The sequence below is a fragment of the Streptomyces sp. NBC_00986 genome (assembly GCF_045162565.1).
Lineage (GTDB): Bacteria > Actinomycetota > Actinomycetes > Streptomycetales > Streptomycetaceae > Streptomyces.
This window is the reverse complement of sequence record NZ_CP108733.1, coordinates 7862336-7917971: the sequence shown is the minus strand read 5'-3', so window position 1 is coordinate 7917971 and position 55636 is coordinate 7862336. Positions and strand designations below refer to the sequence as shown.

57 protein-coding genes (2 of these 57 cut by a window edge) are annotated in these 55636 nt (G+C 69.4%); 24 read left to right on the top strand and 33 right to left on the bottom strand.

Translation table 11 applies throughout. The annotated features are described in order from the left end of the window. On the bottom strand, positions 1 to 78 hold the start of the coding sequence (locus tag OG504_RS35430; protein ID WP_405993438.1) for an aldo/keto reductase. The gene continues 933 nt to the left of window position 1, outside the view; only the first 78 of its 1011 coding nucleotides appear in the window; it begins with the start codon at positions 76 to 78; its stop codon lies beyond the left edge, outside the window. A gap of 155 nt (positions 79 to 233) precedes the next feature. Between OG504_RS35430 and OG504_RS35425 the strand changes: the two genes are divergently transcribed. After that, positions 234 to 1280, top strand: coding sequence for a chitinase (locus tag OG504_RS35425; RefSeq protein WP_405993437.1), 1047 nt, complete (start codon positions 234 to 236; stop codon positions 1278 to 1280). 66 nt (positions 1281 to 1346) lie between these two features. On the opposite strand, the gene OG504_RS35420 is transcribed toward OG504_RS35425, so the two are convergent. Next, positions 1347 to 2729: a glycine--tRNA ligase gene (locus tag OG504_RS35420; protein WP_405993436.1), complete on the bottom strand. Its 1383-nt coding sequence runs from the start codon at positions 2727 to 2729 to the stop codon at positions 1347 to 1349. A gap of 132 nt (positions 2730 to 2861) precedes the next feature. On the opposite strand from OG504_RS35420, the gene OG504_RS35415 reads away from it, so the two are divergent. Genes OG504_RS35415 through OG504_RS35400 form a run of 4 tightly spaced genes read left to right on the top strand, consistent with a single transcriptional unit; the run spans position 2862 to position 5993 of the window. Next, positions 2862 to 3818 carry a metal ABC transporter substrate-binding protein gene (locus tag OG504_RS35415; protein WP_405993435.1) on the top strand — a complete coding sequence of 319 codons (957 nt, stop codon included), beginning with the start codon at positions 2862 to 2864 and terminating at the stop codon, positions 3816 to 3818. 29 nt (positions 3819 to 3847) lie between these two features. Beyond that, a complete protein-coding gene (locus OG504_RS35410; RefSeq protein ID WP_405996517.1) occupies positions 3848 to 4615 on the top strand; it encodes a metal ABC transporter ATP-binding protein in 768 nt (255 codons plus the stop codon). Next, positions 4615 to 5517, top strand: a complete 903-nt coding sequence (locus tag OG504_RS35405; protein ID WP_405993434.1) for a metal ABC transporter permease — start codon at positions 4615 to 4617, stop codon at positions 5515 to 5517. Before OG504_RS35410 ends, OG504_RS35405 begins: the two co-directional genes overlap by 1 nt. A gap of 59 nt (positions 5518 to 5576) precedes the next feature. Further along, positions 5577 to 5993 (top strand): Fur family transcriptional regulator, encoded by a 417-nt coding sequence (locus OG504_RS35400; protein ID WP_405993433.1) that lies wholly within the window; start codon positions 5577 to 5579, stop codon positions 5991 to 5993. Between the two features lie 3 nt (positions 5994 to 5996). Here OG504_RS35400 and OG504_RS35395 read toward each other — a convergent pair whose 3' ends face one another. The 4 genes from OG504_RS35395 to OG504_RS35380 form a co-directional block, all read right to left on the bottom strand. After that, a complete protein-coding gene (locus tag OG504_RS35395) occupies positions 5997 to 6539 on the bottom strand; it encodes a YcxB family protein (RefSeq protein ID WP_405993432.1) in 543 nt (180 codons plus the stop codon). Positions 6540 to 6603: 64 nt separating this feature from the next. Next, positions 6604 to 7446, bottom strand: a complete 843-nt coding sequence (locus tag OG504_RS35390; protein ID WP_405993431.1) for an isoprenyl transferase — start codon at positions 7444 to 7446, stop codon at positions 6604 to 6606. Between the two features lie 79 nt (positions 7447 to 7525). After that, a complete protein-coding gene (gene recO / locus OG504_RS35385; RefSeq protein ID WP_393755358.1) occupies positions 7526 to 8275 on the bottom strand; it encodes a DNA repair protein RecO in 750 nt (249 codons plus the stop codon). Between the two features lie 57 nt (positions 8276 to 8332). Beyond that, positions 8333 to 8548 (bottom strand): hypothetical protein, encoded by a 216-nt coding sequence (locus tag OG504_RS35380; protein WP_043676597.1) that lies wholly within the window; start codon positions 8546 to 8548, stop codon positions 8333 to 8335. A gap of 392 nt (positions 8549 to 8940) precedes the next feature. Between OG504_RS35380 and OG504_RS35375 the strand changes: the two genes are divergently transcribed. After that, positions 8941 to 9078, top strand: coding sequence for a hypothetical protein (locus OG504_RS35375; protein WP_405993430.1), 138 nt, complete (start codon positions 8941 to 8943; stop codon positions 9076 to 9078). Between the two features lie 33 nt (positions 9079 to 9111). Then, entirely contained in the window at positions 9112 to 9324 is a 213-nt protein-coding gene (locus OG504_RS35370; RefSeq protein ID WP_405993429.1) for a hypothetical protein, read from the top strand. A 404-nt stretch (positions 9325 to 9728) separates the two neighbouring features. On the opposite strand, the gene OG504_RS35365 is transcribed toward OG504_RS35370, so the two are convergent. The 7 genes from OG504_RS35365 to OG504_RS35335 form a co-directional block, all read right to left on the bottom strand. Further along, a complete protein-coding gene (locus tag OG504_RS35365) occupies positions 9729 to 10118 on the bottom strand; it encodes a VOC family protein (RefSeq protein ID WP_405993428.1) in 390 nt (129 codons plus the stop codon). 415 nt (positions 10119 to 10533) lie between these two features. Then, positions 10534 to 11463 (bottom strand): hypothetical protein, encoded by a 930-nt coding sequence (locus OG504_RS35360; RefSeq protein ID WP_405993427.1) that lies wholly within the window; start codon positions 11461 to 11463, stop codon positions 10534 to 10536. A gap of 171 nt (positions 11464 to 11634) precedes the next feature. Beyond that, a complete protein-coding gene (locus OG504_RS35355; RefSeq protein WP_405993426.1) occupies positions 11635 to 12603 on the bottom strand; it encodes an SCO2521 family protein in 969 nt (322 codons plus the stop codon). A gap of 1 nt (position 12604) precedes the next feature. After that, positions 12605 to 13588, bottom strand: a complete 984-nt coding sequence (locus OG504_RS35350; RefSeq protein WP_405993425.1) for an SCO2522 family protein — start codon at positions 13586 to 13588, stop codon at positions 12605 to 12607. Continuing rightward, on the bottom strand, positions 13585 to 14502 hold the full coding sequence (locus OG504_RS35345; RefSeq protein ID WP_405993424.1) for an SCO2523 family variant P-loop protein: 918 nt from the start codon (positions 14500 to 14502) through the stop codon (positions 13585 to 13587). The genes OG504_RS35350 and OG504_RS35345 overlap by 4 nt, the downstream gene beginning before the upstream one ends. Before the next feature lie 3 nt (positions 14503 to 14505). After that, the gene (locus OG504_RS35340; protein ID WP_405993423.1) at positions 14506 to 16347 is read right to left on the bottom strand and encodes an SCO2524 family protein; all 1842 of its coding nucleotides are present in this window, start codon (positions 16345 to 16347) and stop codon (positions 14506 to 14508) included. Positions 16348 to 16431: 84 nt separating this feature from the next. Further along, a complete protein-coding gene (locus tag OG504_RS35335) occupies positions 16432 to 17196 on the bottom strand; it encodes an SCO2525 family SAM-dependent methyltransferase (protein ID WP_405993422.1) in 765 nt (254 codons plus the stop codon). Positions 17197 to 17482: 286 nt separating this feature from the next. Here OG504_RS35335 and OG504_RS35330 point away from each other — a divergent pair, with 286 nt between their 5' ends. Further along, entirely contained in the window at positions 17483 to 18010 is a 528-nt protein-coding gene (locus OG504_RS35330) for a GNAT family N-acetyltransferase (RefSeq protein WP_405993421.1), read from the top strand. On the opposite strand, the gene OG504_RS35325 is transcribed toward OG504_RS35330, so the two are convergent. Further along, a complete protein-coding gene (locus OG504_RS35325; RefSeq protein ID WP_405993420.1) occupies positions 17991 to 19148 on the bottom strand; it encodes an abortive phage infection protein in 1158 nt (385 codons plus the stop codon). The genes OG504_RS35330 and OG504_RS35325 overlap by 20 nt on opposite strands. Positions 19149 to 19298: 150 nt before the next feature. Here OG504_RS35325 and bla point away from each other — a divergent pair, with 150 nt between their 5' ends. After that, positions 19299 to 20231, top strand: coding sequence for a class A beta-lactamase (gene bla, locus OG504_RS35320; protein ID WP_405996516.1), 933 nt, complete (start codon positions 19299 to 19301; stop codon positions 20229 to 20231). 19 nt (positions 20232 to 20250) lie between these two features. Here the strand turns inward: bla and OG504_RS35315 are convergent, their stop codons facing one another. Further along, positions 20251 to 21012 carry an AraC family transcriptional regulator gene (locus OG504_RS35315; RefSeq protein WP_405993419.1) on the bottom strand — a complete coding sequence of 254 codons (762 nt, stop codon included), beginning with the start codon at positions 21010 to 21012 and terminating at the stop codon, positions 20251 to 20253. A gap of 55 nt (positions 21013 to 21067) precedes the next feature. On the opposite strand from OG504_RS35315, the gene OG504_RS35310 reads away from it, so the two are divergent. After that, positions 21068 to 21640 carry a class I SAM-dependent methyltransferase gene (locus OG504_RS35310; RefSeq protein ID WP_405993418.1) on the top strand — a complete coding sequence of 191 codons (573 nt, stop codon included), beginning with the start codon at positions 21068 to 21070 and terminating at the stop codon, positions 21638 to 21640. 3 nt (positions 21641 to 21643) lie between these two features. Here OG504_RS35310 and OG504_RS35305 read toward each other — a convergent pair whose 3' ends face one another. Further along, positions 21644 to 22081 carry a protein phosphatase gene (locus OG504_RS35305; protein WP_405993417.1) on the bottom strand — a complete coding sequence of 146 codons (438 nt, stop codon included), beginning with the start codon at positions 22079 to 22081 and terminating at the stop codon, positions 21644 to 21646. Between the two features lie 43 nt (positions 22082 to 22124). Beyond that, positions 22125 to 22838: a FadR/GntR family transcriptional regulator gene (locus OG504_RS35300; protein WP_399394831.1), complete on the bottom strand. Its 714-nt coding sequence runs from the start codon at positions 22836 to 22838 to the stop codon at positions 22125 to 22127. A 212-nt stretch (positions 22839 to 23050) separates the two neighbouring features. Between OG504_RS35300 and OG504_RS35295 the strand changes: the two genes are divergently transcribed. The 5 genes from OG504_RS35295 (at position 23051) to OG504_RS35275 (ending at position 29936) form a co-directional block, all read left to right on the top strand. Continuing rightward, complete coding sequence (locus OG504_RS35295) at positions 23051 to 24685, top strand: ABC transporter substrate-binding protein (RefSeq protein ID WP_405993416.1); 1635 nt, start codon at positions 23051 to 23053, stop codon at positions 24683 to 24685. Positions 24686 to 24703: 18 nt separating this feature from the next. Beyond that, positions 24704 to 25663: an ABC transporter permease gene (locus OG504_RS35290; protein WP_405993415.1), complete on the top strand. Its 960-nt coding sequence runs from the start codon at positions 24704 to 24706 to the stop codon at positions 25661 to 25663. After that, on the top strand, positions 25663 to 27639 hold the full coding sequence (locus OG504_RS35285; protein ID WP_405993414.1) for a dipeptide/oligopeptide/nickel ABC transporter permease/ATP-binding protein: 1977 nt from the start codon (positions 25663 to 25665) through the stop codon (positions 27637 to 27639). Before OG504_RS35290 ends, OG504_RS35285 begins: the two co-directional genes overlap by 1 nt. A gap of 222 nt (positions 27640 to 27861) precedes the next feature. Further along, positions 27862 to 28884 (top strand): oligopeptide/dipeptide ABC transporter ATP-binding protein, encoded by a 1023-nt coding sequence (locus OG504_RS35280; RefSeq protein WP_405993413.1) that lies wholly within the window; start codon positions 27862 to 27864, stop codon positions 28882 to 28884. Continuing rightward, positions 28881 to 29936, top strand: coding sequence for a dihydrodipicolinate synthase family protein (locus OG504_RS35275; protein WP_405993412.1), 1056 nt, complete (start codon positions 28881 to 28883; stop codon positions 29934 to 29936). The genes OG504_RS35280 and OG504_RS35275 overlap by 4 nt, the downstream gene beginning before the upstream one ends. A 74-nt stretch (positions 29937 to 30010) precedes the next feature. On the opposite strand, the gene OG504_RS35270 is transcribed toward OG504_RS35275, so the two are convergent. From OG504_RS35270 to leuA, 3 genes are all read right to left on the bottom strand, one after another. Next, positions 30011 to 31207 carry an exo-alpha-sialidase gene (locus tag OG504_RS35270; RefSeq protein ID WP_405993411.1) on the bottom strand — a complete coding sequence of 399 codons (1197 nt, stop codon included), beginning with the start codon at positions 31205 to 31207 and terminating at the stop codon, positions 30011 to 30013. A 297-nt stretch (positions 31208 to 31504) separates the two neighbouring features. Then, positions 31505 to 32209: a TerB family tellurite resistance protein gene (locus tag OG504_RS35265; protein WP_033285974.1), complete on the bottom strand. Its 705-nt coding sequence runs from the start codon at positions 32207 to 32209 to the stop codon at positions 31505 to 31507. Positions 32210 to 32405: 196 nt separating this feature from the next. Next, positions 32406 to 34145, bottom strand: a complete 1740-nt coding sequence (leuA, locus tag OG504_RS35260) for a 2-isopropylmalate synthase (RefSeq protein ID WP_405993410.1) — start codon at positions 34143 to 34145, stop codon at positions 32406 to 32408. A 302-nt stretch (positions 34146 to 34447) separates the two neighbouring features. On the opposite strand from leuA, the gene OG504_RS35255 reads away from it, so the two are divergent. The 4 genes from OG504_RS35255 to OG504_RS35240 all read left to right on the top strand — a co-directional run bounded on the left by OG504_RS35255 (position 34448) and on the right by OG504_RS35240 (position 38517). Then, positions 34448 to 35515, top strand: a complete 1068-nt coding sequence (locus tag OG504_RS35255) for a M4 family metallopeptidase (RefSeq protein WP_405993409.1) — start codon at positions 34448 to 34450, stop codon at positions 35513 to 35515. Positions 35516 to 35562: 47 nt separating this feature from the next. After that, positions 35563 to 35829 (top strand): protealysin inhibitor emfourin, encoded by a 267-nt coding sequence (locus tag OG504_RS35250; protein WP_405993408.1) that lies wholly within the window; start codon positions 35563 to 35565, stop codon positions 35827 to 35829. 70 nt (positions 35830 to 35899) lie between these two features. Beyond that, a complete protein-coding gene (locus OG504_RS35245; RefSeq protein WP_405993407.1) occupies positions 35900 to 37225 on the top strand; it encodes a GH1 family beta-glucosidase in 1326 nt (441 codons plus the stop codon). Beyond that, on the top strand, positions 37222 to 38517 hold the full coding sequence (locus OG504_RS35240) for an MFS transporter (protein WP_405993406.1): 1296 nt from the start codon (positions 37222 to 37224) through the stop codon (positions 38515 to 38517). Before OG504_RS35245 ends, OG504_RS35240 begins: the two co-directional genes overlap by 4 nt. 18 nt (positions 38518 to 38535) lie before the next feature. Here OG504_RS35240 and OG504_RS35235 read toward each other — a convergent pair whose 3' ends face one another. After that, positions 38536 to 39390: an NAD-dependent epimerase/dehydratase family protein gene (locus OG504_RS35235; RefSeq protein ID WP_405996515.1), complete on the bottom strand. Its 855-nt coding sequence runs from the start codon at positions 39388 to 39390 to the stop codon at positions 38536 to 38538. Positions 39391 to 39521: 131 nt separating this feature from the next. On the opposite strand from OG504_RS35235, the gene OG504_RS35230 reads away from it, so the two are divergent. Beyond that, on the top strand, positions 39522 to 40400 hold the full coding sequence (locus tag OG504_RS35230) for a helix-turn-helix transcriptional regulator (protein ID WP_405993405.1): 879 nt from the start codon (positions 39522 to 39524) through the stop codon (positions 40398 to 40400). A 222-nt stretch (positions 40401 to 40622) separates the two neighbouring features. On the opposite strand, the gene era is transcribed toward OG504_RS35230, so the two are convergent. Continuing rightward, entirely contained in the window at positions 40623 to 41582 is a 960-nt protein-coding gene (era, locus tag OG504_RS35225; RefSeq protein WP_405993404.1) for a GTPase Era, read from the bottom strand. Positions 41583 to 41756: 174 nt separating this feature from the next. Here era and OG504_RS35220 point away from each other — a divergent pair, with 174 nt between their 5' ends. Both OG504_RS35220 and OG504_RS35215 read left to right on the top strand, forming a co-directional pair. After that, positions 41757 to 43094 (top strand): ammonium transporter, encoded by a 1338-nt coding sequence (locus tag OG504_RS35220; RefSeq protein WP_405993403.1) that lies wholly within the window; start codon positions 41757 to 41759, stop codon positions 43092 to 43094. Continuing rightward, a complete protein-coding gene (locus OG504_RS35215; RefSeq protein ID WP_200682139.1) occupies positions 43091 to 43429 on the top strand; it encodes a P-II family nitrogen regulator in 339 nt (112 codons plus the stop codon). Before OG504_RS35220 ends, OG504_RS35215 begins: the two co-directional genes overlap by 4 nt. Here the strand turns inward: OG504_RS35215 and OG504_RS35210 are convergent. The 5 genes from OG504_RS35210 to OG504_RS35190 form a co-directional block, all read right to left on the bottom strand. Further along, positions 43323 to 44348, bottom strand: coding sequence for a WxL protein peptidoglycan domain-containing protein (locus OG504_RS35210; RefSeq protein ID WP_405993402.1), 1026 nt, complete (start codon positions 44346 to 44348; stop codon positions 43323 to 43325). The genes OG504_RS35215 and OG504_RS35210 overlap by 107 nt on opposite strands. Before the next feature lie 78 nt (positions 44349 to 44426). After that, positions 44427 to 45743, bottom strand: coding sequence for a beta-xylosidase (locus OG504_RS35205; protein WP_405993401.1), 1317 nt, complete (start codon positions 45741 to 45743; stop codon positions 44427 to 44429). A gap of 183 nt (positions 45744 to 45926) precedes the next feature. Continuing rightward, a complete protein-coding gene (locus OG504_RS35200) occupies positions 45927 to 46412 on the bottom strand; it encodes a hypothetical protein (protein ID WP_033285965.1) in 486 nt (161 codons plus the stop codon). A 224-nt stretch (positions 46413 to 46636) separates the two neighbouring features. Further along, positions 46637 to 46990, bottom strand: coding sequence for a cytidine deaminase (locus tag OG504_RS35195; RefSeq protein ID WP_405993400.1), 354 nt, complete (start codon positions 46988 to 46990; stop codon positions 46637 to 46639). 44 nt (positions 46991 to 47034) lie between these two features. Further along, positions 47035 to 47850, bottom strand: a complete 816-nt coding sequence (locus OG504_RS35190) for a helix-turn-helix transcriptional regulator (protein WP_405996514.1) — start codon at positions 47848 to 47850, stop codon at positions 47035 to 47037. A 144-nt stretch (positions 47851 to 47994) separates the two neighbouring features. Here OG504_RS35190 and OG504_RS35185 point away from each other — a divergent pair, with 144 nt between their 5' ends. Further along, positions 47995 to 49419 (top strand): MFS transporter, encoded by a 1425-nt coding sequence (locus tag OG504_RS35185; protein WP_405993399.1) that lies wholly within the window; start codon positions 47995 to 47997, stop codon positions 49417 to 49419. Positions 49420 to 49423: 4 nt separating this feature from the next. Here OG504_RS35185 and OG504_RS35180 read toward each other — a convergent pair whose 3' ends face one another. Genes OG504_RS35180 through OG504_RS35160 form a run of 5 tightly spaced genes read right to left on the bottom strand, consistent with a single transcriptional unit; the run spans position 49424 to position 53751 of the window. Then, entirely contained in the window at positions 49424 to 50458 is a 1035-nt protein-coding gene (locus OG504_RS35180) for a S66 peptidase family protein (RefSeq protein WP_405993398.1), read from the bottom strand. Positions 50459 to 50500: 42 nt separating this feature from the next. Further along, positions 50501 to 50860 (bottom strand): MmcQ/YjbR family DNA-binding protein, encoded by a 360-nt coding sequence (locus tag OG504_RS35175; RefSeq protein ID WP_405993397.1) that lies wholly within the window; start codon positions 50858 to 50860, stop codon positions 50501 to 50503. Continuing rightward, positions 50857 to 52164: a hemolysin family protein gene (locus OG504_RS35170; protein WP_328683422.1), complete on the bottom strand. Its 1308-nt coding sequence runs from the start codon at positions 52162 to 52164 to the stop codon at positions 50857 to 50859. Before OG504_RS35170 ends, OG504_RS35175 begins: the two co-directional genes overlap by 4 nt. Positions 52165 to 52185: 21 nt before the next feature. Next, a complete protein-coding gene (ybeY, locus tag OG504_RS35165; RefSeq protein WP_405839883.1) occupies positions 52186 to 52683 on the bottom strand; it encodes an rRNA maturation RNase YbeY in 498 nt (165 codons plus the stop codon). Positions 52684 to 52695: 12 nt separating this feature from the next. Continuing rightward, entirely contained in the window at positions 52696 to 53751 is a 1056-nt protein-coding gene (locus tag OG504_RS35160; RefSeq protein WP_019064209.1) for a PhoH family protein, read from the bottom strand. A 303-nt stretch (positions 53752 to 54054) separates the two neighbouring features. Here OG504_RS35160 and OG504_RS35155 point away from each other — a divergent pair, with 303 nt between their 5' ends. Further along, positions 54055 to 54783 (top strand): FAD binding domain-containing protein, encoded by a 729-nt coding sequence (locus OG504_RS35155; protein WP_405993396.1) that lies wholly within the window; start codon positions 54055 to 54057, stop codon positions 54781 to 54783. A 106-nt stretch (positions 54784 to 54889) separates the two neighbouring features. Here the strand turns inward: OG504_RS35155 and OG504_RS35150 are convergent, their stop codons facing one another. Then, positions 54890 to 55636: the 3' portion of a carbohydrate kinase family protein gene (locus OG504_RS35150; RefSeq protein WP_405993395.1), read on the bottom strand. 414 nt of this gene lie beyond the right edge of the window; only the last 747 of its 1161 coding nucleotides appear in the window; its start codon lies beyond the right edge, outside the window; its stop codon occupies positions 54890 to 54892.

Genomic DNA, 55636 nt, shown 5'->3' with positions numbered 1-55636 from the left:
GGACATGCCCATGCAGCCGAGGCCGAGGGCGGAGACCTGGGGGCCGGTGGTTCCGAGAGTGCGCGTGGGGATCGTCATGCATGCCACCTTGGCATGACAGATGACAGATTTCAATATCTGTCATTCCATACTTGTCAGCGCGGTCGGCCGGTACGGACCTCTTGACGAAAGGTCTGGACCACGCGCACTGTCATGCCTACGACACCTCACCGCACCCCCACCGGGAGGCCCGTATGCTCCGCCGCGCCCTGCGCCTGCTCGCCGCCGCCCTGACGACGGCCTGTCTCGCCCAACTCCCCGTCGCCGGGGCCGCGTCCGCGGCCGACACCTGCGCCGTGAAGTCCCGCCCCGCCGGCAAGGTCCTCCAGGGCTACTGGGAGAACTGGGACGGCTCCTCCAACGGCGTTCATCCGCCCTTCGGTTGGACCCCGATCACCAACTCCGCGATCGCCACCCACGGCTACAACGTGATCAACGCGGCCTTCCCGGTGATCCGTTCAGACGGCACCGCCCTCTGGGAGGACGGCATGGACGCCGGTGTGAAGGTGGCCACGCCCGCCGAGATGTGCGCGGCGAAGGCCTCCGGCCAGACGATCCTGATGTCGATCGGCGGCGCGGCCGCGGGCATCGACCTCAGCTCGTCCACGGTCGCCGACAAGTTCGTCTCGACGATCGTGCCGATCCTGAAGAAGTACAACTTCGACGGCATCGACATCGACATCGAGACGGGCCTGGTCGGCAGCGGAAACATCGGCCAACTCTCCACGTCCCAGGCCAACTTGATCCGCATCATCGACGGCATCCTCGCCCAGATGCCCTCCAACTTCGGCCTGACGATGGCCCCGGAGACGGCATACGTCACCGGCGGCAGCATCACGTACGGCTCGATCTGGGGCGCGTATCTCCCGATCGTGAAGAAGTACGCGGACAACGGCCGCCTGTGGTGGCTCAACATGCAGTACTACAACGGCAGCATGTACGGCTGCTCCGGCGACTCGTACTCGGCCGGCACGGTCGCGGGCTTCACCGCCCAGACCGACTGCCTCAACAAGGGCCTGGTCGTGCAGGGTACGACGATCAAGGTGCCGTACGACAAGCAAGTACCGGGCCTGCCCGCCCAGTCGGGCGCGGGCGGCGGCTACATGTCACCGTCCCTGGTCTCCCAGGCGTGGAAGCACTACGGCACGAGCCTCAAGGGCCTGATGACCTGGTCCATCAACTGGGACGGCTCGAAGAACTGGACGTTCGGCGACAACGTGAAGTCCCTGCAAGGGCGTTGAGAGCAGCGCACAAAAAAACTGCGGGCGGGCTGATCAACTCAGCCCGCCCGCAGTCCCGTTCAGACCCTACGCGCCGACGAGACGCGCAGCCAGGTAGCCCTCGATCTGGTCGAGGGACACCCGCTCCTGCTTCATCGAGTCGCGCTCGCGCACCGTCACCGCGTTGTCCTCGAGCGTGTCGAAGTCGACCGTCACGCAGAACGGCGTGCCGATCTCGTCCTGACGGCGGTAGCGGCGGCCGATCGCACCCGCGTCGTCGAACTCGATGTTCCAGTTCTGACGCAGCGCGGCGGCAAGGCCCTTGGCCTTCGGGGACAGCTCGGGGTTGCGGGACAGCGGGAGCACCGCGACCTTCACCGGGGCGAGGCGGTGGTCGAGGCGCAGCACCGTGCGCTTCTCCAACTTGCCCTTGGCGTTGGGCGCTTCGTCCTCGACGTACGCGTCCAGCAGGAACGCCAGCATCGCGCGGCCGACACCGGCCGCGGGCTCGATGACGTACGGCGTCCAGCGCTCGCCGGCCTCCTGGTCGAAGAAGAACAGGTCCTGGCCGGAAGCCTTGGAGTGGGCGTTCAGGTCGTAGTCGGTGCGGTTGGCGACACCCTCCAGCTCGCCCCACTCGTTGCCGCCGAACTGGAAGCGGTACTCGATGTCAGCGGTGCGCTTGGAGTAGTGGGAGAGCTTCTCCTTGGGGTGGTCGTACCACCGCATGTTCTCCTCGCGCAGGCCCAGGCCGGTGTACCAGTTCCAGCGCTGCTCCATCCAGTACTCCTGCCACTTCTCGTCCTCGCCCGGCTTGACGAAGAACTCCATCTCCATCTGCTCGAACTCGCGGGTCCGGAAGATGAAGTTGCCGGGCGTGATCTCGTTGCGGAAGGACTTGCCCATCTGCGCGATGCCGAACGGCGGCTTCTTGCGCGAAGTGGTCTGCACCTGGCCGAAGTTGGTGAAGATGCCCTGAGCGGTCTCGGGGCGCAGATAGGCGACGGAGCCGGTGTCCTGCGTCGGGCCCAGGTGGGTGGAGAGCAGGCCCGAGAACTCCTTGGGCTCGGTGAACTGGCCCTTGTTGCCGCAGTTGGGGCAGTTGATGTCGGCGAGGCCCTTCTCGGGGGCGCGGCCGTGCTTGGCCTCGTACGCCTCCTCCAGGTGGTCCGCGCGGAACCGCTTGTGGCACGAGGTGCACTCGGTCAGCGGGTCCGAGAAAGTGGCGACATGGCCGGAGGCGACCCACACCTCGGGGGCCAGGATCACGGACGAGTCGATACCGACCACGTCCTCGCGCGACGTCACCATGTAGCGCCACCACTGGCGCTTCAGGTTCTCCTTGAGCTCGACACCCAGCGGCCCGTAGTCCCAGGCGGCGCGCTGGCCGCCGTAGATCTCACTACTGGGGAATACGAAGCCACGGCGCTTGCTCAGGCTGACGATGGTGTCGATCTTGTCGGCGGCCACGGTGCTCTCTTCATGACGAATGGACAGGCAGCGAATGCTTCAGGTTACCGGCGCCTCCCTCCCTCGTATCAAATCGGTTCCCTACCCAGGGCTTGTTGACAACGGTTTCCATGCCAGTTGAAAATGACTGTCATGAACGTACGACGACGCCACATATCCGGGATCGCCATAGCCGCGGCCACCACCCTCGGTCTCGGGACCCTCTCCGCCTGCTCCGACAGCGCGGCCGCGGCCAACACGGACAAGTTCGACGTCGTCGCGTCGTTCTACCCGCTGCAGTACCTCGCCGAGCAGATCGGCGGCAGTCACGTCCACGTCACCAGTCTGACCACGCCCGGCCAGGAACCGCACGACCTCGAGATCAGCGCGCAGCAGACCGCCGCGATCGGGAGGTCCGACGCGGTGCTCTACCTCAAGAACCTCCAGCCCTCCGTCGACGCGGTGGTGAGCCAGTCCGAGGTCAAGACGAAGATCGACGCCGCCTCCCTGACCACCGAGGAGAAGCACGGCAACGAGGTCGGCGGCCACGCGGCGACGCACGACACCTCGAAGAACGACGAACTGGCCGGCCTCGACCCCCACATCTGGCTCGACCCGGTGCGCTACGCCCAGGTCGCCGAGGGCGTCGGCAAGGCCTTCGAGAAGGCCGACCCGAAGAACGCGGCCGACTACAGGACGCGCACCGCGGCCCTGGTCAAGAGGCTGGACGCGCTCAACACGGAGTTCAGGACGGGCCTCGCGAACACCAGGACCAAGGTGTTCATCACCACACACGCCGCCTTCGGCTACCTCGCCGAGCGCTACGGCCTGACCGAGGAGGCCATCAACGGCCTGGACCCCGAGTCGGAGCCGAGTGCCAAGCGCGTGAAGGACCTTGAGAAGATGGCCAAGGCCGACGGCGTCACCACCGTGTTCTACGAGACGCTCGTCAGCGACAAGACCGCGAAGACCATCGCCGCCGACGCGAACCTGAAGACGGACGTCCTCGACCCGATCGAGGGCATCACCAAGAAGTCCCGCGGCACGGACTACTTCTCGGTCCAGCAGGCCAACCTCAAGGCCCTGCAGAAGGCCCTGGGAAGTAAATGACCACCCCGATGAACAGTGCGGAGGACGACTTGATGAGCGAGCCCGTCATATCGCTGCGCGGAGTCCGCGCCGAGCTGGGCTCGCGCCCCGTCCTGCGCGGCATCGACCTCACCGTGCGCCGCGGTGAGGTGGTCGCGCTGCTCGGCGCCAACGGCTCCGGCAAGTCGACCGCGATCCGCACGATCATCGGCCAAGTCCCGCTCAGCGGGGGCGAGATCGAGCTGTTCGGCACCTCGCGCCGCGCCTTCCGCGACTGGCGGCGCGTGGGGTACGTACCGCAGCGCACGACGGCGGGGGGCGGGGTGCCCGCGACGGTCACCGAGATCGTCGCGTCCGGCCGCCTCTCCCGCGCCCGCTTCGGACTGCTGCGCAAGGCGGACCACGAGGCCGTACGGCACGCCCTGGAGCTGGTCGGGATGGCGGACCGCGCCAAGGACTCCGTCGACGCGCTCTCCGGCGGCCAGCACCAGCGGGTGCTGATCGCCCGCGCGCTCGCCGCCGAACCCGAACTCCTCATCATGGACGAGCCGATGGCGGGCGTGGACCTGGCCAGCCAGAAGGTGCTGGCGGACACCCTGACCCGTCAAGTGGCCGAAGGCACAACGGTGTTGCTCGTCCTGCACGAACTCGGCCCGCTGGAACCGCTGATCGACCGCGCGGTCGTCCTGCGCGACGGCTGCGTCCAGCACGACGGTCCGCCCCCGCGCGCGCTCGGCCAGCACGCGCTGCCCGGCCACGACCACGTACACCCGCACTCGGCGGACGCCGAACCGATCCGCACGGGACTGCTGAGCTGATGGACATCCTCGACTACGCCTTCATGCAGCGGGCGCTCATCGCCGCCGTGCTCGTCGGCATCACCGCCCCCGCGATCGGCATCTACCTGGTCCAGCGCCGCCAGCCCCTCATGGGCGACGGCATCGGCCACGTCGCGATGACCGGCGTGGGCCTCGGCTTCCTGCTGAACGCCTCCCCGGTCTGGATGGCCACCGCCGTCTCCGTCCTCGGCTCGGTCCTCATGGAACTGATCCGCTGGTACGGCAAGACCCGCGGCGACATCGCCCTCGCGATGCTCTTCTACGGCGGTATGGCGGGCGGCGTGATGTTCGTCAACCTCGCGCCGGGCGGCTCGAACGCCAACCTGAGCTCGTACCTCTTCGGCTCGCTCTCGACGGTCTCGCCGTCCGACGTGACGGCGATCGGCATCCTGGCCGCCTTCGTGATCGTGGTCACGCTGGGGCTGCGGCGGCAGCTGTTCGCCGTGAACCACGACGAGGAGTTCGCCCGGGTCACCGGCCTGCCCGTGCGTGCCCTGAATCTGCTGACGGCGGTCACCGCGGCCGTCACGGTCACCGTCGCGATGCGGGTCGTGGGCCTGATCCTGGTGTCCGCGCTGATGGTGGTGCCGGTCGCCGCCGCGCAGCAGCTCACCCGCAGTTTCGGGGCGACCCTCGCGATCGCGGGCGTGATCGGGGTGACCGTGACGGTCAGCGGCACCGTCACCTCGTACTACCAGAACGTCCCGCCCGGTGCGACGATCGTGCTCCTGACGATCGCCGCGTTCATCGCCCTCACCGCGCTGGCGACTCCGCTGGCGAGGCGCCGGGCCCGGGCCGCGGCCGCCGCGCGACCGGCCGGGGACCCGGCGGAGTGCGCGATTCCGGCCACCCGGGGGGCCGCCGACGAGGTCGGCGTCTGACCACGCACAGCCCGGGCTGGCACAATGGCTCGGCAAAGTGCAGACGTGAGGAGGCAACGGTGACGACGGCCGGCCCGCCCGTAAAGGGACGCTCCACCCGCCAGCGTGCCGCCGTGTCGGCGGCGCTCAACGAGGTCGACGAGTTCCGCAGCGCCCAGGAACTCCACGACATGCTCAAGCACAAGGGTGACTCGGTCGGCCTGACCACGGTCTACCGCACCCTCCAGAACCTCGCCGACGCCGGCGAGGTCGACGTCCTGCGCACGGACGAGGGCGAGTCCGTGTACCGCCGCTGCTCCACGGGCGATCACCATCACCACCTGGTGTGCCGGGTCTGCGGCAAGGCGGTGGAGGTGGAGGGCCCGGCTGTGGAGAAGTGGGCTGAGGCGATCGCGGCGGAGCACGGGTACGTGAACGTGGCGCACACGGTGGAGATCTTCGGCACGTGCGCGGAGTGCGCGGCGGCCGCTGCTTAGGCCCTAGACGCGGGGCAGTTCGGTGTTCAGCAGGGCTCGTAGGCGGTCCACGTCCTGCGGGCTGTGTGCGCCCTGCTTGACGATCACCATCGCGCAGGCGCCGATCCTGTCCGGGCTGCGGAGTACGAAGCAGTGGTCCGTCTCGGCGTAACTGCCGTAGTTGGCCCAGGACATGCGCGAGTCCATGTGTGCGCTGACCGTCCGCACGCCCTCCTCGGCGACGGTCACCCGCATCACGCCGTGGTGCTCGTTGGCCCGCAGCAGTTGGCGGGCGGTCATGCCGGGCACCCCGAGCATCAGCAGCGGCCAGGCGATGAGCGCGATGCCGAAGGCGAAGTCGATGCCGTCGCCGCCCGCCAGGCCCGCGGTCAGCACGAGCACGCCCAGCACCATGACGGCCGCGTGGAAGACGGGGTGGTGGATGAACCCGGCCCGGCCGCGCCTGCGGAACAGCAGCCGGACGGCCTCGGTCATGTCCTCCAGCCGGATCTGGTACTCCAGCACCACTTCGCTCGCGCGTTGCTCGACGCTCTGTGCCTGCTCCATCACGGCCCCTCCCCGTTGCTGCGGTGACGAGCCGTGATAGTAACCCCGCAGTCTGACAGGGGTGTTACTCGTTTCCCCGCATCGCCTGCTCCATCGCGAGCAGCTTCTCGTTCGGCACGGCGCCGCCGAACCGCCGGTCCCGCTGGGCGAATTCGACGCACGCGCGCCACAGGTCACGGCGGTCGAAGTCCGGCCACAGCACGTCCTGGAAGACCATCTCGGCGTAAGCGCTCTGCCAGATCAGGTAGTTGGAGGTGCGCTGTTCGCCGCTGGGGCGCAGGAAGAGGTCGACCTCGGGCATGTCCGGGTAGTACATGTACTTGGCGAAGGTCTTCTCGTCGACCTTGGCCGGGTCGAGCCGGCCCGCCTTCACATCCTCGGCCAACGCCCTTGCCGCGTCGGCGATTTCGGCCCGGCCGCCGTAGTTCATGCAGAAGTACAGCGTGAGCGCGTCGTTGTTCTTCGTCTGCTCCTGCGCGATCTGGAGCTCCTTGGCGACCGACCGCCACAGCTTGGGCATACGGCCCACCCACCGCACCCGGATACCGAGTCCGTCGAGGGTGTCGCGGGTCTTGCGGATGAAGTCGCGGTTGAAGTTCATCAGGAAGCGCACCTCGTCGGGCGACCGCTTCCAGTTCTCGGTGGAGAAGGCGTACAGCGAGATCGCGCCGACACCCATCTCGACGCCACCCTGAAGCACGTCCAACACCCGCTCGGCGCCGACCTTGTGGCCCTCGGTGCGCGGCAGGCCCCGCTCCTTCGCCCACCGCCCGTTCCCGTCCATGACGATCGCCACGTGCTTCGGGATCAGCTCACCGGGCAGCTTCGGCGCGGTGGCCCCGGACGGGTGCGGCTCCGGCGCCGTGTACTCGCGCCGCTGGCGCCCCAGGATCCCGCGTACGGCCATGTGCTTCTCGTCTCCTCTTTCTACGACCTGCTACGACGTCTCTCAAGACCTACGCCCTACGACAACTCACTACGCCCTGCTACGACTTCTCCACATACCGCAGTGAACGAAGTCCGCGTTCCAGATGCCAGTGCAGATAGGCGGACACCAGCCCGCTGCCCTCCCGCACATGCCGCGCCTCGCACGCGTCCGCCGTCTCCCAGTCTCCCGTGAGCAGCGCACCGAGGAGTTCCAGGGCCTGCGGCGAGGGTACGACGCTCCCGGCCACCCGGCAGTCCGCGCAGACGACCCCACCCGACGCCACGGAGAAGAACCGGTTCGGTCCCGGCATCCCGCACCTCGCGCAGTCCCCGAAGCTTGGCGCATAGCCGTTGACGGCGAGGGAACGCAGCAGGAACGCGTCGAGGATGAGATGCGGAGCATGCTCCCCGCCGGCCAGCGTCCGCAGCCCGCCCACCAGCAGCAGATACTGCTGCACGGCGGGCTCGCCCTCGTGATCGGTGAACCGCTCGGCCGTCTCCAGCATGGCCGTACCGGCGGTGTACCGCGCGTAGTCGGCGACGATCCCGCCACCGTACGGAGCGATGGTCTCACTCTGGGTGCACAACGGCAGCCCGCGGCCGATCAGTTCGCTGCCCCGCGCGAAGAACTGGACGTCCACGTGGGAGAAGGGTTCCAGCCGGGCACCGAACTTCGACTTGGTCCGCCGCACCCCGCGCGCCACCGCGCGTACCCGCCCGTGACCCCGCGTGAGCAGCGTGATGATCCGGTCCGCCTCACCCAGCTTCTGGGTGCGCAGCACGATGCCGTCGTCGCGGAACAGGCTCATGCCGTCCATTGTCCCCTACGGCTCCGCGGCGCCACGACGCATCGAGGCATCGGCACCTCAGGGCACCTCACCGCGGCTGCGGGCGTTCGCGTACGCGGTCGCCGCGCTCAGCCGCTCGGCGGGGGTCGCGTCCCGCACGGCGGCCGGCTCGACGTCCCACTCCCGCCCGCCGCCGTACGGACGCAGCTGAACATAAGGCCCCTCATGCCCCATGACGATGCCCACTCGTCCGGTACGGGTATCCATGGCGACCGATCCGACCGGCGGTTTCATCGCTCTCCTCGCAGCTGAATCCGCAATTCCATCAAGGTGCCCTTCGCCTCCGATCAGTGTGCCCACACCTCACTCCCCTCCCTTTTCGAGTTTCACGCTTCTCCACTTCACGGCACCCTTCCGCCCCTACACTCGGCAGGAGTCTGTCGACGGCAAGTGGCGACAAGTACGGGGCAGCACAAGGGCGTTGGCCTTGGCCAATGGTTCACGGCCGACGCCTCGGAAGTTTTATCGGCCAATTCGAACAGGCCATTCGGAAATCACAGGCGGGGCCGTCCAGCGGGTTTGCCAGGATTCCCGAAAACCAACGCCAATTTTCGAGCACCTGCGCATAGGCACGCGCCCGCCCCTCTTCCGGCTATGGAACGAGGCTCGAACGAGGGAGGCCACTCATGCCGGCCCGCATCCACTTCACGGACGACGACCTCGCACACATCAGGCTCGCGCAGACACCGGACCCGTTATGGGAAGCGCTGCTGAGCACGCACGTACTCCAGACCAACACCGCGTCGGCGGTCTTCGACCCCTGACGGCGGACGGTACGACCCGAACTGCCCGCCCCGGTGCGCGAGTTGCTCCGGCTCGCACCGCTCCACGGATACCCCCCGGACTTCCTCACCCCGGCGGGCGGAGCCGACGGCCTGGAGGCGGGGATAGGCGCGCTGCTCTCCACCCCGCGCGGGCGACTCCGGCACGATCTGCTCGAACTCTCGCGCACGGGCCGGAAGTTGCCACCCGCCTGGACGCCGAACGCTCCCCGCACGACCGCTTCCTGACGAAGAGTCACCTGGACGACCTGCTGGGCAGGCTCCACCCCGGCCTCTCCTGGCAGCCACCGGTGCTCGAAGTCAGCGGCCCGGGCGGCGCGGACCGGGCCGTCCGGCTCGACGGCCGGGGCCTGTTCGTCCTGCCGTCGCACTTCTGCCGGCGGCACCCGACGCTCCTCAAGGACCCCACGCTCCCTGTGGTCGTGGTCTACCCCATGGCCCAGGACACGGCCGTAGGCCGGACAACGCTCGCGGAGCACCACGGCATGACGACCACGGAACTCGCCCAGGGGGTGGGCATCGCCCCTGCCACGGCCGGCCACCACGCCGGGGTACTGCGCGAGGCGGGCCACCTGAGCACCTCGAGGGCGGGCGAGGCGGTCCTGCACACGCTCACACCACTGGGCCTGGCCCTACTGGACGGCCAGCGGGTCGATACGGGCCTTGAGCAGGCAGAACTCGTTGCCCTCGGGGTCGGCCAGCACATGCCACTGCTCGTCCCCGGTCTGCCCGATGTCGGCCCGCCGAGCACCGAGCGCCAACAGCCGTTCCAGCTCGGCGGCTTGATCCCGGTCGGTGGGATTGACGTCGATGTGCAGCCGGGACTTCCCCGGCTCGGGCTCGTCCCGCCGGCTGAAGAAGATGGTCGGATGCGGCCCCCCGAACCCTTCCTGCGTCCCGATCTCGGCCCACTGCCCTTCCTCGCGCTCGAGCACGACGAAGCCCAGGACCTCACACCAGAACCGCGCCAGCAGCTCGGGGTCACGGCAACCGAGCACGAGTTCACCGATACGACACGCCATGAAAAACCTGCTCTCAGGGACTCCCAGCAGTGAAAACAACCTCGCGACCGTACTGGAGGATTCGAGCACGGTCGAAGGGTTTTCCGTCCCCCGTAGGGCAGTTGCGAACCTGAGGCCATGCCGACCGCACTCCGCAAACGCACCGTCCGACTCTCCGTCCTCGCCCTGGCCTCCCTCGCCCTGCTCCTGACGCCGGGCACGGCACAGGCCACCACCTGCGACGGCGGCTACCAGTTCCACTGGCACTGGAACGACGACTCGCTCTTCTTCGACACCACCTGGGGCAGCATCAACCAGGCCAAGCCGATAGACGGCACCTTCCAGGTCACCAACTCCGCCCCGCAGCAGTACCAGGGCTACCCCCCGAGAAGCTCGGCTACGGCGACATGTCCGTCAACACGGACCCGCCCCCGTACTAACCCGACGTGGCCGCCGAGGCGGAGCCCTGCTGGGGCTCCACCTCCGGCTCCGGGTCCCGGTCCGCAGGCGTCGCCTCCCACAGCACGTTGAAGCGGTTGATGCGTTCCTCGACGTGTTCGCGGGTCATCTTCAGGGTCGTCTTGGCCGGCATGACGCGGATGTCCGGCTCGGTCTCGTAGCAGAGCTCGCCGTCGAAGACGATGAAGTCGTTCAACGAGTTCATCTGGGCGGTCGGTTCGAGGAGGGAGCGGACCGCGATACGCGCGTCGATCCCGAACTTGCGGTGTCTTTCGCAGAGTTGGCGGAGGCTGCGGGTCACCTCCGATTCCTCGTCGACGAGGAACACGCGTCGGATCTGTACCCGGCGGGACTTGATGGCCGATTCCTGGGCGGCGAGATAGCGGCGGGCCGGCTCGCTCGACCAGAAGTCGCGGTCGACGGAGGTGCTGGTGGCGTAGAGCGTGCGCTTGACGCACTTGGTGAGGTCGATCAGCCACTCGTGGTTCTCGCCGGGGCAGTCCGCCGTGCCGTTGCCGAGGTTCTCCATCAGGAGGGCCAGGCGGCCCAACTCCTCCTCGGCGAAGGCCTTTACGATGTCCGCACCCTGCTCGCCGACTTTTGTGTAGCCCAGTACCAGCCGGGTCACCTCGTCGGAGCGGAGCACCGAGCCGTCGACCTTGCTGTACAGCTCGGTCGCCGCGTTGATCTTCGCGAAGCTCTCGTCGACCGCCGCGCGCATCTCGGTGTGGTGGCTGGACAGGCTGTCCTTCATGTCCCGGATGCGCCGTTTCTGGCTCTCTTGGACGGCTTCCAGCCGCTCGCCGAAGTCCACGAGCAGTTGCACGATCAGGGTCGCGCAGCCCAGGACGATGGACATCGTCCACTGCCACAGGTCGCCGTCGTTCTCGTTGAGGACGTTCGTCACGAAGAAGGCGGCCACTCCCGCTAAGACCGCGAACCCCGTCCTCATGAACAGCCTCGACCCGCGCTGGGGCTGATCCTGCTGTGGAACGGCCCCTGGTCCCGCCCCCGTTGTTGTCGTCACTCCGTTCATGTGAGCCTCTCCCCCGTCGGATATGCGGTTCGTGCCGCCCCGTCAGCGCGTGCTCAGCGCCTGGTGCAGCAACGGGATGGCCTGTATGGCCAGTTGGTCCCGGATACGCTGGCGAAGGTTCTCCCATTGGCGGCTGAAGCCCGGTTCCCGCTCCAGTACGTCCCACAGGTGTCCCAGCATGCGGTCCACGTGCGCGCGCGGCATCCACAGATGCAGCAGGTGATCCACGGCCGGGCGCAGTGCCAGGACCGCCGCGGGCCCGTCCGCCGCACCGAGCCGGCTGTTCTCCAGCATGTGCACCACCGTCGTCAAAAGCCAGTCGTGCAACGCGAGGTCTTCGCAGAGCCCCGCGACCGCGGCCGCCTCGGTGCCTTCAGGAACCCTCAACTCGACTGTCCGCAGGCCGTCTTCGGCCAGCGTGAAGCGGTCCAGCGTCGCCTCCTCGCCCTCGGGTGCCTGCCGTGCCGCCCAACGCAGGTGTGTGCGGCGGGACTTGAAGGGTGCCTTGTGGTCGAGGAGGGGGTGGCGCACCAGCTGTGCCAGCAGTCCCTCGGCGATCATCCCCAGGTCGAGTTCGCCGCGCCCGCCGCCGCGCAACACGCCCTCCGCGGTGGCCTGTTCGGGCAGTTTCCCGAACGGCTCGACGACCCCGGGGCGGACGAGGTAGTGCCCCCAGGGCCGGCGTACGTCGGGTCCGGCGGCCGGGGCGCTGAAGTAGGCGGTGGACTGGATGACCCGGCCCTCGGTGAGTGCCGCGCGGGCGGCCACCGTCCCGACGGCCCTGACCTTGGCGCCGTTCGAGGTGGGCAGCCGGCAGTCCACGCCCGTGAGGACCTCGGGCGAGAGGGCGTAGAGATTGGGCCGCTCGGAGACCCGGACGTGTTCGTCGGCGCGCAGCCGCAGGAGTTGGGCGGCGGCGCGGCCGTCCAGTGCCTGGAAGGAGGGCAGCAGACCGGTGCGCACCTCGCCGCAGGCGAGGACCGAGCGCGTCTGCCGTCCGGGGGTCGTCATGTCAAGTCCCGTCGGTCGGCACCGAGTTGGCGGGCTCCTCGTAGAACACATAGGTGGCGCGCTGGGCCACCGCCTCCGGTACCGCCACGCCCTCGCCCGCGGACCGCTTGGCGACCTGTTCGAGCGCGACGGAGTCCACGTCTATCTGGTCGAGGATGAGCCGTACGGCGTCCTCCACGGCCACGAACCGGTTCGCCATCAGCGTGCAGGTGCGGTACGCGCTGAACGGGACCCGGGTGTCGCTGAGTTTGAGCAGCGGCGGCAGCCGGTCCCAGTCGCGCGGGAAGTCCCCGCCGGTCCAGGGCTGCGGGACCAGCACCGGTTCGCCCAGGTGTCGTAGCAGACCCAGGCGGGCCAACTGCCATACGGCGGCCAGGAACGGGCAGGACCACAGGCGGCCCTTGTCCGTGTCTGACCACAACTCGACGTCCATGAAGACGGAGTGGTTGCGGGCCGCGGTCTCGTGCGGGGGCTGCCAGGTGACAATCTCCGCAAGCGCGCTGCGCGTTGGGGTGGTGCGCTCGCCGTTCGCGAGCCAGCCCGTCTGGCTGACCGGGGGGCGGGAGCCGTGGCTGCCGGGCGGCGGTGACTCGACCAGGCGGTGCATGACGGACTCGGCCAGTTCGATGCGGTCGGCTACCGCGCAGCCCGACTCACGGGCGAGGTAGTCGATGACGAGGCCGGCCTTCTCGGCCTCTTCGAGGACCAGCGGGACGAGTTCGGCCGGGGTGGAGAAGCGGGTGAAGTAGTCGTCGATGAGGAAACAGGTGCTGATCCGGGGGCGTTTGCCGCCGGTGCGGCGGGTGGCGGAGGCGCGGGCCGCGTCCACCCAGATCCGGACCTCGGCGAAGTGCTCGCGCAGCCGCCCCGGGCCCGCCTCGAAGTCCTCCATGTAGAGGTGGCCAAGCTCCAGCGAGAGATGGGCCAGCGGCACGGACTGGGTACGCGGGTCCGCGGTGGTCTCCCGGAAGACGGCCTCCGTCATGCCTCCTCCCAGTACTTGTCGTCGGTCAGCCGCGCGGCCAGATCGCTGAGCGCCTGCCAGGTCTCCATGGTGGCGATCTGGCTGTCCAACACGTCCTCGTCGGTGATGAGTTGCTCCCGCCACTGCAGCACCGGTTCCAGCGGCACCGAGCCCAGCACCTGGCTGTAACCGATGCCGTGGTGCGAGGCGAGATGCTTCAGCTCGGTGTCGCACTGCTCCATCCACGCCGACTGCGTGGGTGTGGCCTGCGACCACAGCGCAGAGTCGGGATCGGGTACGGCGGCCCGTACGAAGCGGATGGCGCCGCGCAGCGCGTCCTCGTCGTGGCCGCGGGCGACGCCGCCGGCGAGGATGCCGCGCTTGCCGTAGACGAGGCTGGCCGCGGCCTCCACATGCTGGCGGGTCCAGCGGTGGAAGACCAGCCAGCGGGCCAGGACGCCGCTCATCTCCCGTTGCGAGGTGGCCGCGAGGACCATGTCGACGGCGTAGCTGCGGCCGGCGCTGAGGTCGACGACGATCAGGTCGAACTCGCTGTTGAGGCGCAGCAGTAGGTCCACGCAGCGGCGCAGATTCTCGCCGGAGGTGGCGAACTCGCCGCCGCTGAGGTCGCCCGGCATGAGGATCAACCGGCCTGCTCCGGGCGGCTGGTTGCGCAGAACACGGTGTTCGGTGTCGGCCCAGACGTCGATGCGGACGGGTTCGCTGATCTCGCCTATCAGGTACGAGTGCAGGCCGCGGTCCTCGGCGGCCTCGCGGGCGTCGGGCACGTCGAAGACGGCCGAGGCGGTGGGCGAGCCGAAGTCGAAGTCCAGGTAGCAGACGTCGTCCCCCGTCAGCGCGCGCTGGTAGGCGAGGTTGGCGCTGGTGACGGAACGGCCCGTGCCTCCCTTGTCGGAGGCCGCGAAGATCAGCACGGGTCACACTCCCTGGACCGCGGCGGCCTGGCGGGCCCGGGCGAGTGCGTCGAGCTGACCCAGGACGTCGAGGGTCAACGAGTAGGCGGTACCCGGCTGTTCGTCGACGAGGGCGCGGGCGCGGCGCAACTTGACCTCGATTCCCCTGAGTTGCATGCCGCGTTTGCCGTCGGCGTTGGGCGCGGGCGCCATCTGTTCGTTGCCCAGGAGGTGGGTGGACTCGCTGAGCAACGCCCGTGCCAGCTCGGTGAGTTCGAGGCTGCGGATCGGGGGCTGCGCGTACATGTTGTGGACCTGGACCATCACCTCGGTGACGCGCTCGGTGATGCTCCAGGACACCGGGCCCTCGGTGAGGGCGGTCTCCGGGTAGATGGCGTGCACGTTGTCCCACAGGCCGACGCCCTCGCCCTCGCCCATCCGGCGCCGCCACACATGGCCGAAGATGTCCTCGGCCAGCCTGAGCAGCCGGTCGTGCGCGGAGAGGTTGCGGGAGAGCGTGCACAACTGAACGGTGCGCTTGAGGAGTTGGGCGGAGAAGTCGCTCATCGTCCAGTCCATCGGCGGACCGATGGTGCCACCGCCCTGGAGGGGCAGGGTGACGCCGGGGTTGTGCAGCTGGATCATCGGGTCGTCGCGCGTCATCCGGCTGGTGATACGGCCGCGTTCGGCGAGGCGTTCCATGACGCGGACGGTGCGGGTCAGGTCGTCGTCGGTGGCCCGGCGGCGCATCAGGTCGTGCACGAGGATCGCGGCGACCGAGAGCGAGAAGTACTCGGACTCCAGCCGCTGTCCCGTCGTACGCCAGGGGATGTCCTCCAGGGGCCAGCGGTCGCCGTCGAAGCGGGCGATGCGCGACCAGTACTGCTGGGTGATCTCCCAGCGCAGTCGCAGCGCCTCGGCGAGCTTCTGCTGTTCGGCGTTGAGCAGGCCCAGGGTGAGGGTGCGGTCCGAGAACAGGTCCTGGATGCCGTCGAGCGCGACCACCGTGAAGTAGAGGTACGGCACCGGGTTGGCGACGCCGCTGGGCTGCGCCCCGATGGACTCCTCGGTCTCCACCTCGGGCGCGTCCCGCACCAGGCTCCAGGCCCAGCCGCACTCGAAGAGCTGGCTCTCGTCCTTGAGGGCTTCCTGGACGTCGAGGCCGAGGATGAAACTCTCGATGACGGCGGCGCGCAGCGGGCGGAACCGGCGCTGGAACTGCTCCAGCACCTGACGCTGCGACAACTGCCCCTGGCCGAGCAGTTCGCAGAGCGTCTGGCCCTGGGAGGAGTCGGTGTCGTAGACGTTGACCGTGAACGACCGCAGCAGGCTCACCATGGCGGCGGTGAGCCTGTTGCTGGTCGCGACCTTCAGCTCTCTGATCGTCTCCTGCATGTCGCCGCGGCGGGTCTTGGACTCGTAGACCTTGAGGAAGCCGAGCAGGGCGAGACACAGGGTGATCGACATCGAGAACGAGTCGGTGACGCCGAGTTGACGCTGCTCCTCGGTGAGGTCCTGCTCCTTGTCCCGGGACTGGAAGTAGTAACCGCCCGCGAACGTGGGCCTCTTGTCGTCGGTGTGGGTGCGCATGAACTCGACCGCGGCCATGACGAGGTTGGCCGGAATCTCCAGCCGCCCGCCGGCCCGCTTCAGCGTCTGCTGTACGTCGGTCAGCGTGGTGTCGGGGTCGTCCAGGCGGAACGAGGGCAGCTCGGTGGCCGGATACAGCAGGCAGAGCAGGCGCTCGGCGTCGGCGACGCTGCTCTCACCACCCCACTTTCCCCACGCCCACTCCCCTCCGTCGAAGGAGTGGCGGGCGACCGCCTGCCAGATGTCCAGCAGGTGCTGCCGCGGCTTGATCTCCATTCCATGCCCCTCACACAGACCGCACTGCCCTCAGCCGAGGAATATCCCTCTTCTGTTGTGAAGATTCACCGGTCGGCCGCCCTGTCAGCCGTTCGGAATCTGTGGGTCCGAATTTCCGCGCCAGCCGTAGGAGAGGATCATTCCGGAATACCCGTCCCGCACCGCGGGCTCGGTTTTGAGCCGCTGCACCTTGAGCTCGTCCGCGAATGGTTCAAGCCTCTCCCGCACCTCGTTCTCTCCCACGTCGCACGCGGGGAAGAAATGCTCACCCGCGTGATAACCCTTGGAGTGTTCCATAAAAGCGGCGGCAAAGGGGGCCCCGGGGGCCAGGGCGCGCATGAAACGCTCCACACCCAGGGCGAACTCCTCGTCGGAGGAGGTCATCGACTCGGCGACGAAGAACATCGTCCCCACCGACCACTGGCCGGCGGACTGCTCAAGATCGAAGATATTGCCCTGCTGAACCTTGACGACCTTGCGGAATCTCTCGCGCGGGTCGGCGTCGAAGGTGTCGTACGCCCTGTTCCCGCACAGGGCGTCCCAGAACTGGTCCCAGTTCTTCGCGTACGAGTCGACCTGGCTCTCCAGATAGGAAACGTTCGAGGGCGAGCGCTCGTAGAGGGTGATCTCGTCGCACCACGGCAGCATGGACAGTGCGGGATAGAGATTGGCTCCGGCGCCCACGTCGATGCCGTATACCGGGCCGACGCCCTGGTTCCGGAAATGGCCCGCGAAATGATCCCGGAGAATGGGAAGGATCTCGGCGTCCTCCGCCTGTAGGTCACGGTAGTTGTGATCTACATATGCGATCGAATCGAACGCGCTCCAGGCGACTTCCGCGTTTTTCACCAGTCCACACTAACAACATCACAGGCGCGACGTACACCTGATCGTCAATTTCGTAGGGCAATCTACGTCAAGTCACAGCCACCGCTGGGGCGCACGGGGGGCGCATCGTGGCGAATACATTCATGAGACCTGATTCGGCCTTGAACTGCCGGATTGCCCCACCCAAGATGGGTGGAACCCTGCCGAACACACCAGAAAGGCAGGACGCACGCGTCTCGCCCGTACCACCCGTACGAGTCATCCGAGCCGTCAACGCGCAATTGACTTCCTACCCACAGGAGGCAGTATGACGCCCTTTCCGGAGGAACGTTTCCCTTCCCTGGGGCACCGCGCTGACCAGGCATTCTTAGGCGACCGCGCCGACCGGCACCTGACCCTGAGGGGTATCACCGAGGCCGACCTGCCCGAACTCCTCCGCGTGGACAGGGAGGCCTTCCCCGAGGAGCCGTACCCCGCCTTCGTGCTCCGGCAGTTCTGCGACATCCACGGCGACCGCATCCTCGTCCTCGACGACGGCGAGGGCCTGCTCGGCTACATCCTCTTCGTCAACACCTCGGACGGCTACGTGAGTTGGATCATGAGCCTGGCCGTCACACCCCACCAGCAGGGCCATGGACTGGGTCGGCGCCTGATGGCCGAGGCCCTGCGCCGGCTGCGCACGGAGAGTGTCCACCAGGTCCGCCTGACCGTGGAACCGACGAACGCCGCCGCGATCATGCTGTACCGCTCGCTGGGGTTCTCGTCCGAGCAGGGAGTGCTCAAGGACTACTTCGGGCCGGGCGAGCACCGCCTCCTCATGACACTCGCCTTGTGACATTCGCCCTATGACGGTAGTTCCACGCCAGCGCGTGGAACGCCTCCTTCGGTTCCCAGTGCCACGGTGAACTCGGGTCGTACGGACGGTCCTTGACGGTCCTGGTGATGGCGTAGCTCGCCATGTCGAGGTCGTGGCTGGGATCGTGGGCGCGATGGGGAGCGTCCGGGGTCACGAATTCGAAGGCCATCGCCCCGTACAGGCCCATCGACTCGAAGACCTCCAACAGGTCGACCACGTAAGCCGCTTGGGTGTGTTCGCTGCGGACGAGGTGGCCCTTGATCTCCTCCGGGTCCTTGTCGTGGTCGACGACGTTCCAGCCCATGCCGGCCGTCTTCTCGGCGCCCTTGTAGGCGCAGGTGCCGAACTCGGTGATGGTCACGGGCTTGCCCCAGCGTTGGTAGGCGCTCAACTCCCGGACGTAGTCGGCCGGTTGGCGGAAGTAGGAGTAGTAGTCGATGCCCACGATGTCGAAGAGGTTCCAGTCGACCTCGTCGTCCTGGGCGGCGGCGTAGCTGAGGTTGCCGTGGAAGACGGAACGGCCCGTCGTCGCCGCCTTCTTGGTGAAGGCGTCCAGCCTGCGCTGCATCTTGGCCGGGTCGAACGTGCCGTTCAGGATGTTCTGGACGCGGTCCAGGACGGTGGCCCCCGGCACGATCCCGGGTACGAACAGCCAGAACTCGCAGCCCACGCTGAAGTCGACGCTCGCGCCCTGCCGCCGGAGGCGTTCCGCGAACCGGCCCGTCTCCGCGAGGTGTTCGAGGATGTCCCGCTCCGGGACGTCGGCGAGGGTGGGCTGGAGCCAGATGTGCAGGCCGAGTTCGGCGGCCTCGGCGGCCGTCGCGGTGAGACGGTCGACGCCGTCGCCGGTGACGTCGACCGTGTCGGCGTGCAACTCGTCGCGGATCGCGCGGAGATCGGCGCGCATCCGGCGCGGGTTCCAGGCGGTGGCGGAGGTCTCGCCCTCGCCGACGGTGTAGACGACGCCGTGGTGGCGCAGGCCGGGGCGGCGGCCACGTGTCGCGTGCGGTTGCGGCTGTGCCGTCGCCTGTCCTGAGGGCAGCAGCGCGCCCGCCGCTCCGAGGGCCAGCGCCCCCGTCAGGAACTGGCCCCGAGTGATCCCCTGTGAGTTCGCCATGCGCCCACTGTGCCGAGCGCTGGCCCGTCGCGGTGTCCGCCGATGGTCTACGGCGGCGCAACCAAGGAATGACGCCCTGCGTCGGTCACTGGAGAGATCGTTGACGGAGATCGACCGTTCGTCGACGGAGACCGAACAAAGGAGAGCACGATCTCAGGCTCCGAACAGTCCCCTACTACCCCTACGACCACTCGCCGCACCCTCCTCAGCGCCAGTGCCGCCACCGCCGCGACCCTCCTCGCCGGTGCCTCCTCGGCCCAGGCAGCAGACAGCACCGGCACCGGCACCGGCACCGACGTCACAACGGGCCTCCGCGCCCTTGAGGATCAACACACCGCCCGTGTGGGCGTGTTCGCGCATCACCTCGGTACGAAGAAGACCGTCGTGCACCGTGCCGACGAACTCTTCCCGATGTGCTCGGTGTTCAAGACGCTCGCCGCCGCGGCCGTCCTGCGGGACCTGGACCGGCACGGCGAGGTGCTCTACAAGGTCGTGCACTACACGGAGGCCGATCTGGTCGACGGTTCCGACCAGACCCGGGCACACCTGGCCGACGGCATGACGGTCGAGCAACTCGCCGACGTGGCCATCCGCTACAGCGACAACGGCGCGGGCAACCTGATCCTGCGCGAACTCGGCGGCCCTACCGCGATCACCCGCTTCGCCCATTCCCTCGGCGACCGGGTCACCCGGCTCGACCGCTGGGAGACCGAGCTGAACTCGGCCGAGCCGGACCGGATCACGGACACCACCAGCCCGCGCGCGATCGCCGGCCTGTACGGCAAGCTCGTCCTCGGCGACGCGCTGCGCCGCCCCGACCGCGACCGGCTCACCGCGTGGCTGCTCAACAACACGACGAGCGCCGCCCGTTTCCGCGCCGGACTCCCCGCGACCTGGACCATCGCCGACAAGACGGGCAGCGGCGACTACGGCACCGCCAACGACGTCGGCATCGCCTGGACGGAGGCCGGTGACCCGGTCGTCCTCGCGGTCCTGACGACGAAGCCGACCCTGCCCGACGCCCCGTACGACAACCAACTGGTCGCGGACACGGCCAAGTTGGTGGCAGAGGCGATCAGCTAGTGCGGAGCAGACACCACCGCTAGCGCGGGAAGTACTGCCTCGGCGTCACCCCGACCACCCGGTGGAACGCCGCCGTGAAGGAACTCGCCGAGGCGTACCCCACCCGTCGCGCCACGGACTCCACCGGCAGCCCCTCGGCGAGGAACGGCAACGCGGCCTGCATCCGCAGCCGTTCCCGCCACTGGCCGAACCCGAGGCCCGTCTCCGCGACGAAGAGGCGGGCCAACGTCCGCGCGCTGGCACCGACTTGGCCGCCGTACTCCGCCAGAGTCCGCCCGTCCGCCGGGTGGGCCCGGAGTACCTCGGCCACCGCCCGCGCCCGGGGATCGCGCGGTTCGGGCACGGACACGCTGGTCACCGGCACCGGCCGCAGCTCGTCGAGGAGCACCAGCTCGGCGCGTGAACGGGCGTCCTGTGTCAGGTCCGTGCGGTCCAAGTGCTCGACGAGCGCGTGCAGAAGAGGGGTGACCGCGACAACCGTGGGGTCCCGCCAGCCGACGTGCGGGCAGCTCACCGGGGCGACGAAGGCGCCGCGCATGACGGCGTCACCCTCGGACTCCGTGGCGTGCGGGACGTACGCGGGGATCCACAGGGCCAGCGACGGCGGCAGCAGCCACGTCCCGTGCTCGCTGCGGATCCGGAGCAACCCCCGTTCGGAACAGAGGAGTTGGTGGTCGGGATGCCAGTGCGTGGCGAAGGCGGTGCCGCGCGGCATGAGGAACTGGCCGACGAGGATGGCCGTGTCGGACCGGCGCCCCCGCTCCTGTCCGTTCCGCGACATGACACGTCAGCCTAGCCCGTGGCGGACACCCGCCCGCCCCGCCTAGCGTCGACGTATGCCGATGAACCGAGCCCACCGCAAGCTGTGCAGCTCCGAGGGGTGGGCGCAGACGACGAAGGACCGCATCCTGCCCTGGGCCCTGGAGCACGTCGAACTCGGCGCGGACGTACTGGAGATCGGCCCCGGCTACGGCGCCAACCTCCGCGTCCTCGTCGAGCAGGTCGACCACCTCACCGCCGCCGAGATCGACGCCGACACCGCACGGCTGCTCCAGTCCCAGTGGGGCGAACGGGCCACCGTGCTGCACGCGGACGGGGCCGAACTGCCGCTGCCGGCCGCGTCGTTCGACTCCGTCGTCTGCTTCACGATGCTCCACCACGTGCCCACGGCCGCCCACCAGGACCGCATCTTCGCCGAGGCGTTCCGCGTGCTGCGCCCCGGCGGCACGTTCGCGGGCAGCGACAGTCAACCCAGCTTCCGTTTCCGGGTGTTGCACTTCCGGGACACGATGAACACCCTCGATCCGGCGACCCTTCCGGCCCGGCTGGAGGGGGCCGGTTTCACGGATGTGGGCGTCGACCTGCATCCGGAGGGCGGCGGCCTACGCTTCCGGGCGCGCCGCGTGTGACAACTACCCCTGCCCGAACCGCCGTACGTACCGCCGCTGCCACGGCGTCTCCACCGCGTGCCGGTCGTAGTGGGCGCGGACGTAGGCGACCGCCTCCTCCGGCGGCACCCCGTCGAGGACCGCGAGGCAGGCGAGGGCTGTGCCGGTGCGGCCCCGGCCGCCGCCGCAGGCGATCTCGACGCGCTCGGTGCGAGCCCGCTGCCAGGCCTCGGTGAGGACCGTGCGGGCCTCGGCGCGGTCGGCGGGCAGCCGGAAGTCGGGCCAGCGCAACCACCGTGCCGACCAGGGGACTTGGGGCGGCGGGCCGCCCAGCAGATACACGCCGTACGTCGGGACCGGGCCGTCGGCCGGGAGTGGCCGGCGCAACCCGCGGCCTCGGACCAGGCGGCCAGAAGGCAGTCGTAGGACGCCGGTGGTGGTCGGGTGCCAGGGCTCGGTCATGTGGCCAGCGTAGAGATGACGGGCCGTCCGCCACCCCCAAACGTCAGCCCACTCCCCGTGACTCCTGTGCCGCCCGTGCCTCGATGCCGCGGAAGTGGTCCGCCATCGCGCGCTGTGCGCCCTCGACGTCGCGGGCGCGCAGTGCGGTGACGATGTCGCGGTGGCGACGGACGGTGAGTTCGGGGGCCGGGTCGTCGGTCCAGCCGCGGGCGCCGGCGACGCGGCGGAACACCGTCCAGAAGGCGCCGAGGAGTTGGGGGACGAGTTCGTTGCCGAGCGAGGCGTAGAGCAACTCGTGGAACTCCCGGTCGAGTTCGGGGAAGGGGCGGCCGGCGCGGCCCGCTTCCTCCATCCGGTTCACCACCGCTTCGAGTCTGTCCAGTTCCGGTTCGGTGACGGTGGCAACGACCCGATGAATCAGGCCTTCCTCCAGTACCTCGCGCACCTGGAGGACCTCGGCCAGCGCGTCCGCGTCGTCCTCGTGCCTGGTGAGCGTACGGAAGGTGAGGCCGTCGACGAGCGGGGTCAGCGAGGCGCGGCCGACGTAGGTGCCGTAGCCGTGTCTGATCTCGACGATGTCGAGGGCCTGGAGGGCTTTGAGGGCCTCGCGGACGGAGTTTCTGCTGATGCCGAGGTCGTCCATCAGCTCGGCCTCGGTGGGCAGGGGCGCACCGGGCTGGAGCTTGCGGTCGAGGATCAGCTGGACGATCTCGCGCTGTATCCGACTGTTCCTTGGCTCCCCGGACATGCGCCGCATCGTAGCCGCATCAGACGTCCCACGTCCCACGTCTGACCCCGGCCGGACCTGATGAGGTGTCAATTGTCGCCATTCCCGCGCCTTTTCAAAGCGCCATTGGTCCGACCTCTGACGGCTACGCCATTCGTGTGCGATGCCTTGACCGCCCCCACGGCCGCTCTTATGGTCGCGCTGACCGCAGGACGTAGGACGTCGTACCTCCTGGAGTAACCATGCGCGAAGACGTGACCCAGAACGTGCCCGCGCTGCACCGCCGGGCGTTCCTGAAGTACTCCGGCGCGCTGGGCGCGGCGGCCGCGATCTCCTCGTCCCTGACGGCCTGTTCGTCGGGGCCGCAGTCGACGAACGACACCGGCGGCGGGGGCACCGGCAAGAACCGGACGCTGACCGCGGTGATCGGCTACGGCAACGACGGCAGCTGGGACCCGACGCAGACGGCGTCGGCGTTCGCCATGGCCGGCAACAACCACATCTACGAGGGGCTGATCGACACCGACCCGATCACCCGCGCGCCCTACCCGGCGCTGGCGACCGCCGTGCCGAAGGACACCGGCGGCACCTCGTGGAAGTTCATGCTGCGGGCGGGCGCCAAGTTCCACGACGGGCAGCCGGTCACCGCCGACGACGTCGTCTTCGTCTTCGACCGCATCCTCGACCCGAAGACGGCGACCCTCGCGCAGGGCTTCTTCGCCAGCTGGCTGAAGGAGGTGAAGAAGATCGACGCGCAGAACGTCGAGCTGGTCCTCAAGTTCCCCTTCCCGGAAGGGATTTCACGGCTCACCCTCGCGAAGATCATGCCGAAGCACATCTTCTCGAAGCCGGGTGCCTGGGACGACGCGATCAAGGGCAAAGCGGTCGGCTCGGGGCCGTACAAACAGACCGCGCACCACCCCAAGTCCAATACGACCTTCGCCGCGTTCGCCGACTACAACGGCCCGCGCCCGCCCGCCTTCAAGACGATGAACTGGTTGACGATCGTCGACGCGGCACCGCGCGTCGCCAAGATCTCCGGGTCGAGCGCGGGCGCGCAGATCGCCGACAACATCCCCTACGCCAACATCCAGCGGCTCCAGAGCGGCGGGATGACGGTCTCGGGCGGGGCCGGGATGAACAACCTGTTCCTGATGTTCAACACCCAGCACAAGCCCTTCGACGACGTACGGGTGCGCCAGGCGCTGCATTACGCGATCGACACCGGCAAGATGGTCCAAGTCGCCCTGCGGGGCCACGGAAAGCCGTCCTCGTCGTTCCTCAACGAGGGCAACCCGACCTACCGGCGCGCGAAGACGGTCTACGACTACGACCCCGACAAGGCGAAGGCGCTGCTGAAGGCGGCCGGGGTCAGCGGGCTGAAGATCAACATCATCTCGGTGAACGTGAGTTGGATCGTCGACTGCCTGCCGACCATCAAGGCGTCCTGGGACGCGATCGGTGTGAAGACGACCCTCTCCCCGCAGGAGACCACGGCCGTCTTCACCAAGATGGACCAGAAGCAGGACTACCAGGTGGTCGCCGCCGCCTCCAACCCCAACCAGTTCGGCCTCGACGCGGACCTGATCATGCACTACAACTACGGCCCGCAGAACCTCTGGATGGGGTACGCCCGTTGGGCCGGGAACTCCGTCGCCAAGCAGCTCTTCAGGGACATGGACCAGGCCACCCGGGAACCGGACGCGGCGAAGAAGAAGACGATGATCCAGGACTACATCGACACCGTCGCCGAACAGGCCGTGCTCTACCCGGTCGTCCACAACGAGCTGATGACCGCCTGGGACCCGAAGAAGCTGACGGGGATAAGGGCGCAGCCCTACCCCGGCATCAATGTCCTCCAGGCCAAGTGGGTCTAGCTACACGGGAGTTGGACCATGGTCACCGTCCTCCGGATTCTGGCCCGCCGGATCGTCCTGCTCGTTCCGCTGATGCTCGGCATCGTGCTGTTCGTGTTCGTGGTGATGCGCTTCTCGGACGTCGACCCGGCGTCCGCGTTCTTCCAGGGCGCCAACCCGACCCCGCAGCAACTGCACGACTTCCGCGAGCGGAACGGCCTGCTCGATCCCCTGCCGCTGCGCTACGTCCACTTCGTGGGCGCACTCCTGCACGGTGACATGGGCACCAGCGCGCTGACCCGGGCACCGGTCCTCCAGCAGGTCACCACCGCACTGCCGCTCACCCTCCAACTCACCTTCCTGGGGCTGGTGATCGCGGTGGTGCTGTCGCTGCTCGGCGGGGTGACGGCGGCCATCTACCGTGACCGGCTGCCCGACCAGATCATCCGGGTCGTGTCGCTGACCGGGGTCGCCGCGCCCGGCTTCTGGCTGGCGCTGCTGATGATCCAGTATCTGGCCGTGGACCAGGGCTGGTTCCCGACCGGCGGCTACATCAACCCGGCGGACTCCCTCACCGGCTGGCTCAAGACGATGGCCCTCCCGGCGCTCGCGCTGTCGCTCCCGGTGGCGGCCCAACTCACGCGCATCGTAAGGACATCCGTCGTCGAGGAGCTGGACAAGGACTACGTCCGGACGGCGATCGGCAGCGGCCTGCCACCCCGGGTCGTGGTCGGCCGGAACGTGCTCCGCAACGCGCTCATGAACCCACTCACCGTGCTGGGCCTGCGCGTCGGATACCTGCTCGGCGGTGCGGTCGTCATCGAGACCATCTTCTCCCTCCCCGGGATGGGCAAGCTGATGATCGACGCCGTGCAGAACGGCGACCCGGCCGTCGTCCAGGGCGTGGTGCTCACGACGGCGACCGGGTTCGTCGTCGTGAACCTCGTCATCGACATCCTCTATCTGCTGGTCAACCCCCGCCTGAGGGATGCCTCCTGATGTTCACTCAGTTCTCCCGCAAGGGCCTCGCCGAGACCCTGTCCCGGCCCGGCATCCGGCTGCGCGGTTGGCGCCGGCTGCCGCTGCTGTCGAAGGTCGCGGTGTGCTTCCTGGCGGTCGTCGTCCTCGTCGCGCTGCTCGCCCCGCTCCTCGCGCCGGACGACCCGCTCGACCAGCAGCTCCCCGTCGACGGCACCGGGCACCCCTCGGCCGGCCACTGGATGGGCCAGGACAGCCTGGGCCGGGACATCCTCAGCAGGCTGATGTACGGCGCCCGTTGGTCCCTCGCGATCGGGCTCGGGGCGACCGCGCTGGCCCTGGTCGCCGGCGCGCTGATCGGCGCGGTCGCCGCGACCTCCCGCAAGGGCGTCGACGAGACGCTGATGCGCTGCCTGGACGTGGTGATGGCGTTCCCCGGCATCGCGCTGGCGGCCGTGCTGGTCGCGGTGTTCGGCGGCGGGATCACCGTACTGATCTGCGCGATCGCGTTCCTGTTCACCCCGCCGGTCGCAAGGGTCGTACGGGCCAACGTACTTGACCAGTACGGCGAGGACTATGTGACGGCCGAGCGGGTGATCGGCGCCCGCACACCGCACATCGTCATCAAGCACGTGGCCGTCAACTGCGCCGCCCCGATCCTGGTGTTCTGCACGGTGCAGGTGGCGGAGGCGATCGTCTTCGAAGCGTCGCTGTCGTTCATCGGCGCGGGCGTCCGGCCCCCGGACCCGTCCTGGGGCAGTGTCATCGCGGACGGCAAGAACATGGTGCTGACCGGGGGTTGGTGGGCGACGGTCTTCCCCGGCCTGCTGATGCTGGTCACGGTCCTCTCGCTGAACATACTGTCCGAGGGCGTCTCGGACGCATGGGCGGCCCCGGCGGCGCGCGAGGTGGACGTACGGCCCGACGAGGACCCGCTCGACGCGCCGGAGCCCGGAAGCGGCGAGGTGCTCCCGCTCCCCGGCCTGACGGAGGCGGCGCTACGACTCCGGTCCCGGGCACGGCCGTTGCCCGACCAGGACGGCCAACCGGTCCTGGCGGTCGAGAACTTGGCGATCGGCTTCGAGGGCCGGCACCAGGGCGTGGACATCGTCGACGGCATCAGCTTCGAGGTGCAGCCGGGTGAAGTCCTCGGCCTGGTGGGCGAGTCGGGCTGCGGGAAGTCGCTGACGGCGCTCGCGGTGATGGGGCTGGAGCCGAAAGGTGCGCGGGTTCGGGGCCATGTCCGGTTCAACCAGCGGCAGTTGGTCGGCGAGCCGATGAGAATCCGCCGCAAGCTGCTGGGCCACGAGATGGCGATGGTCTACCAGGACGCGCTGTCGTCGCTGAACCCGGCGATGACGATCCGCGCCCAGCTCAAGCAGGTCATAAGGCGCGGAGGGCACCGCGGGGCGGGCGAGTTGCTGACGATGGTCGGCCTCGACCCGGAACGCACCCTGCGCAGCTACCCGCACGAACTCTCCGGTGGGCAGCGCCAACGCGTCCTGATCGCCATGGCGTTGTCCCGCGACCCGAAGCTGATCGTCGCCGACGAACCGACGACTGCCCTGGACGTCACCGTGCAGGCGCAGGTCATAGAGCTACTGCTACGGCTGCGCGAGGAGTTGGGCTTCGCGCTGATCCTCGTCTCGCACGACCTCGCGCTCATCGCCGACGTCACCGACCGGGTGGTCGTGATGTACGGCGGACAGATCGTGGAGACAGGCGTGACCGCCGACCTCGTGGAGTCACCGGCGCACCACTACACGCGCGGTCTGCTCGGCAGCGTGCTGTCCCTGGAGTCGGCGGCCGAACGGATGACCCAGATCAAGGGGGTCGTCCCCTCCCCCGCGGACTTCCCGGCGGGGTGCCGGTTCGCGGACCGGTGCCCGTTGGCGAGCGATCTCTGCCGGACGACGGCGCCGGGTCTGGTCGGGCCGCGTACGCATACGGCGGCGTGTCACCATCCGGCGGTCGACCTGGTGGGGGCGGTCACGTGAGCGGGGTGGTGGTCGAGGGGGGCCGAGTGAGCGGTGCGGGTCGGTTGTGGGACGGGTTGGGGGTGGGTGGTTCGGGTTGTGTGCGGGGTGCAGGTGAGCGGGGGCTGGTCGCGCAGTTCCCCGCGCCCCTTGGGGGTTGGGGTGGGGCGGGGTGAAGGGTGCGGGTGTCGAGCGGGAGGCGGGCGAGTGAGCAGCGCGGTGGTTGAGTCGGAGGGTGGTCAAGTGAGCGGTGTGCTGGTCGAGTTGGTCGGGGCTCATGTCGTGCACAAGGCGCGCAGCGGTGGGCTGTTCAGCCGCGATCGGGTCTACGCGCTGACCGGCGCCGACCTCACCATCGCGCCCGGTGAGACGGTCGGCGTGGTCGGCGAGTCCGGCTGCGGGAAGTCCACGCTGGCGAAGGTGTTGGTGGGCGTGCAGCGGCCGACGGCCGGGACGGTGTCGTTGCGGGGGCGGGACCTGTGGTCGATGCCGGACGGCGAACGCCGGGCCGCGGTGGGCACCGGCATCGGCATGATCTTCCAGGACCCGTCGACCGCGCTGAACCGGCGGCTGACGATCCGGCAGATACTGCGGGACCCGCTGGACGTGCACGGTCGCGGCACGAAGCCCGAACGGGAGGACCGGGTAAGGGAGTTGATGTCCCTGGTAGGCCTTCCGCGCGCGCTGGCGGACGGCCTGCCCGGACAGCTCTCCGGCGGGCAGCGCCAACGCGTCGCGATCGCACGGGCGTTGGCGCTGGACCCCGACCTGGTGGTGGCCGACGAACCGACCAGCGCGCTGGACGTGTCGGTCCGGGCCCAGATCCTCAACCTCCTCCTGGACCTGAAGGAACGGCTGGGCCTGGCGCTGGTGTTCGTGTCCCACGACATCCAGACGGTACGGCGGATGAGCGACCGGGTGATCACCATGTACCTGGGCCGGATCGTCGAGGAGACCCCGGCCGACCAGGTCACCGACCGGGCCCGGCACCCGTACACCCGCGCCCTGTTCTCGGCGACCCCGGGTCTCCTCCACCCCATCGACCCGATCCCGCTGATCGGCCCGGTGCCGTCGGCCACGCGCCCGCCGAGCGGCTGCCCGTTCCGTACGCGGTGCTGGAAGTCGGACGACGTGTGCGCTTCCGTCATGCCGGACTTCTCGGCCGCGTCGACACCGGGACATTTCTACCGTTGCCACCATCCTGTAGAGGAGGACCTGTCCACCCGCGACCTCGTTCGCCAAAGCCGCCCCATGGAGCCTTCATGACCCTCCCCGCCCCGAGTGAGCCGCAGGGACGCGCCGGTGTCGAGGGGGCGAGCGCGCGGAGGCCCGCAGGGCCGAGCACGGTCGCGCCCTCGACACCGGCTTTCAGCGTCCCGGAGGCGAACGATCAAAAAAAGCTGACCGGTGTCGTACCGCCCGTCTGCACGCCCCTGACACCGGACCGCGAGGTGGACGTCCGTTCCCTCCTCAGGCTTGTCGACCACCTGGTCGAGGCGGGGGTGCACGGGCTGTTTCTGCTGGGGTCGACGTCGGAGGCGGCGTATCTGACGGACCGGCAGCGGAGGTATGTGGTGGAGGCGGTGGTGGCTCATGTCGGGGGTCAACTCCCTGTACTGGCAGGGGCGATCGACATGACGACGCCTCGGGTGCTGGACCATGTGGCCGCCGTGACGGACGCGGGTGCGGACGCGGTCGTGGTGACCGCGCCCTTCTACACGCGCACCCATCCCGCCGAGATCGCCCGCCACTATCGCCTGATCGCCGCCGCGTCGTCGGTTCCCGTGGTGGCCTACGACCTTCCCGCCTCCGTCCATACGAAGTTGCCGTCCGACCTCGTCCTCGAACTCGCCGCCGAGGGGGTTCTGGCCGGGCTCAAGGACTCCAGCGGGGACCTCGGGGGGTTTCGTACGGTCGTCACCGGCGCGCGTGTCCATCCGGACATCACCGGGTTCAGTGTCCTCACCGGGTCCGAACTGTTCGTCGACTCGGCGTTGGCGCTGGGGGCGGACGGGGCGGTGCCGGGTCTCGCCAACGTCGATCCTCACGGGTATGTCCGGCTGGACGCGTTGTGCCGGGCCGGGGACTGGGAGCGGGCCCGTGCCGAACAGGAGCGGTTGTGTGCGTTGTTCGGGCTGGTTGGGGTTGGTGACCCGGCGCGGATGGGAGGTAGTTCGTCTGCGCTGGGGGCGTTCAAGGCCGCGCTGTATTTGCGGGGGGTGATCGAGTGTGCGGCGACTGCGGAGCCTCAGGTGGGGTTGTCCGCGGACGAGGTGGAGCGGGTGGGGAAGTTCCTGGCGGGGGCGGGGTTGCTGTAACGGGTTTCCCACCCACCCACCCGTTTACGGTGGGTTGAAAGGTGAACCCCTGGGGGCTCCGCCCCCAGGGACGGTCACCCCCCACCACCCAGCTCAGCCACGCTCACCCGCCGGAACTCGATCGTGTCGTACGCACTCACCACCCCCGTCTCATAAAGCACCCCAACCGTCCCCCCACCCACACCCACCAGATCCGAATACCCCGCCCACTCCCCCGACAACGTGACCGCCTTCACAAAACTCCCCCCGCCATCCGAACTCCGCCAAACCGCCATCCCCTCCCGCACATTGGGGACGGACGGTGCCGAGAACAACAACGGAGCCCCCTCGCCCGGCAGTTGAAGAACACTCCCCTCCACCACAGGCACGTCATCCAACGTGTGCTGCACGGTGTACGGCCGGTCAAGGCTCACGCCCCCGTCACTGGAGTACGTGTCGAGCCGATTCCCCGCACTCGTCCCCAACTGATCACGAGCGCTGAAGTACAGCCGCCCGTCGGGAAGTTCGGCCGCCGACGACTCGTTCGCGTTGTCGACCCCGTCGTACGTGGAGTCCACGAACCCCAGCCGCCACGTCTCACCTCCGTCGTCGCTGTACAGGTCGTGCCCGCCGTAGTACCTCGCCTCCTGACCGGTGTCACTCGACCCGGCGGCCGGCGCGGCGGAGTGGTTGGCCGGGATGACCAGGCGGCCCGCATGCGCGCCCCGCGTCAGCGCGACCGCGTGACCGGGACCCGTCGCGTACCACCGCCAACTCGGCAGCTTCACCTCCCCCGTGATGTCCCGGGGCGCGGTGAAGGTACGGCCGTCGTCCCAGCTCCGCTGCACGAACACCCGGCGGCTCTGCTCTGCCGTGACCTCACCCCGCATGATCTGGCCCTCGGTGACGACCCCGCTGTTGTAGGAGGTGACCAGCACGATCGCACCGGTGCGCGGGTCGACGACGGGCGCCGGGTTGCCCCGGGTGTCCCCGTCCCCCGCGGCCACCACCGCCATCGGACCCCAGGTGCAGCCGCCGTCGGCGGAGCGCCGGAGGACGACGTCGATGTGCCCGGTGTCGCCCGCGCTGTTGTGGCGTCCCTCGGCGAAGGCGAGGACGGTGCCCTGGTCGGTGACGACGGTCGCCGGGATGCGGTAGGTGTCGTAGCCGCCGTCTCCGGAGACGTACGGCACGGACGACGTGCAGCCGGAGCGCGCGGAGGCGTTCGCGGCGAAGGTGATCGGAGCGACCAGGACGGCTGCTACGAGCAACGTGCGGCTCAGGATGGTCATCGCTCTCCCTCATGGAGGTCGCCTCACGGAGGTCGCCCTCGCGGAACGACGCCGACCTGTCTGTCCGTCACAGCCTCCCCGGTGTCACCGGCCCGGACGCGCGCCCCACGACGCGCACGCCACCGACACCACCTGTCTCGGCCACCACGCCCCAACTCGCCCATGACACGCCTGACGTGCGTCTTTCACAACGATCACCCGACGTTCCCGCGCGGCGAGGCACGCGGCGGACCGCATCGAGGAGTTCGGCCGGACGAGTGTCCGTGCCGATGGAGGAAGACCAGGGAGCGGGTCCGCCTACGACGGCGTCCGCGCCGCCGCCAGCAGCCGGGTCACGTCGTCCGAGCAGATGGTGAGGGCGGCGCCCACCGTGGCCAGGGCGTCGCGTTCCGCCGGGGTGTAGGGGCCGTCGGCGAGGGCGATGCGGGCGCCCTGGAGGAGGATCGATTCGCGGCCCGCGGGGGCGAGGTGGGGGGCGAGCGGATCGAGGGCCTCGTGGAGTTCTATGGCGAGGCCCGCGCCGCTGGGTTCGCCGAAGACGCGGCCCGTGTCGGCGGCCAGGGCCTCGACGAGGGCGCCGAGCTGTTCCTCTGTGCACTCCTGGAAGCCGGCGGCGCGCACGGTGCCCGCGGCGGCCTCCAGGGACGTACGGGCGCAGCTGCCGCCCGCCGCGAGGACCGCGAGGGCGACCGTGTGGACGGCGTCGCGGAGCATCGCGGAGAAGCGGCTCGTGGTGGGGTGGTCGAGGACGTCGGTGCCGTAGTGGCCCTGGCAGGCCGCGCACTCGACGACCGGGCCGGTGTCACCGCGCGGCAGCACCGGCATGCCGAGCAGGGTGAAGCGGCGGCGCCCGGTGAGCCGCTGGTAGTTGCGGTCGCCCCCGCATCCGGGGCAGAAGAACTCGCCGTCTCCGACGCTGGTCCACGCGGTACGGATGCCCAGCACGCGCGCCGCTCGTCCCTCATGGACAACTCGGCCGTCTCGTCCCCGTTCAGGCAGCACGTCGCACCTCCGTAACGCCGCGGCAACATCGCCGCGCTGGCGTGATGTTAGCCACATTGTCGAGCCGGAGTCAGTACCCCGGACGAGACCTCTCCGTGACCTGCACATGGAATGGCCGGGAAACGACGGGGCCCCGGCCGCCGGAGACCGGCGTACGGGGCCCTTCGACGACGGGTAAACCGCCGGTCAGGATGGTTCAGCGGGTAGCGCGGTTGACGGCCGAGACGACCGCCTTCAGGGACGCACGTGTCGTATTCGCGTCAATGCCGATTCCCCACAGGATCTTGTCGTCGATCGCGCACTCGATGTACGACGCGGCCTGCGCGGAGGCGCCCTCGCTCATCGTGTGCTCCTGGTAGTCCAGGAGCCGTACGTCGATGCCGACGGAGCCCAGGGCGTCGAAGAACGCGGAGATCGGGCCGTTGCCGGTGCCCGTCAGGACGGTGTCGACACCGTCGACGGTGGCCTCGACCTTGAGCGTGTCCACGCCGTCGGTGTCGGTGGTCGACTGGCCGTTCTTCACCTGGATACGGCCCCAGGCGTTGTCCGGGTTCGGCAGGTACTCGTCCTCGAAGGTCGCCCAGATCTGCTTCGGGGTGACCTCGCCGCCCTCGGCGTCCGTCTTGGCCTGAATGAGCTTGGAGAACTCGATCTGCATCCGGCGCGGCAGGTCCAGCTTGTGGTCGTTCTTCAGGACGTACGCGATACCGCCCTTGCCCGACTGCGAGTTGACCCGGATCACGGCCTCGTACGACCGGCCCACGTCCTTCGGGTCGATCGGCAGGTACGGGACCGCCCACTCGATGTCGTCGACCGTGACGCCCTTGGCGGCCGCGTCGGCCTCCATCGCGTCGAAGCCCTTCTTGATGGCGTCCTGATGGGAGCCGGAGAAGGACGTGTAGACCAGGTCGCCCACGTACGGGTGGCGCGGGTGGACCTCCATCTGGTTGCAGTACTCCCACGTACGACGGATCTCGTCGATGTCGGAGAAGTCGATCTGCGGGTCGACGCCCTGCGAGAACAGGTTCATGCCCAGGGTGACCAGGTCGACGTTGCCGGTGCGCTCGCCCTGGCCGAACAGGCAGCCCTCGACGCGGTCGGCGCCGGCCATCAGCGCCAGTTCGGCGGCGGCGACGGCCGTACCGCGGTCGTTGTGCGGGTGGATCGACAGCACCACGTGCTCGCGGCGGGACAGGTGGCGGCCCATCCACTCGAAGCGGTCCGCGTGCGTCGACGGGGTCGAACGCTCAACGGTGGCAGGCAGGTTGAGGATGATCTCGCGGTCCGGGCCGGGCTGCCAGACGTCCATGACCGCCTCGCAGACCTCCAGCGCGAAGTCCAGCTCGGTGTCCGTGAAGATCTCCGGCGAGTACTGGTACCCGAACTCGGTCTCGGGGCCCAGCAGCTTCTCGGCGTACTCCATCACCAGGCGGGTGCCGTCGACGGCGATCTGCTTGATGTCGTCCTTGGAGCCGCGGAAGACCACGCGGCGGAAGACGGGCGCGGTCGCGTTGTAGAGGTGCAGGGTGGCGCGCTTGGCGCCCTTCAGGGACTCCACGGTCCGCTCGATCAGGTCCTCGCGGGCCTGCGTCAGCACGGAGATCGTGACGTCGTCCGGGATCGCGCCCTCTTCTTCGACGATCGAGCGCACGAAGTCGAAGTCGGTCTGTCCCGAGGCCGGGAAGCCGACCTCGATCTCCTTGTAGCCCATCTTGACCAGCAGGTCGAACATCGCGCGCTTGCGCGCCGGTGACATGGGGTCGATCAGGGCCTGGTTCCCGTCACGCAGGTCCGTGGAGAGCCAGCGGGGGGCTGCGGTGATCCGCTGCGAGGGCCAGGTGCGGTCGGGGATGTCGACCTGCTCGTACTGGCCGTACTTGTGGATCGGCATGGAACTGGGCTGCTGGCGATTGGCACGGCTGTGGCTGGTTGCCATGATGCGGGGGCTCCTCGTGGTGTCCTGAAGGACGGCCGACGGCGCAACGCCAGACTCCGCGGGGAGGGGGTCGGCCTACGACTACAGGCCCTCGCCGCGGCAGCTAAGGAGAAGCAGCCCGATACGCATGATGCGAAGCATGCTAGCCGAGTCGTACGCCGCGCGGGGGGCCGTATCACTATGCGGGATATTCGCCGTCGTATACCACTCTCCGCTACGAGACTGTGATGAATGTCCGCGTTTTCCACCAATCAAGGTTGCCGGTAGTGACATCCGCGTCACTCGGTGCCAGGGTGCCGACCATGACGACTCACGGGGGCTTCGAGCCCGTCTTCTGCACGATCGTCCCACCGCACGTCCTCGACAAGCTCGCCCAGCACGAGGACCCCGCGCTCGCCGGTCCCGCCCGCGAGACCCTGGAGCGCGACGCCTACGAGCGCACCCACCGTCGGCTGACCACGGTCATCGGCGCCCCGACCCTCGCCGCGCCGGCCGTGTCCGACAAGCCGCAGCGGACGATCTACGACGCGAAGCACAAGCAGGACCTGCCGGGGAAGAAGGTGCGCGCCGAGGGCTCCGACCCCGGCAAGGACGCCACCGTCAACCGCGCCTTCGCCGGGCTCGGCGCCACCTTCGAGCTGTACCTCAACGCCTTCAACCGCCACTCCATCGACGGCCAGGGCCTGCCGCTCAACGCGTCCGTCCACTACGACGTGAAGTACGACAACGCGTTCTGGAACGGCGAGCAGATGGTGTTCGGCGACGGCGACGGCGAGCTGTTCCTCGACTTCACCATCCCGGTCGACGTCATCGGCCACGAACTCACCCACGGCGTCACGCAGTACAGCGCGAACCTGACCTACTTCGGCCAGTCCGGCGCCCTGAACGAGTCGATCTCCGACGTCTTCGGCTCGCTCATCAAGCAGTACACGCTCGGCCAGACCGCCGCCGACGCCGACTGGCTGATCGGCGCCGGCCTCCTCGCCCCGCGCGTCTCCGGCGTCGCCCTGCGCTCGATGAAGGCCCCGGGCACGGCCTACGACGACGACGCCCTCGGCAAGGACCCGCAGCCCGCGACGATGGACGACTTCGTCAACACGGGCAGCGACAACGGCGGCGTGCACATCAACTCCGGCATCCCCAACCACGCCTTCTACCTGGTCGCCGACGCGATCGGCGGGCACGCCTGGGAGAAGGCCGGCCAGATCTGGTACGACGTCCTGACCGGCGGCGAGCTGAAGAAGGACGCCCTGTTCGCGGACTTCGCCAAGCTCACGGTGGCCGCCGCGAAGACGCGGTTCGGGGACGGCGGCGAGGAGTTGCAGGCCGTGACGAAGGCATGGGAGCAGGTCGGAGTGCCCACCACCTAGGGATTCCTCGCCTCGTCACCGCACCCGATCCGTACTAGACAGGGACCATGCGTATTCAAGTACGGCGCACGGGCGGTTTCGGCGGTATCCAGCGCCGCGGCGAGGTCGACACCTCGACGCGGCCCGACGCCCATGAGTGGCACGCGCTGGCCGAACGGGCGGTCGCCGCCGGGCACAGCACCCCCACGACAGGGGTCCCGGACGGCTTCCACTACGAGATCACGGTGGACGGAAAGACGGTGCACACGGCCGACCCCCGGCTCACCGACGATCAACGGGAGCTGATCTCACGGGTGTTGAAGGAAGGCGCGTGAGCTGATGTCCTCGGGCGGGCGTAACTGCTTGTTCACGCCCGCCCGTTGACACCCGTTACCGCCGGTACCGATGATCCGGCGCATGGCGATTGATGCAGGCAACCCGATACCTCGGTTCCCGGCCGGATTCCTCTGGGGCGTCTCGACTTCGGCCCACCAGATCGAGGGTGCGGCGGACGAACGCGAACCGTCCGTCTGGGACCGGTTCGAGGCCGAGCCGGGCCGGATCAAGGACGGCTCGACGGCGGCGGTGGCCTGCGACCACTACCACCGCCACCGCGAGGACGTGGCCTTCCTGGCCGACCTGGGCGTGGACGCGTACCGCTTCTCGATCTCCTGGCCGCGGGTGAACTCCCCCGGCGGCCTCGACTTCTACGACCGCCTCGTCGACGACCTGTGCGCGGCGGGCGTACGGCCGGTCCCGACCCTGTTCCACTGGGATCTCCCGGTGACGCAGGACTGGTTGCAGAGGGACACGGCGTCCCACTTCGCGGAGTACGTGTCGGTCGTCGCCGACCGCCTGGGCGACCGCGTGAAGAAGTGGATCACCCTCAACGAGCCTGCGGAACATACCCTGTTGGGCCACGCGCTGGGCGCCCACGCCCCCGGCAAGACTCTCCTGTTCGACGCGCTGCCGGTCGCCCACCACCAACTCCTGGCCCACGGGCTGGCGGTACGGGCCCTGCGCGCGGCCGGCGCCACCGACATCGGGATCGCCAACTCCCACGGCCCGACCTGGCCGGCGTCACAGGAGCCGGAGGACATCGAGGCGGCGAACTTCTACGACCTCCTGCTGAACCGCCTGTTCGCCGACCCCCTGCTGCTGGGCGAATACCCGTCCGGGCTGGGCGAGTTGATGCCGGGCGACGTCGAGTCCGACCTGAAGGTGATCGCCGAGCCGATCGACTGGTACGGGATCAACTACTACGCGCCGAGCCGGGTCGGGGCACCCCAGGGCGCGGAGATCGAGTTCGGCGGCCTCACGCTCCCCGCCGAACTCCCCTTCTCCGTAAGGGAGATCGAGAACGTCCCGGTGACGGACTTCGGCTGGCCGGTGGTCCCCGAGGGCCTCACGGAACTCCTCACCACCTTCCGCGACCGCTACGGCGACCGCCTCCCACCCGTCGTCATCACCGAGAACGGCTGCTCCTACGACGGCATCGACGACCAGGACCGCATCGCCTACCTCGACGGCCATGTCCGGGCGCTGCACGGGGCGTTGGAGGCAGGTGTGGACGTCCGCGGGTACTTCGTGTGGTCGCTGCTGGACAACTTCGAGTGGGCGGAGGGCTACGAGCGCCGCTTCGGCCTCGTACACGTGGACTACGGGACACAGGCGCGGACTCCGAAGGCGTCGTACGGCTGGTTCCAGGGCATGCTGCGGGCGCAGAGATGACGACGACGGGGAGTTCAGTGGACGACGGCAACCCGGCTCCCGCCACGGCCACTTCGGCCCTCGCCCTGGCCGAACCCGTCGAACGCGTGGGCCGGGGCTGGACGTCCGCGCTCTCGCTCGCCAACGGGGCGATCTGGGTGGGCTGGTACGGCCCGCTGCAGATCCTGCTGGCGTCACAGGCGAAGGACTTCGCGCCCGGCACCGGCATGTCCAAGGAGACGATGCTGGCCTGGGTGACGGGCGCGGGCGCGCTGGTGTCACTGGTCGCCAATCCGCTCTTCGGCGCGCTGTCCGACCGTACGACGGCGCGGTGGGGGCGCCGTACGCCGTGGATCGTGGGCGGGGCCGCGGGCGGGGCGCTGTCGTTGCTGCTGCTCGCGGGTGCGGGCGGGGTGTGGACGATGGCGGCCGGCTGGTGCCTGGTCCAGCTCACCCTGAACGCGGCCTTCGCGGCGGTCACGGCGGCCGTGCCGGACCGGGTGCCGAGGCTCCAACGGGGTTCTGTGGGCGGCTGGTTGGGAGCCGCGCAGATCCTGGGCGTGGTGGGCGGTACGGGTCTGGCGACGGCGGCCGGGGGCATCGGGGCGGGCTACGTGGCGTGCGCGGTGTTCACGGCGGTGGGCGTGCTGCCGTACGTGCTCCGCCACAAGGATCTCCAACTCCCGCCCACGGCACGGCCGGTGTGGTCCTGGCGGGGCTTCGTGCGGGGCTTCTGGCTGAGCCCGCGCCGCTACCCCGACCTGGGCTGGGCGTGGCTGACCCGCTTCCTGATCAACCTGAGCAACGCGCTGGTGCTGCTGTACCTCCTGTACTACCTGCGGGACCGCCTGCACTACCACGACCCCGACCAGGGCGTCCTGATCCTCACGGCGGTGAACGGCCTGACGCTGCTGGCCACGGTCGTGGTCGGCGGGGTCTGGTCGGACCGCGTCGGCCGCCGCAAGCCGTTCGTGATCTGGTCCGGCGTGCTGATGGCGGTGGCGACGGCGGTCCTCGCGGGCTGGCAGACCTGGCCGGGCGCGGTCGTCGCGGCGGCGGTCCTGGGCATCGGCTTCGGCGTCTTCACGTCGGTCGACTTCGCCCTGATGACGGACGTGCTCCCGAAGGCCCTGGACCGCGGCAAGGACCTCGGCGTGATCAACGTGGCGAACGCGCTGCCGCAGGTCGCGGCCCCCGCCCTCGCCGCGCCGATCGTGACGTATCTGGGCGGGTACCGGGTGCTGTATCTGGTGTCCGCGGTGATCGGGATGGCGGGGGCGTTGTTGGTTCGGCGGATTCGCGGGGTGGACTGAACAGGCGCGGGGGCAGGGTCAGAGCACGCCCGCGTCCCGTGCCGACCATGCCGTCGGGAACAGCGGGCGGTAGCCCAGCTCGCGGCGGATCCGCTCGGTGGACATGATGCCCGCCCACGGGTCGGGGTCGGTGCGTTCGTGGAGTTCGGCGGGGATCTCGACGCCGTTGAGCAGGTGGAGTTCGACCGCGGTGACCGGGGCGTCGTCGGCGATGTTGTAGATCCGGCCGGCGATTCCCGGGGCGTGCAGGATGCGGAGGAGGCCCTGGGCGACGTCCGCGTGGTGGCCCATGTGGAGGCGTTGGTTCGAAGCCCAATGTGCCGCCCATCGGAGGGAGTTGGCGAGGTGCGGGTCGCCTTCGCCGTAGACGAAGGGGAGTCGGGCTACGCGGATGTCCATGCCGTCCAGGGCGAACAACTCCCGTTCCGCCGTCGCCTTCGCGTCGGGGTAGGCGCCCCACATGTGGCCGCCGGGACGGCTCTCGTCCTCCTCGGTCATGGGGCGGCCCCGCCCGGTGCCGTACACGAGCCCCGTACTGACCTGGACGAAGCGCCGTACGCCGGAGGCGAGTGCCGCCTGTCCCAGGGCGACCGCCGCCGCGTGGTTGACGGCCCAGGCCTCCTCGTCCGGTACGCCACGGAAGGACGCGGCGACGTTCACGACCGCGTCGACGCCGGCGACCGCCTTGCCGAGGGCGTCCTCGTCCCGTAGATCTCCGAGTACGACCTCCGCGCCCAGGTCGGCGAATCGCTCGCCGCGGGCCGCGTCCCGCACCAGCACGCGCACCCGCTCGTCCGGCCTTGCCTGCGCCAGCAGCCTCGGTACGAAGCGGCGTCCGACCTGGCCTGTGGAGCCTGTCACCAGTGTCAACATCATGTGCTCCTCTTGTCCCGGTTCTCGTCTCCGACCAGCTTTGGGCAGGCGGGCCGATGCCGGGAGAGACCTTCCGGTCAGGGGATCGGCAGTCCCTGGATAAGCCGGGCGGACTGCCGCACCCTGGAAGCGTGAACCGAGCCGAACTCGCCGACTTCCTGCGCCGCGGCCGGGCCCGCCTGGACCCCGCCGACGTGGGCCTCACAGCCGGCCCCCGCCGCCGTACGCCGGGCCTGCGCCGCGAGGAGGTGGCCCAGCTGGCCGGGATGTCCGTGGACTACTACACGCGGCTTGAGCAGTCCCGCGGCCCGCATCCGTCCCGCCAGATGCTGACGGCGCTGGCCCGGGCGCTACGCCTGACGGACGACGAACGCGACCACCTGTTCCACCTGACCGGCGAGGAACCGCCGCGCCGGGGCGCTACGTCCACGCACCTTCGGCCGGGTCTTCTCCTGGTCCTGGACCGGCTGCACGACACCCCGGCCCACGTGTCGAGCGACTGCGGCGAGATGATCGCCCAGAACGCGATGTCGCGGGCTCTGACGGGCGACGTGTCCGCCCGCCCGCCCCAGGACCGCAACCTGCTCCGCCGTTTCTTCCTGAACCCGACGGCACGGGAGATGTTTCCCCCGGAGGACGTACCGGAACACGCGCGCACCCATGTGGCGAACCTGCGGGCAGTGGCCGCGGCCCGCCCCGACGACCCCGAGCCGGCCGCGCTGGTGGCCGAACTCCGGTCGTCCAGCGAGGAGTTCGCGCGGCTGTGGGAGGAACACGAGGTGGCGGTACGGCGTCAGTCCACGAAGCGGTTCCGCCACCCGCTGGTAGGCCTACTGGAGTTGGACTGCGAGATCCTCCTGAACCAGGACGCCCACCATCTGCTGATCATCCACACGGCCCGCCCCGGCACGGAGTCGTACGAACGCCTGCAGTTGCTGCGGGTGATAGGCCTCCAGGACCTGACCCCGGCCTCCCCGGGGGCTCCGCCCCCGGACCCCCATCGGCCCTGAAGGGGCCTCGTCCTCAAACGCCGGACGGGCTGAATAATGCCGGCCTGCGCTGAAAGGCTGGACGGGCTGAAGAGAACAACACGCTGAAAGATCAAGCCCGCCCGGCGAAAGCCCAGCCCCTCCGGCGTTTGAGGAGCGGGGCCTGGGGCGGAGCCCCGGAAGGATGGGACGGGTAGGGGCGGCGGGGGCGAGAAAAGGTCCTCAGAACCCCCAACTCCCCCTCTAGAAGCCGAGCTTCCGCAACTGCCGAGGATCCCGCTGCCAGTCCTTGGCCACCTTCACATGCAGGTCCAAGAAGACCGGCGTACCGAGCAACGCCTCAATCTGCTTACGCGACTTGATACCGACCTGCTTCAGCCGCGCGCCCTTCGGCCCGATGATGATGCCCTTCTGGCTGGGCCGCTCGATGTAGACGAACGCGTGGATGTCGAGGAGCGGCTTGTCGGCAGGCCGGTCCTCGCGAGGCAGCATCTCCTCGACCACGACGGCGATGGAGTGCGGCAACTCGTCCCGGACCCCCTCCAGCGCGGCCTCCCGGATCAACTCCGCGATCATGACCTGCTCGGGCTCATCGGTGAGGTCGCCCTCGGGGTAGAGGGCAGGCCCCTCCGGCAGCAGCGGAATCAGCAGATCGGCAAGCAGATCCACCTGCTGGCCCGCGACCGCCGACACCGGCACGATCTCCGCCCACTCGAACCCCAGCTCCTTACCGAGCTGATCGATGGCGATCAACTGCTCGGCAAGGGTCTTCGAGTCGACCAGGTCGGTCTTCGTGACGATCGCGATCTTCGGCGTCTTCTTGATGGACGCGAGTTCCTTCGCGATGAAACGGTCACCCGGGCCGAGCTTCTCGTTCGCCGGGAGGCAGAACCCGATGACGTCGACCTCGGCCCACGTCGTCCGGACGATGTCGTTCAGCCGCTGCCCGAGCAACGTGCGCGGCTTGTGCAGCCCAGGCGTGTCCACCAGGATCAGCTGCGCGTCCGGCCGATGGACGATGCCGCGCACCGTGTGCCGCGTGGTCTGCGGCTGGTTGGCGGTGATCGCCACCTTCTGGCCGACCAGAGCATTCGTAAGGGTGGACTTGCCCGCGTTGGGGCGGCCCACGAAGCAGGCGAAGCCTGCGCGGTGGGGGGCCTCCGACGACGCGGGCGGCTTGGATGACGGGGTACGAACGCTCATGGCGCCCATTGTCCCTGATCCACAAGCTCCCGCCGCACAACAGTCCACCCCCGCCCCTCACGGTGAGCTTTCGGAAACCCTGCCGCAACGAAACGTCACGGAAACACCCCCGTGCACAACCGGAAACCCGAGCCGGTGACCCTCTGACGAGCCCCCACACCGTTGGAGACGACCGTGCCCCTCTCCGTCACCGAAGCCGCCGGATCCGCCGCACACATCGACACCGGCGACACCGCCTGGCTGCTCGCCGCCACCGCCCTCGTCCTGCTGATGACCCCGGGCCTGGCCCTGTTCTACGGCGGCATGGTCCGCACGAAGAGCGTCCTCAACATGCTGATGATGAGCTTCGTGTCCATCGCCCTGGTCACGGTGGTGTGGCTGGCCGCCGGTTATTCACTCGCGTTCGGCGACGACATCGGCGGCGGCCTGATCGGCAATCTCACCCACGCGGGCATGTCCGGCCTCGGCCCGAACGCCGTCCACGGCACGGTCCCCACCCTCCTCTTCGCCACCTTCCAGCTCACCTTCGCGATCATCACGGCCGCGCTGATCAGCGGCGCGGTCGCGGACCGGGTCCGGTTCGGGGCCTGGCTGGTCTTCGTACCCGTCTGGGCACTGCTCGTATACGTTCCCGTCGCGCACTGGGTCTGGGGCCCGGGCGGCTGGATCGCGGCGCGCCTCGGCGCGCTCGACTTCGCGGGCGGCCTTCCGGTCGAGATCACGTCCGGCGCCTCCGGTCTGGCCCTGTGCCTGGTGGTCGGCCCCCGCCTCGGCTTCAAGAAGGACGCCATGCGCCCGCACAACCTCCCCATGGTGATGCTGGGCGCGGGCCTGCTCTGGTTCGGCTGGTTCGGCTTCAACGCGGGCTCCGCGCTCGGCGCCAACGGCCTCGCCGCCGTGGCCTTCCTCAACACCCTCACCGCCGGCTGCACCGGCCTGCTCGGCTGGCTCTTCGTCGAGCAGAAGCGCGACGGCCACCCCACCACCCTGGGCGCCGCCTCGGGCGCGGTCGCGGGCCTGGTCGCGATCACCCCGTCCTGCGGCTCGGTCTCCCTCCTCGGCGCGCTGGTCGTGGGCCTCGCCGCCGGTGCCGTCTGCTCGTACGCGGTCGGCTGGAAGTTCAGGCTGAACTACGACGACTCCCTCGACGTCGTCGGCGTCCACCTGGTCGGCGGCATCATCGGCACCCTCCTGATCGGCGTCTTCGCCACCGCCGAACTGACCGGGAAGACGGACGGCCTCCTCTACGGCGGCGGGCTCGCCCAGCTCGGCAGGCAGCTGGTGGCCGTGGTCGCCGTAGGGGCGTACGCGTTCCTCGTGACGTACGGCATCGGGAAGCTGCTCGACCGGTTGATGGGGCTGCGCGCGAGCGAGGAGGAGGAGCGGACCGGGCTGGACCTTACGGTGCACGCCGAGACCGCATACGATCACGGCGTCCTGGGCCACGGAGCCCCGGTCGGCACGTCCCTCACCTCCGCCTCCTCCGCTCAGAAGGTCAACTCCCAGGCATGAAGCTCATCACCGCGATCGTCAAGCCGTACCGCCTCGACGAGGTCAAGACGGCGCTCCAGGAGCTCGGCGTGCACGGCCTGACCGTCACCGAGGCCAGCGGCTACGGCCGGCAGCGCGGCCACACCGAGGTGTACCGCGGCGCCGAATACCGCGTCGACCTCGTGCCCAAGGTGCGGATCGAGGTCGTCGTCGACGACGCGGACTCGGACGCCGTGATCGACGCGATCGTCAAGGCCGCGCAGACGGGGAAGATCGGGGACGGGAAGGTGTGGTCGATCCCGGTCGAGACGGTCGTACGGGTTCGGACGGGCGAACGCGGCCCCGACGCGCTCTGACCGCCAGCACTCCCCCGACGAACCCGACCGCGAGCAGCAGCACCGCCGCGAGCCACGGCAGCGCGAAGAACGACGCGCTCGCCGACTGCTTCGTGCCCGGCGCGCTCGCGGTCAACGTGATGTCCCCCCAGTCGAGTTGGGGCGACCCCTTCCACGGCTCGCTCAGCTTCACGCGCTGCCCCGGCAGCAACTCGGCGGGGATCTTGGTCAGTCCGCGCGTCAGCAACGTACGACCGAACAACCCCTGCGCCTTGAGCGTCACCTTCGGATCGAGGGTGACATTCCCGGTGTTGTGCAGCGTGTAGGAGATCGTGGCGTCACTGTCCCCCAACCCCGGTACCAGCGGCTGGTGATGGGACACCTGCACATGTTCCACGGCGAGTGCGGGCAGCGTCGGTCCGCTGACCCGGAGGTAGACGCGGGCGCCGACGGCCCGCTGCACGCCGAGGGCGAGGGAGCCGTCGCCCTTGTCGACGCGTTCGTCGAGGGCGACCAACGCGCCCGGGTGGTCGCCCGGTTCGGCGCCTTCGGGCACGTGCAGGGTGAACGGCACGGTAACTGTCTTGTGGGCGGGGACAGTTACCCGCGACTTGGCGGGCTTCGCCCAGGCCCCCACCCCGCGCATCGTCTCCGTCACGGTCCGCACGGCGAACCCGCCGTCACGCGCGGTGTTGTAGGCATCGGCCGCGTACAGCCGGAAAGTGAGCGGCTTCGCCGTCTTGTTGGCGACGACCACCTTGTCCTGGATGGTCTGGCCGGGGTCGGCGGAGAGATAGAAGTAGGGCCGCGCGGCGACCTGCGAGGCGGCCGGGTAGACGGACCAACTGCCGTTGTCCGCCGCGTAGGTGGAGGGCGCGGCGAGCATCCCGAAGCAGAGGCCGAGGCAGAGGCTCAGGAGGAGGACGTACAGCTTGCGCATGGGTGCGGACCCCCACGGACGTGGTGTGTGGCGGTCGGGCGGGTGCGGGCGCCCGGCCACCGGAGGTGAGGCGGACGGTCAGGTGAGCGTCAGCGTGAGCACGCCGGAGTACGAGCCCGGAGGCGTGAACGCCGGTACGTTCAGGGAGAGTCCGGCGTCGACGGTGAACTGGCCGCCGGTGAGCGTGCCGTCGGGCGTGGACGCTAGCGTCGCTCCCGAACTGCCCACCGTGCCCGCCGAACCGGCCGCGCAGGTGCTCGGGCTGCCCGCCTTGGTGACGCAGGCGGGTGTCCAACTCAGCGCCCCGGCATCGATCTTGGCGCCGGGACCGGTGAAGTCGGTGACCTTGCCGGTCAGGGACCAGCCCGCGGGTCCGCCGCGGAAGTCCTGGACCGTCACCGTGTTGAGGGCACCCGTGGAGGCACCGCCCTTGCCGAAGTCGACGGCGGAGAGGCCCACGGCGTCCCCGGCCTGCGCCATGGACAGCGTGCCCGCCTTGACGGTGGTCGTCAGCTTCTGACTCCCCGGCGGAACGGGCGTGGTGTCGTTGACGACGTAGGCGGCGGGGCCCGCGCCGAGATCCGTGCTCCACGCACTGCCTTCGTAGGCCACGACCCCGGTGGTCGTCTTGTCATTGACGACGAGAGAACCACTGATCGTGCCGCTGCTGCCGGCCGTGACGGTCGCCGTGTCCGCGGTCTGGGCGGTTCCGGACCGCCCGGCCAGGGTCACGGTGGCACCCGGGGTGAAGTTGCTGCCGGTCACGGTGACGCTGTCACCGGCGTTCCCGGAGGCCGAACCCAGGCTGATCGCGCGGGTGTTGACCGGGGTGGTGGCGGTCGCGGTGACGGTCTCGGAGACCGGCGCCGGCGGGTTCGTCACCGTGCAGGGGGTGTCCAGCTCCAGGATGTAGCTGGTGTGGATGTTGTAGTCGCCGGGCGAGAGGGTGATCGCGCCCGGGGTGGTGACCGTGAAGGTGCCGGTCATGGAGAACGACGGGAAGGCGCCGTTGCCGGGCACCGGGTCGTTCTTCTTGGGCCCGGCCACCGTGACACTGCCGGTCTGGGCACCGCCGAGGGTGACCTTCCCGGTGGGCGTCATGATGTCGGCCGGCAGGGCGATCGCGGTCGGGTTGCTGGCGGCGGGCTTGACCACCGTGTACGTCACGGTGACGGTGTCGCCGACCTTCGGCGCGGTGTTGTCCACCGTGATCGCGGCGGTCGTGGTGCCGTCGATCGGCGGGATGCCCGCGACCGCCGGCGGGATGCAGTGCGTGGCGAAGTCCACGTTCGTGGACGCACCGGCCGGACAGGCCAGCGCACCGCCCGTGGCGACCGCGAGCGCGGTCACCCCGAGCAACGACGCCCAACGGCGTCTTCGGAATGTCGTAGCCATGGCTGTGCCCCCTCCTGAGGACGGTGGGCACAGCGGCTCGTCCGCGCCCACAGGGGGCATTGATGTGGGGATCGCGTGAGAAGTCAATGGACACGGTGAAATAAACTGATGGGCCGTCAGTTCCCGCAACAGCGGCAACTGACGGCCCAGTTGAGCCCGTGGGGGGAATTCTCAGGCGACTTCTCAGTCGAACACGAACGGACCCGGTGACTGCGGCCCGGTGGCCGTGCACGTGACGGCGATCCCGAAGATCGTCATCTGCAGCGAGCCGCCGTACGCCTCCAGGCTGTCACCTGAGGCCACGGTCCCGTCGAGCGGACCGACGGTGACGGCGTCGCCGGTCGCCATGGCCGGGTTCTTCGTGCCGCTGAAGACGGTGGTGCCACCGCTCGCGTTCTCGAACGTGAAGGTGGAGGAGATGGAGTCCTGCGACAGGGCGAGCGGCGCCGTGATGGAGGAGGTGATGGTGACCGTGGCCGCGGTGCCGTCCTGCGTGGCGGTGAGCGTTGCCGCGCCTCCGCCGAAGATGCCGCAGTCCGCGGTGATCGTCGCCGTCTGGGGAGTGACGGCGAGCGCGCTGGGCGCGAACGCCAGCGAGGCGGCCGCGAGGACCCCCGTCACCAGTGCCGCACCGGTACCGATCCGCTTGCTTCTCAGCTTGCCTTTCATGGGTCTGGTTCCCTTCCCGTGTCTGGGAATGCCATGTGGGGACGGACGGGACAACCACCTCAGAAACCCCTCACGCACGCGGTGCGGTGCGCCACGCGAGCGAGAATCTGACGGTCCGTCGGAACTTACGGTTCCATTGATGCGCGGGAGACGGGGGAAGAGCAAGGGCGAAATCTGGACGGCTTAATTCCGGACACGGTTCCTGTCAGTTGCTGGGGAGCGCCTCAACCGGCGGTCACCGTGAGGTGAACAACCCCGTCCGGCCCAGCCACCAACACCGGCGTCTCCGGCCCACCCAGATCCCGTACAGCCGCAAGATCCTCCGCAGCCACAGCCTCCGCCTCAGTAACGACCGCCGCCGCCTCCAACGACTTCGCCCCCGAGGCCACAGCCATGGCCACCGCCGTCTGCAACGCGCTCAGCTTCAGCGAGGCAAGGGCAACCGTCCCGGCGACATAAGTCCGCCCCGTCTCGTCCCGTACGGCCGCGCCTTCCGGCACACCATTACGGGCCCGAGCCGAACGGGCCAGGGTGACGATCTTGCGGTCCTCGGGATCAAGCGCGCTGCTGTCGGTCATGACCAGAGCATACGAAGGACAGGGACGGGGACCGACAAGGACCCTCACCCCGCCACGGGGTACATCGCCCCGCGCCGCCCCTCCGGAGAGGCCAGCCACTCCAGCTTCCCCACGGTGTTCGCCTCGTCCAAGGGCGTGTGCAGCACGATCGTGAGATCGGGCCGCGCCGGCACCTTCAACGCCGTCGACTCGACACACAGCAGCCCGACCAGCGGATGATCCAGCTCCTTACGGACCACCCCCGCGTCCAGGATGTCCCGCCGCGCCCACAACTCCCCGAACTCCGGGCTCACGGAGGCCAGTTCGGCCAGCACGGCCTGCAACCCCTCGTCGTCGGGCCGGTCCGCGCACGCCGCCCGGAACTGCGCGACGACGGTCCGCGCGTTCCGCTCCCAGCTCTGCGAACGGGCCCGGTAGAGCCGGTCGGTGAAGAAGTCGACGAGGCAGTTCTGGGTGTTCTCGGGCCGCATGCCGAGCACCCAGCCCGCCGCGTCGTTGTACATCACGCAGTTGTAGTAGCGGTCCATGATGTGCGCCGGAAACGGCATCCACGCGTCGATGAGCCGCCGCATGCCCTCACACCCGTGATCGGCGGCGGGTTCGGCGGCAGGCGGATTCAGCCCGGCCAGCAGGTACAGATGCCGCCGCTCGGCATTGCTCAGCCGCAGCACCCGGGCGACGGAGTCGAGGACCTGCGGCGACACCGAGATGTCCCGCCCCTGCTCCAGCCACTGGTACCAGGACGCGCCCACCCCGGCGAGCACGGCGACCTCTTCCCGCCGCAGCCCCGGCGTACGGCGCCGCGCCCCACCGTCCGGAAGCCCCGCCTCGGCCGGGGAGACCCGGGCCCGGCGGCTCATCAGGAACTCACGCAGTTCGCTCAGCCGACGACTTTTCAGGGCATCCTCAGCCACGTACACATCCCCCTCGTGCTGCCTGGTGGTGCCACCACCAGCACAACTTGCGGCTCCCCACGCCTATTCCGACGGCCGGAAGCTCGACACATGGCGACCGACACCACGACTCCCACCACCCACGAACCACTCGGCACTCCGAAACTGTCCACGCGCGACAAACTCGTCCTCTTCGTCCTCTGCGCGGCCCAGTTCATGGTCGCCCTGGACTTCTCCGTCCTGAACGTGGCCCTGCCCACCCTCGGCGCCGACCTCGGCATGAGCCAGTCCGGACTCCAGTGGGCGGTCACCGCGTTCGCGCTGCCGTCCGGCGGCTTCCTGCTCCTGTTCGGCCGCATCGGCGACCTCTACGGCCGCCGCCGGCTGTTCCTCACCGGCCTGACCCTGTTCGGCGCGGCTTCGCTGCTGGCGACCTTCGCCTGGGACCCGGCCTCGTTCCTGACGGGCCGGGCGCTGCAAGGCCTGGGCGCCGCGACGATCGTCCCCACCGGCATGAGCCTCCTCACCACCACGTTCCCCGAGGGCCCGGCCCGCGACCGCGCGCTCGGCATCTCCGGCACCCTGCTCTCGCTCGGCTTCACGGTCGGCATGGTGGCCGGCGGTGTCCTGACCGACGTGTTCGGCTGGCGTTCGACGATGGCCCTGCTGACCCTGTTCGCGGTCCTGGTCCTCCCGCTGGCCCCCGCCCTGCTCCCCGAGTCCCGCACCCCGGACCGCCCGCGCCTGGACGTCCCCGGCGCGTTCACGGTCACGGGCGGCCTGCTGGCCCTGATCTACGCCCTGTCGACGGCGGCCGGCCACGGCTTCGCCCACACGGACGTGATCACGACACTCGTCGCGGGCGTCCTGCTCCTCACCACGTTCGCGTACGTCGAGTCACGCACGACGCACCCCCTGGTCTCCCTCCCGATGCTGCGCCGTCGCACGGTGGCGTGGGGCAACCTGGGCGGACTGGTCACCTTCTCGATGATGTCGACGGTGGTCTTCGTCCTGACCCTGTACCTCCAGGAGATCCTGCACCTGTCGTCCTTCGAGACGGGCCTGGTCTTCGGCGTCCAGGGCATCCTCTCGGCGGTGGCCGGCGTCTACGCCCCGAAGGTCATCGGCCGCATCGGCGCCCGCCGCACCCTGATCGCCTCGCTCACCGGCCAGGCGGCTCTGACAGCCACCCTCCTGACCCTGAACACCCACACCTGGTCGGTCTGGGTGGCGACGGCCGCCGTCTCCCTGGCGAGCATGTGCCACCTGGGCGCGATCATCTCCTACGGCCTGACGGTCACCTCGGGCGTCCCCGACGAGGAACAGGGCCTGGCCACCGGCCTGGTCACCTCCACGCAGCAGATCGGCATCACCATCGGCATCCCCCTCCTGGGTGTCCTCGCCACCACGTCCGGCGATCTGATGTCGGGGGTCCACACAGTGGTCGGCATCGACGCGGCGATCGCGTTGGGGGCGGCGGTGCTGGTGGCCGTAGGACTCGGCAGGAACCGGAAGGCCCACCCGGCCGCCGTATGAGATGTCAGTCCAGGGTCTGGACGAGTTCGGAGCGCGTGGCCGTGTTGACGACCCGGCCGCGCGCTCCGTTCACGAGCGGCAGATACGGCGGGACATGACCGCACTCGACATCGGCGACCACCGGCACGCCCAACGATCCGAGCGCGTCCATGACGGCCTCGTGCTGGGTGAGCGTGGGGCTGTCGGGCGCGTGGGTCCGGCCGACCAGCACGGCGTTCGCCGCGTCGAAGAACCCGGCCAGCCGCATGCCGTGCAGGTTCCGGCAGATGGTGAACGCGTTGTCCTCGCAGGCCTCGACATAGACGAGCAGCCCCTCGGGGGCCGCGCTCCGCGCGAAGGCGGCGACGTCCAGGTACGGCGTCCCGGCGAGATTGGCCAGCGTCTCGACGCAGCCGCCGATCAGCCGGCCCTCGATGTCGACGTCGCCGTCACCGTCGAGGCGGGTCCAGCGTCCCGGGGTGTCGAGGGTGAGGTCCCGGACCTCCGGGTGGCCCGCGAAGTCGTCCCGGCCCGGGCTCCGATGACGGCCCGGCGGGGTCTGCGTGAACGGACCGCCCTGCGGCGCCGCGACGATGTCGAGCCAGGACAGCAGCCCCTCGGGCGCCCGATAGGGCGTCTCCATAAGGGAGTTGCCGTGCACGGTCGCGGTCCCGGTGAGCAGGGTCAGAGGCGTCAGCAGGGTCGAGATGTCCGAGTAGCCGACCACCCAGGTCGGCTCGGCGCGCCCGATCCGCTCGAAGTCGAGCAACGGCACCAGGTCGATCGCGGTCTCCCCGCCCCACGGCGGCACCACGGCCCGGATGCCGGGGTCGGTGAGCATGTCCGTCAGCTCGGCGGCCCGCTCACCGGCCGGGGCGCTGACATGGCTCGTCCCGTCCATGCACCGGCCGACGACGACCTCGTACCCGCGCGCCTCGACCTCCCGGATCGCGACGTCGAGGCGCTTGCGCAGCGCGTCCGGGACCCCGCTGGACGGAGATGTGACACCGACCCGGTCGCCGGGGCGCAGAGGACGCGGATATCGCACAGCAGCAGCCATACGCCGGATTCTGGCACGCCTTCACCAGCCGCTCACCGGGATTTACGGCCGGTCGAGCCGCAGCCGCTCCGCCCTGGGCAGACCGGCCACGACCAGGTCGTACGAGTCCTCGATCAGTTCCTTGAGGAGCCGGTCCGGGAGCTCCCCGTCCACCGTCACCGTGTTCCAGTGCCGCTTGTTCATGTGGTACCCGGGGATGATCAACCCCTCGTGCTCCTCCCGGAGTCGGATCGCGTCCTCCGGGTCGCACTTGAGATTGACGGTCAAGGGGCTCGCGTCCAGGCGGGTCAGGGCGAAGAGCTTGCCCAGGACCTTGAAGACGGACATGTCCGGGTTGAACGGGAAGTCCTCGACCGTCGCGTTGAACGACAGGCAGAACGCGCGCAGTTCCTCGGGGCTCACTCCGGCTTCGTCTCCTCCTCGGCCGGGCCGGCCGGATCCACCGGCTCGACCAGCACCGTCACGATCTTGTTCCTACGACCGGCCGAGGCCTCCGCCGTCAGCCGTAGTTCGCGCCCGTCGGGCAGTTCTACGACGGAGGAGGCACCGGCGATGGGAACGCGGCCCAGCGCCTTCGCGAGCAGCCCCCCGACCGTCTCCACGTCCTCGTCGTCGTAGGCCTCGAAGCCGTACAGCTCGCCGAGGTCGCCGATGTCCAGGCGGGCGGTGACCCGGTAGCGGTCGTCGCCCAGTTCCTCGACCGGCGGGAGTTCGCGGTCGTACTCGTCGGTGATCTCGCCGACGATCTCCTCGAGGATGTCCTCGATGGTGACGATGCCGGCCGTGCCGCCGTACTCGTCGATGACGACGGCGACGTGGTTGCGCTCCTGCTGCATCTCGCGGAGAAGGTCACCGGCGTTCTTGGTGTCCGGGACGAAGGTGGCGGGGCGCATGGCCGTGGAGACGAGTTCGGACTCGGCGTCGCGGCTGATGTGCGTCTTGCGGACCAGGTCCTTGAGATACACGATCCCGACGATGTCGTCCTCGCTCTCCCCGGTCACCGGGATCCGCGAGAAGCCGGAGCGGAGCGCGAGGGTGAGGGCCTGGCGGATCGTCTTGTAGCGCTCGATGACGACGAGGTCGGTCCTCGGCACCATCACCTCGCGCACGAGGGTGTCGCCGAGTTCGAAGACCGAGTGCACCATCCGGCGCTCCTCGTCCTCGATCAGGGACTCCTTCTCGGCGAGGTCCACCAGCGCGCGCAGCTCGGCCTCGGACGCGAACGGGCCGCGCCGGAAACCCTTGCCCGGGGTGAGCGCGTTGCCGATGAGGATCAGCAGATACGGGATCGGGCCCATGATCCGCGCGAGCGGCAGCAGCACGTACGCCGCCGCCGTGGCCGTGTTCAGCGGATGCTGGCGCCCGATCGTGCGCGGGGAGACCCCCACCGCGACGTACGACACGAGGACCATGACGCCGATCGCGGCGAGCAGCGCGGGCGCGGTGCCGTGGATCACGTGCAGGCACTCGTAGGTGACGAGCGCGGCGGCGGCCATTTCGCAGGCCACCCGCACCAGCAGGGCGACATTGAGATAGCGGGTCGGGTCGGCGGCGACCTGCGCGAGCTTCGCGCTGCCGCGCCGACCGGACCGTACGGCCTCCTCGGCGCGGAAGCTGGAGACGCGCGCGAGGCCCGCCTCCGCGCAGGCGGCGAGCCAGGCGACAACGACAAGGGCGATGGCCCCGACGACGATCTGAGGACTCATGGGATGAGGTGACCCGGTGCCCTAGGAGACCGTCGGCGCCGGGGAGGGGCCGGTGTGGCCCTTCTCCGCGCGCCAGCCGTCCACGATGGCGGCCTGGAGGCCAAACATCTCGGCCTTCTCGTCGGGCTCCTCGTGGTCGTAGCCGAGGAGGTGCAACACACCGTGGACGGTGAGGAGTTGGAGCTCCTCGTCCATGGTGTGCTGCGTCTCGGCCTCGGCCCCCTGCTTCGTGGCGACCTCCGGGCACAGCACGATGTCACCGAGGAGCCCCTGCGGCGGCTCCTCGTCGTCCTTGCTCGGCGGACGCAGCTCGTCCATCGGGAAGGACATGACATCGGTCGGCCCGGGCAGGTCCATCCACTGGATGTGGAGCTGCTCCATGGCGTCCTCGTCCACGACGATCACCGAGAGCTCGGAGAGCGGGTGGATGCGCATCCGCGCGAGGGCGTAGCGGGCGATGTCGAGGATCGCCTGCTCGTCGACCTCGGTTCCGGACTCGTTGTTGACGTCGATCGACATGGTCGTGCTGATCTACTTCCGCTTGTCACGGGCACCCTTGTGGGTGCCGTTCTCCGTACCGTTCTCGCTGTCGTACTTCTCGTACGCGTCGACGATACGGCCGACCAGCTTGTGCCGGACGACGTCCGCCGACGACAGGCGGGAGAAGTGCACGTCGTCGAGGCCCTCCAGGATGTCCTGCACCTGCCGCAGCCCCGACTTCGTGCCGCTCGGCAGGTCGACCTGCGTCACGTCACCGGTGATCACGATCTTCGACTCGAAGCCGAGCCGGGTGAGGAACATCTTCATCTGCTCGGGGCTCGTGTTCTGGGCCTCGTCCAGGATGATGAAGGCGTCGTTCAAGGTACGGCCACGCATGTACGCCAGCGGTGCGACCTCGATCGTGCCCGCCGCCATCAGCTTCGGGATGGACTCCGGGTCCAGCATGTCGTGCAGCGCGTCGTACAGGGGACGCAGGTACGGGTCGATCTTTTCGTAGAGGGTGCCCGGGAGGAAGCCCAGGCGCTCACCCGCCTCGACCGCCGGGCGGGTCAGGATGATCCTGCTGACCTGCTTGGCCTGCAGGGCCTGGACCGCCTTGGCCATGGCGAGGTACGTCTTGCCGGTGCCGGCGGGGCCGATGCCGAAGACGATCGTGTTCTTGTCGATCGCGTCGACGTACCGCTTCTGGTTGAGCGTCTTGGGGCGGATCGTGCGGCCTCGCGAGGACAGGATGTTCTGGGTGAGCACCTCGGCCGGTGTCTCCTCGGGACCATCCCCGTTCTCACTCGCCCGCAGCATGGCGATCGAGCGTTCCACTGCGTCCTCCGTCATCGGCTGCCCGGTGCGCAGCACCAGCATCATCTCGTCGAACAGGCGCTGGACGAGGGCGACTTGGCGGGCGTCGCCGACCGCGCTGATCTCATTGCCCCGGACGTGGATGTCGGCCGCCGGGAAAGCCTTCTCGATCACGCGCAGGAGGGCGTCTCCGGACCCCAGGACGGTGACCATCGGATGCTGGGCGGGGACGGTGAACCGTGCCTTCGCCTGCTCCTGCGCGGGGCTGTGAGCTGTGGGTGTCTGAGTCATGGGCCGGCTCTGTAGGCCTTGCTCGTCCTCCTCGGAAAGACTCGCCCGCCACAAGGGCGGCCTGGTGATTCCAGGGTACGCCGGGCCACTGACAACGCCGTAGGGCTTTTCGGTGACCGTCGGGCCACGAAATCCGGGCGAGGTGCGGGCACGACGCGGGCTCGGCGTCCCGTTCCGGGAGCGTGTCCGGCGCAGGGGAGGCGCATGGGGTGACGCCGTGAGCCCTGTTCGCGCCCCCTCGCTTGTACGGACAATGCGCTATGTCCGCCAAGTAAGCCTTGCAGGGAAAGCAGGTCGGCCGCTGTGCTCGTGCGTCTGCCCAGGTCCGTGTCCGAAGCACAGTCGTGCCTGGCCGAGGGGGCGGTACCCGTCGGTGGGGCGACCCTGGTCTGGGCCGGCTGGCAACGGGACGGTTTCCCCGAGCAGGCGATGTCCCTGCGGGAGCTGCCCGAGGCGAAGGTGATCGGGGACGGGGCGCTGGGCTCGGCCGTACTGCTGCACGAGATGGACGAGCGGGTGCCGGAGGTGCTGCGCGAGGCCGCGGGCGGGGTGGGCACCGGGGCCGTGCGCCGGACCGCCACCGTCGGCGGCAACATCGTCGGCAGCACGCTGCGCTGTCTGCTCCCGGCCGCGCTGGTGCTGGACGCCCGCGCGGTCGTCCTGGAACCGGACGGTCCCGTCGAGACCGACCTCCCCGAGCTGCTCGCGAAGCGGCCCCTGCTGCTGAGCCTGCACTGGCACGAGCCGGTGGCCAGCGGCTATCGCAAGCTGACCGGCGAGCTGCGGGGAGGGGTTCCCTTCGTGGTCGCGGTGGCGGTGGGGGCTGCTGCCGAGGACGCGCGGTCGCTCGTTCTGCGGGTCGCCGTGCGCGACGGCTACGACGTGCTCAGCGAGACCGTCCCGTACGACACGGACACCGGCCGGATCCTGCGTGCCCTGGCACTGACACCGCTCGGCATGTTGCCCGAGGCGGTTTTCGAGGCGGTGCGGGACGTGGTCGGCGGTGTGGTGGAGCGGGTGGGGGCTCGCTGAGGAGAGCGCTGCGGAGGCTGAGCAGGAACGTTCACCCTGACCGGCCGGGCGGCCCGGCGGCGAATGTCCGGCCGGGCAACAGGTGCTCCGGTCCCGCACTCCGCCCCTACGTCGACCGCCCGAACCCGATCGTCGGCACCGCCCGCCGCAACGGCCAGGGGCTGTCGCCGTCCGGGTCCTCCTCCGGTACGAGTCCGGCCAGGAAGGCGTACCGATTGAGGGCCGTCGGGTCCTGGCCCTCGACCGACTGCACCTTGCGCCACCAGGCGCCGAGCTCGGACCAGCCGGGTGCGGAGAGGGAGCCGCCGAACTCCTGGACGGAGAGGGCTGCGGTGAGGCCGGCGAAGGCGAGGCGGTCGGCGAGGGGCCAGCCGGCCAGGGTGCCGGTGACGAAGCCGGCCACGAAGACGTCACCCGCGCCGGTGGGGTCGAGGGCCTCGACGGCGATCGCCGGGACCTCGGCGGACTCTCCGGTACGCCGGTCGACGGCGTAGGCGCCGTCCGCGCCGAGGGTGACGACTGCGAGGGGTACGTGTTCGGTGAGCGCGTGGGCGGCGGCGCGGGGGCAGTCGGCGCCGGTGTAGCGCATGGCCTCCTCGGCGTTCGGCAGGAACGCCTCGCAGTGCGCGAGGTCGGCGAGTCCGGCGAGGTCCCAGGCGCCGGTGTCGTCCCAGCCGACGTCGGCGAAGATCCGGGTGCCCTCGCTCGCGGCCTGGGCGACCCAGGGGGCCTGCTTGCCGGGGGTGAGGGAGGCGACGGCGGCACGCGCGCGTGGCGGGCAGTCGGGGGCGCCGCCTTGGCCGAACACGACCTCCGGGGGCGGCTCGTGGCCGTGGGACACCATCGTGCGCTC

Excerpts from the sequence above, each read along its gene's own strand:
- OG504_RS35240 (WP_405993406.1), top strand. The coding sequence starts at position 37,222 with ATGACGACGACGGGGAGTTCAGTGGACGACGGCAACCCGGCTCCCGCC.
- OG504_RS35275 (WP_405993412.1), top strand. The coding sequence starts at position 28,881 with ATGACCCTCCCCGCCCCGAGTGAGCCGCAGGGACGCGCCGGTGTCGAG.
- OG504_RS35305 (WP_405993417.1), bottom strand. The coding sequence starts at position 22,081 with ATGACCGAGCCCTGGCACCCGACCACCACCGGCGTCCTACGACTGCCT.
- OG504_RS35405 (WP_405993434.1), top strand. The coding sequence starts at position 4,615 with ATGGACATCCTCGACTACGCCTTCATGCAGCGGGCGCTCATCGCCGCC.
- OG504_RS35350 (WP_405993425.1), bottom strand. The coding sequence starts at position 13,588 with ATGACGGAGGCCGTCTTCCGGGAGACCACCGCGGACCCGCGTACCCAG.
- OG504_RS35425 (WP_405993437.1), top strand. The coding sequence starts at position 234 with ATGCTCCGCCGCGCCCTGCGCCTGCTCGCCGCCGCCCTGACGACGGCC.
- OG504_RS35390 (WP_405993431.1), bottom strand. The coding sequence starts at position 7,446 with ATGGCCGTACGCGGGATCCTGGGGCGCCAGCGGCGCGAGTACACGGCG.
- OG504_RS35255 (WP_405993409.1), top strand. The coding sequence starts at position 34,448 with ATGACGACTCACGGGGGCTTCGAGCCCGTCTTCTGCACGATCGTCCCA.
- OG504_RS35290 (WP_405993415.1), top strand. The coding sequence starts at position 24,704 with ATGGTCACCGTCCTCCGGATTCTGGCCCGCCGGATCGTCCTGCTCGTT.
- OG504_RS35170 (WP_328683422.1), bottom strand. The coding sequence starts at position 52,164 with ATGAGTCCTCAGATCGTCGTCGGGGCCATCGCCCTTGTCGTTGTCGCC.
- OG504_RS35210 (WP_405993402.1), bottom strand. The coding sequence starts at position 44,348 with ATGCGCAAGCTGTACGTCCTCCTCCTGAGCCTCTGCCTCGGCCTCTGC.
- OG504_RS35325 (WP_405993420.1), bottom strand. The coding sequence starts at position 19,148 with ATGGCGAACTCACAGGGGATCACTCGGGGCCAGTTCCTGACGGGGGCG.
- OG504_RS35160 (WP_019064209.1), bottom strand. The coding sequence starts at position 53,751 with ATGACTCAGACACCCACAGCTCACAGCCCCGCGCAGGAGCAGGCGAAG.
- OG504_RS35330 (WP_405993421.1), top strand. The coding sequence starts at position 17,483 with ATGACGCCCTTTCCGGAGGAACGTTTCCCTTCCCTGGGGCACCGCGCT.
- OG504_RS35375 (WP_405993430.1), top strand. The coding sequence starts at position 8,941 with ATGCCGGCCCGCATCCACTTCACGGACGACGACCTCGCACACATCAGG.
- OG504_RS35205 (WP_405993401.1), bottom strand. The coding sequence starts at position 45,743 with ATGGCTACGACATTCCGAAGACGCCGTTGGGCGTCGTTGCTCGGGGTG.
- OG504_RS35315 (WP_405993419.1), bottom strand. The coding sequence starts at position 21,012 with ATGTCGCGGAACGGACAGGAGCGGGGGCGCCGGTCCGACACGGCCATC.
- OG504_RS35200 (WP_033285965.1), bottom strand. The coding sequence starts at position 46,412 with ATGAAAGGCAAGCTGAGAAGCAAGCGGATCGGTACCGGTGCGGCACTG.
- OG504_RS35295 (WP_405993416.1), top strand. The coding sequence starts at position 23,051 with ATGCGCGAAGACGTGACCCAGAACGTGCCCGCGCTGCACCGCCGGGCG.
- leuA (WP_405993410.1), bottom strand. The coding sequence starts at position 34,145 with ATGGCAACCAGCCACAGCCGTGCCAATCGCCAGCAGCCCAGTTCCATG.
- OG504_RS35250 (WP_405993408.1), top strand. The coding sequence starts at position 35,563 with ATGCGTATTCAAGTACGGCGCACGGGCGGTTTCGGCGGTATCCAGCGC.
- OG504_RS35380 (WP_043676597.1), bottom strand. The coding sequence starts at position 8,548 with ATGAAACCGCCGGTCGGATCGGTCGCCATGGATACCCGTACCGGACGA.
- OG504_RS35395 (WP_405993432.1), bottom strand. The coding sequence starts at position 6,539 with ATGGAGCAGGCACAGAGCGTCGAGCAACGCGCGAGCGAAGTGGTGCTG.
- OG504_RS35180 (WP_405993398.1), bottom strand. The coding sequence starts at position 50,458 with ATGGCTGCTGCTGTGCGATATCCGCGTCCTCTGCGCCCCGGCGACCGG.
- OG504_RS35270 (WP_405993411.1), bottom strand. The coding sequence starts at position 31,207 with ATGACCATCCTGAGCCGCACGTTGCTCGTAGCAGCCGTCCTGGTCGCT.
- OG504_RS35300 (WP_399394831.1), bottom strand. The coding sequence starts at position 22,838 with ATGCGGCGCATGTCCGGGGAGCCAAGGAACAGTCGGATACAGCGCGAG.
- OG504_RS35355 (WP_405993426.1), bottom strand. The coding sequence starts at position 12,603 with ATGACGACCCCCGGACGGCAGACGCGCTCGGTCCTCGCCTGCGGCGAG.
- OG504_RS35245 (WP_405993407.1), top strand. The coding sequence starts at position 35,900 with ATGATCCGGCGCATGGCGATTGATGCAGGCAACCCGATACCTCGGTTC.
- OG504_RS35365 (WP_405993428.1), bottom strand. The coding sequence starts at position 10,118 with ATGGCGTGTCGTATCGGTGAACTCGTGCTCGGTTGCCGTGACCCCGAG.
- recO (WP_393755358.1), bottom strand. The coding sequence starts at position 8,275 with ATGAGCCTGTTCCGCGACGACGGCATCGTGCTGCGCACCCAGAAGCTG.
- OG504_RS35190 (WP_405996514.1), bottom strand. The coding sequence starts at position 47,850 with ATGAGCCGCCGGGCCCGGGTCTCCCCGGCCGAGGCGGGGCTTCCGGAC.
- OG504_RS35235 (WP_405996515.1), bottom strand. The coding sequence starts at position 39,390 with ATGTTGACACTGGTGACAGGCTCCACAGGCCAGGTCGGACGCCGCTTC.
- OG504_RS35310 (WP_405993418.1), top strand. The coding sequence starts at position 21,068 with ATGCCGATGAACCGAGCCCACCGCAAGCTGTGCAGCTCCGAGGGGTGG.
- OG504_RS35195 (WP_405993400.1), bottom strand. The coding sequence starts at position 46,990 with ATGACCGACAGCAGCGCGCTTGATCCCGAGGACCGCAAGATCGTCACC.
- OG504_RS35285 (WP_405993414.1), top strand. The coding sequence starts at position 25,663 with ATGTTCACTCAGTTCTCCCGCAAGGGCCTCGCCGAGACCCTGTCCCGG.
- OG504_RS35215 (WP_200682139.1), top strand. The coding sequence starts at position 43,091 with ATGAAGCTCATCACCGCGATCGTCAAGCCGTACCGCCTCGACGAGGTC.
- OG504_RS35185 (WP_405993399.1), top strand. The coding sequence starts at position 47,995 with ATGGCGACCGACACCACGACTCCCACCACCCACGAACCACTCGGCACT.
- OG504_RS35340 (WP_405993423.1), bottom strand. The coding sequence starts at position 16,347 with ATGGAGATCAAGCCGCGGCAGCACCTGCTGGACATCTGGCAGGCGGTC.
- era (WP_405993404.1), bottom strand. The coding sequence starts at position 41,582 with ATGAGCGTTCGTACCCCGTCATCCAAGCCGCCCGCGTCGTCGGAGGCC.
- OG504_RS35415 (WP_405993435.1), top strand. The coding sequence starts at position 2,862 with ATGAACGTACGACGACGCCACATATCCGGGATCGCCATAGCCGCGGCC.
- ybeY (WP_405839883.1), bottom strand. The coding sequence starts at position 52,683 with ATGTCGATCGACGTCAACAACGAGTCCGGAACCGAGGTCGACGAGCAG.